Source organism: Fischerella sp. (assembly GCF_013388695.1).
In the GTDB taxonomy this organism is placed as follows: Bacteria; Cyanobacteriota; Cyanobacteriia; order Cyanobacteriales; family Nostocaceae; genus PCC9605.
This window is the reverse complement of sequence record NZ_JACAEU010000025.1, coordinates 1-57,256: the sequence shown is the minus strand read 5'-3', so window position 1 is coordinate 57,256 and position 57,256 is coordinate 1. Positions and strand designations below refer to the sequence as shown.

The 57,256-nt window shown below is 43.3% G+C and carries 56 protein-coding genes; 29 read left to right on the top strand and 27 right to left on the bottom strand.

Annotated elements, in window-relative coordinates:
* Nucleotides 1-17: 17 nt before the first annotated feature.
* From HXY43_RS04320 to HXY43_RS04310, 3 genes are all read right to left on the bottom strand, one after another.
* Nucleotides 18-302, bottom strand: a complete 285-nt coding sequence (locus HXY43_RS04320) for a plasmid maintenance system killer protein (RefSeq protein ID WP_290880421.1) — start codon at nt 300-302, stop codon at nt 18-20.
* A gap of 56 nt (nt 303-358) precedes the next feature.
* On the bottom strand, nt 359-2,008 hold the full coding sequence (locus HXY43_RS04315) for an ABC transporter ATP-binding protein (RefSeq protein ID WP_290880419.1): 1,650 nt from the start codon (nt 2,006-2,008) through the stop codon (nt 359-361).
* A gap of 349 nt (nt 2,009-2,357) precedes the next feature.
* Nucleotides 2,358-2,738, bottom strand: a complete 381-nt coding sequence (locus HXY43_RS04310) for a hypothetical protein (protein WP_290880418.1) — start codon at nt 2,736-2,738, stop codon at nt 2,358-2,360.
* A gap of 121 nt (nt 2,739-2,859) precedes the next feature.
* On the opposite strand from HXY43_RS04310, the gene HXY43_RS04305 reads away from it, so the two are divergent.
* The 4 genes from HXY43_RS04305 (at nt 2,860) to HXY43_RS04290 (ending at nt 5,909) form a co-directional block, all read left to right on the top strand.
* Nucleotides 2,860-3,057, top strand: a complete 198-nt coding sequence (locus tag HXY43_RS04305) for a hypothetical protein (RefSeq protein WP_026732355.1) — start codon at nt 2,860-2,862, stop codon at nt 3,055-3,057.
* Between the two features lie 383 nt (nt 3,058-3,440).
* Complete coding sequence (locus tag HXY43_RS04300) at nt 3,441-3,725, top strand: DUF5132 domain-containing protein (protein WP_290880416.1); 285 nt, start codon at nt 3,441-3,443, stop codon at nt 3,723-3,725.
* A gap of 168 nt (nt 3,726-3,893) precedes the next feature.
* Entirely contained in the window at nt 3,894-4,874 is a 981-nt protein-coding gene (locus HXY43_RS04295; protein WP_290880415.1) for a magnesium transporter, read from the top strand.
* A gap of 498 nt (nt 4,875-5,372) precedes the next feature.
* On the top strand, nt 5,373-5,909 hold the full coding sequence (locus tag HXY43_RS04290; protein WP_290880414.1) for a hypothetical protein: 537 nt from the start codon (nt 5,373-5,375) through the stop codon (nt 5,907-5,909).
* Between the two features lie 841 nt (nt 5,910-6,750).
* Here the strand turns inward: HXY43_RS04290 and patD are convergent.
* Nucleotides 6,751-7,116 carry a heterocyst frequency control protein PatD gene (gene patD, locus HXY43_RS04285; RefSeq protein WP_290880412.1) on the bottom strand — a complete coding sequence of 122 codons (366 nt, stop codon included), beginning with the start codon at nt 7,114-7,116 and terminating at the stop codon, nt 6,751-6,753.
* 314 nt (nt 7,117-7,430) lie between these two features.
* Here patD and HXY43_RS04280 point away from each other — a divergent pair, with 314 nt between their 5' ends.
* Nucleotides 7,431-9,710: a bifunctional (p)ppGpp synthetase/guanosine-3',5'-bis(diphosphate) 3'-pyrophosphohydrolase gene (locus tag HXY43_RS04280; RefSeq protein WP_290880424.1), complete on the top strand. Its 2,280-nt coding sequence runs from the start codon at nt 7,431-7,433 to the stop codon at nt 9,708-9,710.
* A gap of 416 nt (nt 9,711-10,126) precedes the next feature.
* On the opposite strand, the gene HXY43_RS04275 is transcribed toward HXY43_RS04280, so the two are convergent.
* The 3 genes from HXY43_RS04275 to HXY43_RS04265 all read right to left on the bottom strand — a co-directional run bounded on the left by HXY43_RS04275 (nt 10,127) and on the right by HXY43_RS04265 (nt 12,130).
* A complete protein-coding gene (locus HXY43_RS04275) occupies nt 10,127-10,699 on the bottom strand; it encodes a nitrate transporter (protein WP_290880411.1) in 573 nt (190 codons plus the stop codon).
* 3 nt (nt 10,700-10,702) lie between these two features.
* Nucleotides 10,703-11,443: a prolipoprotein diacylglyceryl transferase gene (locus HXY43_RS04270; RefSeq protein ID WP_290880410.1), complete on the bottom strand. Its 741-nt coding sequence runs from the start codon at nt 11,441-11,443 to the stop codon at nt 10,703-10,705.
* 111 nt (nt 11,444-11,554) lie between these two features.
* Nucleotides 11,555-12,130 carry a TIGR04376 family protein gene (locus HXY43_RS04265; RefSeq protein WP_026732366.1) on the bottom strand — a complete coding sequence of 192 codons (576 nt, stop codon included), beginning with the start codon at nt 12,128-12,130 and terminating at the stop codon, nt 11,555-11,557.
* Between the two features lie 337 nt (nt 12,131-12,467).
* On the opposite strand from HXY43_RS04265, the gene HXY43_RS04260 reads away from it, so the two are divergent.
* The 5 genes from HXY43_RS04260 to HXY43_RS04240 all read left to right on the top strand — a co-directional run bounded on the left by HXY43_RS04260 (nt 12,468) and on the right by HXY43_RS04240 (nt 17,227).
* Nucleotides 12,468-12,980 carry a hypothetical protein gene (locus tag HXY43_RS04260; RefSeq protein WP_290880409.1) on the top strand — a complete coding sequence of 171 codons (513 nt, stop codon included), beginning with the start codon at nt 12,468-12,470 and terminating at the stop codon, nt 12,978-12,980.
* A gap of 623 nt (nt 12,981-13,603) precedes the next feature.
* Nucleotides 13,604-14,176, top strand: a complete 573-nt coding sequence (locus HXY43_RS04255) for a hypothetical protein (protein WP_290880408.1) — start codon at nt 13,604-13,606, stop codon at nt 14,174-14,176.
* A gap of 210 nt (nt 14,177-14,386) precedes the next feature.
* Nucleotides 14,387-15,649, top strand: coding sequence for an MFS transporter (locus tag HXY43_RS04250; protein WP_290880423.1), 1,263 nt, complete (start codon nt 14,387-14,389; stop codon nt 15,647-15,649).
* An 89-nt stretch (nt 15,650-15,738) separates the two neighbouring features.
* Nucleotides 15,739-16,602, top strand: a complete 864-nt coding sequence (locus HXY43_RS04245; protein WP_290880407.1) for a tetratricopeptide repeat protein — start codon at nt 15,739-15,741, stop codon at nt 16,600-16,602.
* Nucleotides 16,603-16,855: 253 nt separating this feature from the next.
* Nucleotides 16,856-17,227, top strand: coding sequence for a DUF2237 domain-containing protein (locus HXY43_RS04240; RefSeq protein ID WP_290880406.1), 372 nt, complete (start codon nt 16,856-16,858; stop codon nt 17,225-17,227).
* A 238-nt stretch (nt 17,228-17,465) separates the two neighbouring features.
* Here the strand turns inward: HXY43_RS04240 and HXY43_RS04235 are convergent, their stop codons facing one another.
* Nucleotides 17,466-18,497 carry a hypothetical protein gene (locus tag HXY43_RS04235; RefSeq protein ID WP_026732373.1) on the bottom strand — a complete coding sequence of 344 codons (1,032 nt, stop codon included), beginning with the start codon at nt 18,495-18,497 and terminating at the stop codon, nt 17,466-17,468.
* A gap of 354 nt (nt 18,498-18,851) precedes the next feature.
* A complete protein-coding gene (locus HXY43_RS04230) occupies nt 18,852-20,030 on the bottom strand; it encodes a phosphoserine transaminase (protein WP_290880404.1) in 1,179 nt (392 codons plus the stop codon).
* A gap of 219 nt (nt 20,031-20,249) precedes the next feature.
* Between HXY43_RS04230 and moaA the strand changes: the two genes are divergently transcribed.
* Nucleotides 20,250-21,239, top strand: coding sequence for a GTP 3',8-cyclase MoaA (gene moaA / locus HXY43_RS04225; protein WP_290880402.1), 990 nt, complete (start codon nt 20,250-20,252; stop codon nt 21,237-21,239).
* A gap of 52 nt (nt 21,240-21,291) precedes the next feature.
* On the opposite strand, the gene rpsD is transcribed toward moaA, so the two are convergent.
* The 4 genes from rpsD to HXY43_RS04205 all read right to left on the bottom strand — a co-directional run bounded on the left by rpsD (nt 21,292) and on the right by HXY43_RS04205 (nt 22,799).
* The gene (gene rpsD / locus HXY43_RS04220; protein WP_290880398.1) at nt 21,292-21,900 is read right to left on the bottom strand and encodes a 30S ribosomal protein S4; all 609 of its coding nucleotides are present in this window, start codon (nt 21,898-21,900) and stop codon (nt 21,292-21,294) included.
* Nucleotides 21,901-22,149: 249 nt separating this feature from the next.
* Complete coding sequence (locus tag HXY43_RS04215) at nt 22,150-22,299, bottom strand: hypothetical protein (RefSeq protein WP_290880396.1); 150 nt, start codon at nt 22,297-22,299, stop codon at nt 22,150-22,152.
* On the bottom strand, nt 22,277-22,552 hold the full coding sequence (locus tag HXY43_RS04210) for a type II toxin-antitoxin system RelE/ParE family toxin (protein WP_026732377.1): 276 nt from the start codon (nt 22,550-22,552) through the stop codon (nt 22,277-22,279). Before HXY43_RS04210 ends, HXY43_RS04215 begins: the two co-directional genes overlap by 23 nt.
* Nucleotides 22,545-22,799, bottom strand: a complete 255-nt coding sequence (locus HXY43_RS04205; protein WP_026732378.1) for a type II toxin-antitoxin system Phd/YefM family antitoxin — start codon at nt 22,797-22,799, stop codon at nt 22,545-22,547. The genes HXY43_RS04210 and HXY43_RS04205 overlap by 8 nt, the downstream gene beginning before the upstream one ends.
* Before the next feature lie 178 nt (nt 22,800-22,977).
* Here HXY43_RS04205 and HXY43_RS04200 point away from each other — a divergent pair, with 178 nt between their 5' ends.
* Entirely contained in the window at nt 22,978-23,679 is a 702-nt protein-coding gene (locus HXY43_RS04200; RefSeq protein ID WP_367161457.1) for a hypothetical protein, read from the top strand.
* Nucleotides 23,680-24,124: 445 nt separating this feature from the next.
* Here HXY43_RS04200 and hetR read toward each other — a convergent pair whose 3' ends face one another.
* The 5 genes from hetR to HXY43_RS04175 all read right to left on the bottom strand — a co-directional run bounded on the left by hetR (nt 24,125) and on the right by HXY43_RS04175 (nt 31,358).
* Nucleotides 24,125-25,024, bottom strand: a complete 900-nt coding sequence (hetR, locus tag HXY43_RS04195; protein WP_026732380.1) for a heterocyst differentiation master regulator HetR — start codon at nt 25,022-25,024, stop codon at nt 24,125-24,127.
* A 140-nt stretch (nt 25,025-25,164) separates the two neighbouring features.
* Nucleotides 25,165-25,362 (bottom strand): hypothetical protein, encoded by a 198-nt coding sequence (locus HXY43_RS04190; RefSeq protein ID WP_197036016.1) that lies wholly within the window; start codon nt 25,360-25,362, stop codon nt 25,165-25,167.
* Nucleotides 25,363-26,228: 866 nt separating this feature from the next.
* Nucleotides 26,229-28,247 carry a DMT family transporter gene (locus HXY43_RS04185; protein WP_290880392.1) on the bottom strand — a complete coding sequence of 673 codons (2,019 nt, stop codon included), beginning with the start codon at nt 28,245-28,247 and terminating at the stop codon, nt 26,229-26,231.
* Between the two features lie 609 nt (nt 28,248-28,856).
* Nucleotides 28,857-30,137, bottom strand: coding sequence for an inorganic phosphate transporter (locus tag HXY43_RS04180; protein WP_290880390.1), 1,281 nt, complete (start codon nt 30,135-30,137; stop codon nt 28,857-28,859).
* Nucleotides 30,138-30,311: 174 nt separating this feature from the next.
* Nucleotides 30,312-31,358, bottom strand: coding sequence for a zinc-dependent dehydrogenase (locus HXY43_RS04175; protein ID WP_290880387.1), 1,047 nt, complete (start codon nt 31,356-31,358; stop codon nt 30,312-30,314).
* A gap of 428 nt (nt 31,359-31,786) precedes the next feature.
* Between HXY43_RS04175 and HXY43_RS04165 the strand changes: the two genes are divergently transcribed.
* From HXY43_RS04165 to HXY43_RS04145, 5 genes are all read left to right on the top strand, one after another.
* Nucleotides 31,787-31,927 carry an SDR family oxidoreductase gene (locus HXY43_RS04165; protein WP_290880385.1) on the top strand — a complete coding sequence of 47 codons (141 nt, stop codon included), beginning with the start codon at nt 31,787-31,789 and terminating at the stop codon, nt 31,925-31,927.
* A 248-nt stretch (nt 31,928-32,175) separates the two neighbouring features.
* Nucleotides 32,176-32,559, top strand: a complete 384-nt coding sequence (locus HXY43_RS04160) for a hypothetical protein (protein WP_290880383.1) — start codon at nt 32,176-32,178, stop codon at nt 32,557-32,559.
* Nucleotides 32,549-32,896 carry a DUF5615 family PIN-like protein gene (locus HXY43_RS04155; RefSeq protein WP_290880380.1) on the top strand — a complete coding sequence of 116 codons (348 nt, stop codon included), beginning with the start codon at nt 32,549-32,551 and terminating at the stop codon, nt 32,894-32,896. Before HXY43_RS04160 ends, HXY43_RS04155 begins: the two co-directional genes overlap by 11 nt.
* Nucleotides 32,897-33,019: 123 nt before the next feature.
* Nucleotides 33,020-34,816: an FAD-dependent oxidoreductase gene (locus HXY43_RS04150; RefSeq protein ID WP_290880378.1), complete on the top strand. Its 1,797-nt coding sequence runs from the start codon at nt 33,020-33,022 to the stop codon at nt 34,814-34,816.
* 158 nt (nt 34,817-34,974) lie between these two features.
* Entirely contained in the window at nt 34,975-35,214 is a 240-nt protein-coding gene (locus HXY43_RS04145; protein ID WP_231510278.1) for a hypothetical protein, read from the top strand.
* Between the two features lie 838 nt (nt 35,215-36,052).
* Here HXY43_RS04145 and HXY43_RS04140 read toward each other — a convergent pair.
* Nucleotides 36,053-37,111 carry a class I SAM-dependent methyltransferase gene (locus HXY43_RS04140; RefSeq protein ID WP_026732390.1) on the bottom strand — a complete coding sequence of 353 codons (1,059 nt, stop codon included), beginning with the start codon at nt 37,109-37,111 and terminating at the stop codon, nt 36,053-36,055.
* A 286-nt stretch (nt 37,112-37,397) separates the two neighbouring features.
* Between HXY43_RS04140 and HXY43_RS04135 the strand changes: the two genes are divergently transcribed.
* Complete coding sequence (locus HXY43_RS04135; RefSeq protein WP_290880373.1) at nt 37,398-37,598, top strand: hypothetical protein; 201 nt, start codon at nt 37,398-37,400, stop codon at nt 37,596-37,598.
* A gap of 181 nt (nt 37,599-37,779) precedes the next feature.
* On the opposite strand, the gene glnA is transcribed toward HXY43_RS04135, so the two are convergent.
* Entirely contained in the window at nt 37,780-39,195 is a 1,416-nt protein-coding gene (gene glnA, locus HXY43_RS04130; RefSeq protein ID WP_290880370.1) for a type I glutamate--ammonia ligase, read from the bottom strand.
* A gap of 354 nt (nt 39,196-39,549) precedes the next feature.
* Here glnA and apcB point away from each other — a divergent pair, with 354 nt between their 5' ends.
* From apcB to HXY43_RS04115, 3 genes are all read left to right on the top strand, one after another.
* Entirely contained in the window at nt 39,550-40,059 is a 510-nt protein-coding gene (gene apcB / locus HXY43_RS04125; protein ID WP_290880368.1) for an allophycocyanin subunit beta, read from the top strand.
* Between the two features lie 175 nt (nt 40,060-40,234).
* Entirely contained in the window at nt 40,235-41,071 is an 837-nt protein-coding gene (locus tag HXY43_RS04120; RefSeq protein ID WP_290880365.1) for a TlyA family RNA methyltransferase, read from the top strand.
* Between the two features lie 92 nt (nt 41,072-41,163).
* Nucleotides 41,164-41,379, top strand: coding sequence for a hypothetical protein (locus HXY43_RS04115; RefSeq protein WP_290880363.1), 216 nt, complete (start codon nt 41,164-41,166; stop codon nt 41,377-41,379).
* 16 nt (nt 41,380-41,395) lie between these two features.
* Here HXY43_RS04115 and HXY43_RS04110 read toward each other — a convergent pair whose 3' ends face one another.
* The gene (locus HXY43_RS04110) at nt 41,396-42,778 is read right to left on the bottom strand and encodes a GTP-binding protein (protein WP_290880360.1); all 1,383 of its coding nucleotides are present in this window, start codon (nt 42,776-42,778) and stop codon (nt 41,396-41,398) included.
* 160 nt (nt 42,779-42,938) lie between these two features.
* On the opposite strand from HXY43_RS04110, the gene HXY43_RS04105 reads away from it, so the two are divergent.
* Nucleotides 42,939-43,109 carry a hypothetical protein gene (locus tag HXY43_RS04105; RefSeq protein WP_290880357.1) on the top strand — a complete coding sequence of 57 codons (171 nt, stop codon included), beginning with the start codon at nt 42,939-42,941 and terminating at the stop codon, nt 43,107-43,109.
* A gap of 224 nt (nt 43,110-43,333) precedes the next feature.
* On the opposite strand, the gene HXY43_RS04100 is transcribed toward HXY43_RS04105, so the two are convergent.
* The gene (locus HXY43_RS04100; RefSeq protein WP_026732398.1) at nt 43,334-44,620 is read right to left on the bottom strand and encodes a DNA cytosine methyltransferase; all 1,287 of its coding nucleotides are present in this window, start codon (nt 44,618-44,620) and stop codon (nt 43,334-43,336) included.
* A gap of 323 nt (nt 44,621-44,943) precedes the next feature.
* Between HXY43_RS04100 and HXY43_RS04095 the strand changes: the two genes are divergently transcribed.
* On the top strand, nt 44,944-45,516 hold the full coding sequence (locus tag HXY43_RS04095) for an HD domain-containing protein (protein WP_290880354.1): 573 nt from the start codon (nt 44,944-44,946) through the stop codon (nt 45,514-45,516).
* A gap of 109 nt (nt 45,517-45,625) precedes the next feature.
* Here the strand turns inward: HXY43_RS04095 and HXY43_RS04090 are convergent, their stop codons facing one another.
* Nucleotides 45,626-46,642: a ribose-phosphate pyrophosphokinase gene (locus HXY43_RS04090; RefSeq protein ID WP_290880352.1), complete on the bottom strand. Its 1,017-nt coding sequence runs from the start codon at nt 46,640-46,642 to the stop codon at nt 45,626-45,628.
* A 493-nt stretch (nt 46,643-47,135) separates the two neighbouring features.
* Between HXY43_RS04090 and HXY43_RS04085 the strand changes: the two genes are divergently transcribed.
* From HXY43_RS04085 to HXY43_RS04065, 5 genes are all read left to right on the top strand, one after another.
* Entirely contained in the window at nt 47,136-47,333 is a 198-nt protein-coding gene (locus tag HXY43_RS04085; protein ID WP_290880351.1) for a hypothetical protein, read from the top strand.
* 59 nt (nt 47,334-47,392) lie between these two features.
* Complete coding sequence (locus HXY43_RS04080; RefSeq protein ID WP_290880346.1) at nt 47,393-49,195, top strand: serine/threonine-protein kinase; 1,803 nt, start codon at nt 47,393-47,395, stop codon at nt 49,193-49,195.
* A gap of 245 nt (nt 49,196-49,440) precedes the next feature.
* Nucleotides 49,441-50,130: a dethiobiotin synthase gene (gene bioD, locus HXY43_RS04075; protein ID WP_290880341.1), complete on the top strand. Its 690-nt coding sequence runs from the start codon at nt 49,441-49,443 to the stop codon at nt 50,128-50,130.
* A gap of 47 nt (nt 50,131-50,177) precedes the next feature.
* Nucleotides 50,178-51,410, top strand: a complete 1,233-nt coding sequence (locus HXY43_RS04070; protein WP_290880338.1) for a M20 family metallopeptidase — start codon at nt 50,178-50,180, stop codon at nt 51,408-51,410.
* A gap of 66 nt (nt 51,411-51,476) precedes the next feature.
* Nucleotides 51,477-51,665: a hypothetical protein gene (locus tag HXY43_RS04065; protein WP_290880335.1), complete on the top strand. Its 189-nt coding sequence runs from the start codon at nt 51,477-51,479 to the stop codon at nt 51,663-51,665.
* Between the two features lie 350 nt (nt 51,666-52,015).
* On the opposite strand, the gene ilvN is transcribed toward HXY43_RS04065, so the two are convergent.
* The 4 genes from ilvN to HXY43_RS04045 all read right to left on the bottom strand — a co-directional run bounded on the left by ilvN (nt 52,016) and on the right by HXY43_RS04045 (nt 55,804).
* The gene (ilvN, locus tag HXY43_RS04060) at nt 52,016-52,534 is read right to left on the bottom strand and encodes an acetolactate synthase small subunit (protein WP_026732404.1); all 519 of its coding nucleotides are present in this window, start codon (nt 52,532-52,534) and stop codon (nt 52,016-52,018) included.
* Nucleotides 52,535-52,654: 120 nt separating this feature from the next.
* Complete coding sequence (locus HXY43_RS04055) at nt 52,655-53,254, bottom strand: molybdenum cofactor guanylyltransferase (RefSeq protein WP_290880329.1); 600 nt, start codon at nt 53,252-53,254, stop codon at nt 52,655-52,657.
* A gap of 112 nt (nt 53,255-53,366) precedes the next feature.
* Nucleotides 53,367-55,478, bottom strand: a complete 2,112-nt coding sequence (locus HXY43_RS04050; RefSeq protein ID WP_290880326.1) for a thioredoxin domain-containing protein — start codon at nt 55,476-55,478, stop codon at nt 53,367-53,369.
* Nucleotides 55,479-55,648: 170 nt separating this feature from the next.
* Nucleotides 55,649-55,804, bottom strand: coding sequence for a hypothetical protein (locus HXY43_RS04045; RefSeq protein ID WP_290880324.1), 156 nt, complete (start codon nt 55,802-55,804; stop codon nt 55,649-55,651).
* A gap of 288 nt (nt 55,805-56,092) precedes the next feature.
* Here HXY43_RS04045 and clpP point away from each other — a divergent pair, with 288 nt between their 5' ends.
* Nucleotides 56,093-56,698, top strand: coding sequence for an ATP-dependent Clp endopeptidase proteolytic subunit ClpP (gene clpP, locus HXY43_RS04040; RefSeq protein ID WP_290880322.1), 606 nt, complete (start codon nt 56,093-56,095; stop codon nt 56,696-56,698).
* Nucleotides 56,699-57,256: the final 558 nt, after the last annotated feature.

Sequence of the window (57,256 nt, the reverse complement as noted above, 5' to 3'; positions counted from 1 at the left end):
TTAGAGCAAGTTCTATTTCAACGTTGCCAAGTTCTTCTCAAACAGCCATCTTTGATTAAAGCGATCGCATGTTTCCACTGGTGGCCAAAAACAAAACCTTTATCATTCTGACGCAACCGGAATTGATATAATCTATTGCCTGGTGGCACTTTCATGTCATCCAAAGAAAAAGCTGCATTCAGTTGGTCTAATTTCCTTTGTGCAACTTCCCAAAGATTGACGGGACACTTCTTTCGAGCGTCTTTTGAGTCGTTCCCATCGAAAATGTCTTCAGTCGCTTTATCTTTGAATGACACTATCATATTAGCATGATAACACGGATGACATGCTAAGAACAAATCCATACTCTCCCCACTCCTCAAGCACGTGCCAGCAGAGGTGCAGCAGCAAGCAGGGTTTGAGTGTAAGGATGCTGAGGATTAGCAAAAATTTCTTTTGTGGGGCCTATTTCGACAATTTTGCCACCGTTCATCACGGCAATGCGATCGCACAAAAATCTCGCTAACCACAAATCGTGGGTGATAAACAAATACGTTAAATCAAACTCTTCTTTTAACTCCAACATCAAATCCAGGACTTGTGACTGCACGCTAGCGTCTAACATACTCACGGGTTCATCGCAGATTAAAAGTTTAGGATGAGTAATTAAAGCACGAGCAATGGCTACTCGTTGCTGCTGTCCTCCTGACAAATCTGAGGGATAGCGCTGATAATAAACTTCTGGCGGTTTTAACCCCACTTTCTCCAGCATCGACAATACCTGTTGTTTCGCTGCTTCAGGAGTTGCGATCTGATGAATTAATAGCGGATCGGCGATACTCTGTCCTACCGTCATCGCTGGATTGAGGCAAGCATGGGGATCTTGAAATACCATTTGCATTTGCCGCCGTTGCTGGCGGATTTCTTGCCGAGATAGGTTAGTTATATCTCTTCCTAAAAACTCGACTTTGCCAGCGCTAGGACGAATCAGTTGCAAGATTGTTCGCGATAAAGTACTCTTACCGCAACCAGATTCCCCGACTAATCCTAAAATTTCTCCTGAATAAAGTTCCAAATTGATGCCATCGACTGCCTTTATTGTCTGACCTTGACCTTTAAACAATCGCTCAACAAAATTAGGCTCGATGGTGTAGTGCTGTTTTAGTTCGAGGAGGCGCAGAATTGGGGATCGGAGATCGGCGATTGGGGATTGGGAAGAAATTTCCTCAGTTCCTTCTACATTTTGAATATGCAAAGCTGCTTGTAAGAGCGATCGCGTGTATTCGTGCTGGGGATGCCTAAATACAGATTCTGTCGCACCCATTTCCACCATCTTGCCGTCATACATGACGCCAATGCGATCGCAATATTCTGCCACCATAGCCAAATCGTGGGAAATCAACAGCAGTGCCATGTTTTCTTCTGCACACAGTCGCGTTAGTTCCTGCAAAATCTGCGCTGAGACTGTGACATCTAAGCTGGTGGTGGGTTCATCGGCAACTATCATCTTGGGTTGCAGCAATAAAGCCAAAGCAATGGCTACTCTTTGCCGCATCCCACCGCTAAACTCGTGCGGGTACTGATTCCAGCGATTAGCAGGTATCTTAACTTTTTCTAATATGGCGATCGCCTTTTCTTTGGCTTCTCGTGTTGACAACTGGGGTGAGTGCGCCTTGAGTGTTTCAATACAGTGGTTGCCAATAGTCATTAACGGATCGAGGCGCGTCATAGGATCTTGGAAGATCAGCGCTACTGCCTCCCCTCGAAATTTCCGCATTTGGATTGGTGTCAAATCAAACACTGATTGTCCTTGAAATGTCACCCGTCCTTCAATGCGAGTAGACGCTGGTAGCAAGCGCATCGCTGCCCTTCCCAAGGTTGACTTACCACACCCCGACTCTCCCACTAATCCCATTCTTTCGCCTGGTTGCAGGCGGAAAGATACGTCATCAACTGCCCATTGGGCTTCTTCACCACTACGATGAGGATAGGCAACCCGCAAATGTTCGATAGAAAATAAGATACTCACGTAATATCAATCCTTTTAGCCTACTATCTCTCAATTTCTACTAAATCAGATATGTAGCTCAACCTTAAAAAACATAATAATGTAGGGTGCGTTAGGACAATTCGTCCTAACGCACCTAAAACATGAATTTTGGTACGTTACGCGCTACTCTAACGCACGCTACAGGTTTTATAAAGTCATAAATAAAAAACCCTCCAATGATGGAGGGTGAAATAATGCGATCGCCTAAGCTTAGTACAGCTTTGCGTAAAATCGTAGCTTTTTAAACGCAGAGGAGCGCAAAGTAACCGCAGAGGGGCGCAGAGTCTTTGTGCAAAAATTTCGCGCGCGAACTTACGAAATGTTGTACTTAGCTAGCTAGAATCTTTACCGCTTCATGCAGCAGCGTTTTGACTCTGTACAGCTTATAAAGCTTATCCTGATGAAACCTCATCTGCTCATCATCAAAGTATTCCTCCTCCTTAGTTAACCTAAGCAGTCCCATCTGACTTTCTGTAGGTTCTCCCATCATGTCAAGTGCTACCGTGATGTGCTTGTAAATCTCAATTCCAGGTGAGTGCAAGCCGATACCCTCTCTCATCTGGTCAATAGCGCGATAAGGAAAAGCAGTGAGTACGTTAATCCAAGCTTCAGGTTTACCGTGGCTACCTAATGGTTGCACTCCATAGTGAGATGCCATCGCGCGTAAATCTTCTAGCGATAGCGCTTCTAGTTCTTTGCGTGTCATCATATAGTTGTCTCATTGTTAATTGGGACTGGTAGCTATGAACTCTTGACGGATGCCATAGCTACCAATTAACTATTATTCAATAGGTTAACCAATTAGTTCAAGCAAGATTAAGCAATGTAAAGTGAGTAAAGATAAGCGCGGTAATCCAGATATCAAAGAGCACGGCTTTAAAACCGATAGAGAAGAACCATTTAATAAATTGCTTGCTGTTAAAGTTACCGAGTCAATGTATAACCAAGTTAAAAGTCAGCCTGACTCTTCTGAATTCATGAGAAAAGCTATTCAAAAAGCACTGGATGAAGCTAAACAAGATAAGTAGAGATATAGCTTTGTCGTTAAAATTTATTCAATAAGTTATTTAATATTTTTCAATAATTTTAATATAAAAAACAAACAACCTTCTTTTGACAGGAGGTTTTATGTTTCTGTATGACGTTACAGTTTATCTATCAGTCCAAGAGTGACACAAAGAACAGGTCTATGATGCTTATGACAAACTATGGGCTGCTGGTACACCAGTAACAGCAACAAATTTTAATAAAAGCCGATCCAATAATCTTTATAAATTATTGATGAAAATTTTCAATATATTTTAGGAAAAACAGGTGGTATATTCAACTAGATAAGTTAACTTTTTTCTCATTTCATCTACTTAATCGCGATAAAATGAAATTAAGCTAAGACAAGAGAGGTACAGATATTATGGGTGTAAAAATTTTACCTGATGTTGGAGATATAGCTGAAAACCTTGGTGTAACAGGTATTTTAGGAGTTGTTCTTCTGCCTGTTTTCTTACCAGTGATTGCTGGTGTTGCTAAGCCAATAGTCAAGACAGCTGTGAAAGGCGGAATCCTTTTCTATGAAAAGAGTAAAGGAGCGATCGCAGAAGTTGGTGAATCTTGGGAAGACATTGTCGCAGAAGCAAGGGCTGAAATTGGTGAGGCACGAATGAAATCGGCAGAACCTGTGGAAGCTAGTGCTGATTGACTGAAGGGAGAATCATGCTAATAGTCGAATTCAGCATTGCACATTTGCAAAACAATATAACTTTTTGTGAGGGATGGGAATTTTGCCTATCCTTTTTTGAAGGAAAGAATTGCAAAACTTAATAGACAACGACCGCCAAAAAATAATTGAACTGGAAGGAATAAGCAGATGTCAGCTTCTATACTTCCATTTTTGGAAACTGCTGCCCAACACCTAGTCCAAAATGTTCCCCTTGCCCAAGCTTCTGAAACTGTCGGTTCTGTAGTTGCTCGTCTTGCTGGCAGTACATTTGATTCTGCCGAAGCTATCTACATTGTTGATAAAAATGGACATCTGCAAGGTCTAGTTCGCCTCGTAACTTTATTAACCGCGCCACAACACCGAAAACTAGGCGAAATCATGACTTTGCAACCACCAACAGCCCATCCTCACGACGATCAAGAAAAGGTTGCAGGGTTGGCAGTTACATACAGATTGGTAGATGTTCCTGTAGTTGATAGACAGGGTTATTTTCTAGGAGTTGTTCCTGCCCAATCTTTAATTGCCATTTTAAGACGAGAGCATATTGAGGATCTGCATCGACTGACTGGTATTCGAGGTGAAGATTCTCAGGCACGCCAAGCCCTGGAAGCACCACCAACGCGACGAGCAAGCGATCGCTTACCGTGGCTGTTTGTTGGGCTGCTTGGCAGTATCTTGGCTACATTCGTTGTCTCTCGGTTTGAAAGTACTCTCGAAGCTCGTGTTTTTGTTTCCTTCTTTGTGCCTGGGATCGTCTACCTTGCAGATGCGATTGGGACGCAAACGGAAGCAATTGTTGTCAGAGGTTTATCTTTTAACCATAATACCTCTTTGCGGAGTTTACTGACTGGAGAGCTTTGGACTGGACTGCTGATTGGGCTTGTTCTCGGTGGTTTAAGCTTCCCACTCGTGCTTGCAGCATTTGCGAATCTGCAATTAGCTTTTGCTGTGGCACTAACGATAGTAACTGCTGGGGGTGTTGCAACCAGTGTTGGTTTATTTTTTCCTTGGCTACTCCACAGTATCGGCAAAGATCCAGCATTTGGTTCTGGCCCTGTTGCTACAATCATCCAGGACGTAATGAGTTTGCTAATTTATTTCCTGATTGTTCAATTTCTCGGAGTCTAAGATTAGACCAATTTAAAAAATGATTGCAACAGATGGATTTACATAGCCCATAGTGCTTTATGCCGGGAGACCCGTCCACCGCAGTGGCTCCAAAATTTCAAATCCAAAATCCTATTAATTAGTACTTTCAATTAGTGATTTGTTTATAACTATAGCCCAATCCTGACTTACAAAAATTTATGTAAATCACTTGATGATCGTAAACTTATAAAAATGCCGATCAAATATTATAAAATTATTAAATGCTTTTAAATTTAATCAATACTTGTATGCCCAGCTAGTATTATATATTTGGTGATTCAGGAGAGTGAGGAAGTTTTTAAATTAATGGCGATCGCGCATCAAACAGCAAGTTTTTGTTGCCGTTGAATAAAGGCTCCTCAGCAGCGGATACTGCACTCCTAGTAATATTGTTTTGTTTGAAATATGCAATATTTGCATTCTGGAAACTGCGTTAAACCCAAAGTTGAAAATCAAAAATTAAAAATAGATTGACAAATGCTCATTTCTGCTGATACGCGCATTTCTTTCCCGTGTTCTCTAGTCTATGCCACCTACCGAGACAAGCTAGTTGAACTTGTTCCGTACATGCCAAACGTGCGTTACGTCAAAGTTAAATCTCGCCGCGAGGAGAATGGACGAGTTTACAGCGTCAATGAGTGGCATGGAGGTGGAGAAATTCCACTGGCAGCAAGGGCTATAATTAGCGAAGATATGCTCTCGTGGACAGAATACAATACCTGGAACGAGGCTGAATTTTCGCTCTCGTGGCAAATCGAAACTCATGCCTTTAGCGAAGCAGTCAACTGTACAGGAAAAAATCACTTCATTGCTGATGGTAATTCCACCATAATTAAGAGTCGTGGCGAACTCACGATTGATCCCAAGCAAATTAAGGGGGTACCTCGATTCATTGCTAAGCAAATCGCGCACATAGTCGAGGATTTTCTTGGTAAAAAGATTGAACCCAATCTGCTACAAATGAGCGAAGGAGTGCGTCAGTATCTAGAGCAGCAAACTAAAGGTAGCGACTAGGAAGACGCGGAGATCGTGAGACACGGTGATACTTCCCTTGACGCGGAGACAATGAGACGCGGTGACGCGGAGAAATTATCAAAAATATTCCCCGTGTCCCCGTGTCCTCTTCAAAGCTTTTTGCAAGTTGCTTCCCGTAGGGTACAATCAACAACATACAACCAACAACACTTAGAAAGTGTTAAAACTAATGAAGCAAAAAGTCCACATTCTTGTAGCTGTGGGATGATTTTATCAAGGCGCTTTTAAGTGCCATGATAGAAAAATCTTGGTTGAAATACCACGGTGGTAAAGTAAAAATTCTTTGGAAATAGTGCAGCCTAAAGAAGCTAAAAATAGTTTTGTGAGGGTAGCGAAAACCTCCTGAAACTAAGCTCATGCATTTTTAACTGTAGAGGCGCATGATGGTGCGTCTCTACAAGTCATAAAAAACTAAATAAAAGCTTTTTGAAGCAATCTGTAGATTGCTTCATTTGTAACTTTGTAACAGGGTATACACAAACATATCCCAAATGGATAAACGCACCAGCATGTTATCCATGAGAGAATTGTAGCCTTAACCCTGAGCAAGGGCTAACTGAAAGGGCGAGTACCCTACAGCGATGCTACTCTACCAGAAGTGGGAGGAACGGGTGCAGGCGTCTACGCCTACAAACTAAAAGCTTACGGCTTTTGAAGACAGATGAGCGAAGACTGTCGCAGTTGGTCGCAGCTGTGAGAGTGTCAATTTCCTTTATGATTCTAAATACAGTCTCTAATCTCGCAAGTAAAAATCTTCAAGGTCTCATTGTGTACCAACATTCGCAATCCAGACAATCCCCAAGTTTTGGCAAAACACTTCCTACTCCTCTTTTGCATCTGTCTCTGGTGCAGGTGGTTTTAGGATAGCGTTACAGTAGTGAATAAGAGTCGTCAGGCGATCGCTAATTGTCTTGAGTCTGTAAACAGCACTCCCACTTTGTCGCGCCCCTTGGAAAAACATCACATCTATTTCCAAAAGTCGCAATTGCTTGTTCATCTCTGTCCTATAGGACAATTCCCGCGATTTTTCTTCAGCTAAAGGTATAATCTGTTGCTGAAAAAATTGCTGTAATGATGAAAGATGTTGCCGCAGTTGGTGTGCATCCATTTGCTTAGTCGCAACATTAGAGCGGAACTGCTCTAGGAGTATTGCGAAGGTGTGATATTTCTGATGATTGAGAGACATTCAGTACTTAATTGAGATACTATTAATGTCAAGAAATTTTTCATATACAATATACTTCTTTAACCTTTTGTTCAGGTTGCTGCCCCGGAAATTATAATTTGGGGCTAAATTTATCATAAATCGCTTTCCAGGATCATTATGCTCGATATCTATAATTGGCTGAATTGCACAGACTTTTGGTTTGAGCAATTATCCTGCCATCGCTTTCCCTTCCCAGATGTCAGCAGATAGTCCTTTTGATGACGATAATGTCGTCGATTGTATCTAACCCCCCATTTAACCACCCATTACCTACAGCCCCGATATATTGTATGATGAGTAGCGCAATTGTCAATCACCCCGTAGATATAACCATTCCAGAATGGCTACAAAATTGCTTGTCCGCACCGCCCCCAGATCGTGCCGCAAGTGAAGATGACCGAAGGTATTATGATACAGATTTGATTTGCCGAGCATTTGAATTTGCCTATCACCTGCATCAAGGTCAGTACCGCAAATCAGGAGAACCTTATATTTGCCATCCTGTTGCTGTAGCTGGGATGCTGCGTGATTTAGGAGGCAGTGCTGCTATGATAGCAGCTGGATTTTTACATGATGTAGTCGAAGATACAGATGTTACAATCGAAGAAATAGAACAGCGTTTTGGCTCAGAAGTCAGACGTTTAGTTGAAGGTGTAACAAAGCTTTCAAAAATCAACTTCAAAAGCAAAACTGAAAGTCAAGCGGAAAACTTTCGGCGTATGTTTCTGGCAATGGCACAAGATATCCGCGTGATTGTGGTGAAACTGGCAGACCGTTTGCATAATATGCGGACTTTAGAATTCATGCCAGAAGAAAAACGCCGTCGCACCGCTTTAGAAACAAGGGAAATTTTCGCTCCCCTAGCTAATCGCTTGGGGATTTGGCGTTTTAAGTGGGAATTGGAAGATTTAGCGTTTAAGTATTTGGAACCGGAAGCTTTTCGCCAAATTCAGCAGCTTGTTTCGGAAAAAAGAACGGCGCGGGAAGAAAGATTAACGAAAGTAGCTGAAACTTTGCGATCGCGAATGGCAGAAGCAGGAATTCGCTGTCTTGATATCAGCGGTCGCCCCAAGCATCTTTATAGCATTTATCAAAAGATGCAGCGCCAAAACAAAGAATTTCACGAAATTTACGATTTGGCAGCACTGCGGGTGATTGTCCAGACCAATGAGGAATGCTATCGTGCTTTGGCGGTAGTTCACGATTTATTTCGCCCGATCCCCGGTAGATTTAAAGATTATATTGGTTTACCCAAGCCCAACCGTTACCAGTCTCTGCATACAGGGGTGATTGGGCCTTGGGGTCGTCCTTTAGAAGTGCAAATTCGCACTCTCGAAATGCACCATATCGCCGAGTATGGGATCGCAGCCCACTGGAAGTACAAAGAAACCGGAGGTTCTCACATTGGGCTAACTGCGTCTGATGAAAAATTCACTTGGTTGCGGCAGTTATTGGAATGGCAAAATGATCTTAAAGATGCTCAGGAATATTTAGAAAGCATCAAAGATAATCTCTTTGAAGATGATGTTTATGTTTTCACTCCCAAGGGAGATTTAGTGTCTTTAAGTCCTGGTTCTACAACAGTAGATTTTGCCTATCGCATTCATACAGAAGTAGGAAATCACTGTGCGGGTGCGCGGGTGAATGGGAGAATGGTACCGCTATCTACGCGGCTGCAAAATGGCGATATTGTCGAGATTATTACCCAAAAGAATAGCCATCCCAGCTTGGATTGGTTGAACTTTGTCAGGACTAGTGCGGCGAAAAACCGCATTAAGCAATGGTACAAGCGATCGCGCCGAGAAGAAAATATTGCTCGCGGTCGGGAATTATTGGAAAAAGAATTGGGTAAAACGGGTTTTGAAGGTTTGCTGAAGTCAGAACCAATGCAGGCGGTAGCAGAAAAGTGTAATTACCACTCAACAGAAGATTTACTCGCAGCTTTGGGTTACGGGGAAATAACGCTGAACTTGGTGCTAAACCGTTGGCGAGAAATCATCAAAGCACAACAGCCTGCTGTCCATGAACCAGAATTTACACCAAATCTGCCAACTACAGCTAAAGCAGCGGCGGCGTTGCGAGATGGAGGGCCGGCAACGACTTCGCGCTTATCTGACTCGCCAATCGTTGGGGTAGAAGGGTTAGTGTATCATCTGGCTGGGTGTTGTACTCCCATTCCTGGTGAGGCAATTATCGGTGTTGTCACGCGCGGTAAGGGAATATCTATCCATCGCCAAGGATGTCACAACCTGGAGAAAGTAGAGTGCGATCGCCTTGTGCCGGTAAGTTGGAACCAAGCAGCAGAAAACATTGGTCGTCCTCAGAGTTATCCAGTGAATGTGCAAATTGAAGCTTTGGATCGGGTGGGAGTGTTAAAGGATATTTTGTCGCGGCTGAGTGACCAAGGCATTAACGTGCGTCATGCTAACGTCAAAACTTCTTTTGGTCAACCGGCGTTGATTGATTTGGGGATCGAGATCCGCGATCGCTCTCAATTAGAACACATATTTGTCCAAATTAAGAAAATGAGTGATATTCTCAATATTCGCCGCGTCGGTCAAATTGATGGATAGTACTCAATTTGGCAGGGTGCGTTAACACGTGAATTATCCCCTTGCTAGTTGGGGGTAGATTGTTTGTTGTGAAGAAAAATTATATTTATTTATAAGGTGGATTTAGAAGATTAATGTTTTCAAGAGATAGAGAATGGAAAGAGGTAAGAATTATGAATGACAAATGCTGAATCCTCAAAATTTCATAATTCATAATTCATATCTATTAGATTGTAGTGGACTGGCAAGCCTAAAATGGTGTAATAGAAAATGTTCGTAGTAAGCGCTTCAGCGCGGCGAAACAAGTTAAAAATCTAATGCACAAATTTAGCCTTGACACGCCAGTAGGGTGCGTTACGGCAAGTAAAGCACCATTAACAGAAAATATGTGTTAGCGATCGCGTCACACACTCTACATTATTAGTTAAGTTTAGACGTCAGATTTCTTTCCGTTCCTCTGAAATAAACTGTGAAAGAATATTTCCTGTAATATCTAGTAGTTGATCTAGTAGAAAGCCGATTATGCCGATATAAATTAGACTCTCAATGATGACATTGTAGTTACCAGATTTGTAACTATTCCAAATCAAAAAGCCCAACCCTTTACCTACTGTTAACATTTCTGTGGCAATGACAGTAAACCAAGCTGTCCAGATGCCAGTCCTTAAAGCACTAAATATATGATTAATTGCCACACGAATGTTATTGCCTTGGATGCGAGATTTTCGCATACCTTGAGCCGTATTCAGAATTATCGGCCAAATAGCACTAAAAAAAACAACAAGACTTGTTGCTACTTCTAATTCTCGAAACAATATTAAAGCTAGTGGTAGAAGGGCTATCGGAGGAATACTATACGGAATTTGCAGTGTCCGTTTGCATATCTGATAAACTAAGGGGTTCATACCAATAAAACTTCCAAGTATAATCCCCAAAATCACAGCAGGAATGTAGCCAACAAACAATAATTTTAGGCTGGATAAAAAGTCTAAAAAGATACTATGATCCATGCCTCATGATTTGAATTGGAACATCTGAGCAATGGTGCGGCGATAATACACAATAGCACATAGACAAGCAATTTGAATCGCACTGATCCCCAAAAAAATACGAAAATCCGGCTTTATAAAATCTATCAAAAATCGAAAGCTTAAATAACAAACTAAATAAAATTTAAATAAATCACCTTCTTGGTATTCATAGCGACTGCGAAGCCGTATAAATATCATTAGTATAATTAAAAATACAATTTCATACAATTGGGTGGGATGACGAGGAATGCCATCGCCAAAATCTACACCCCAAGGTAATTTTGTAGCAATTCCGTAAGTGCGATCGCTCAATCCTGTCAGAAAGCAACCAATCCTACCAATTACTGTTCCTAAAATTAATGGATAAACAAATACATCACCAGTAGAGTGGCTGACACCAATAAATTTTTTCGTAATTTCTACCCCAATCACTGCACCTAACAGTGCTCCTACTACTGTTTTTCCTTGGAGTAATAGTAATAGAAATAGCTGTGAATTTTGCCAAAGCAAATCAATATGTTGCAGTAAAACTAGTACCTTTGCACCACAAAGCGCACCCAACATTCCACCAACAAGAATAGAAGTGCGCTGTGCTGGTGTAATAGAATCTTTACGGACGTTACGCAATACTAAACGAAACGCCACAGTATAAGCCAAAGATTCAAATAAAATATGCGGGTGAATCCGCAACGAACCCAAGTAAAAGTAAACTGGGAATGTCATTTGTTAGTTGTTGGTTGTTGATTGTTGTTTGTTGATCGTCAGTTATTAGTTAAACTACTAACCACTAACTACTAACCAATCCCTAGTCCCCAGTCCCTAGTCCCTAGTCCCCTACTTTCCCATTTTTCGCTTCATTTCTTCCAACTCTGCCTCAGTTTCCCAACGGCGGAATTTTTCCTCTAAGGGATCGTACCCACTGGAATAACTACTAGGTTGATTCCACCAACCACTAGTTTCTATGCGCTGCTGTGCTTGTGCTTTAGCGCGTGCTGTTTGTGCTTCAGCTGCTTTTGCTTGTACTTCCTGTCGCCGTTGTTGAACTTTCCGCAGTAAATCTTGTGCTTGGGAAATGCGTTCTTTTAACCCTTGCATGTGTCCCCAAAGCTGGTTTCCTTGGCGCAACAGTGCGGCTTCTCGTTCTTGTGCCGCAGCCGCTAAATCTTGCCTACCAGAATCTTTGGCCTTTTGGACGCGAATATGCCACTTTTGGATTTCTTGAGCAGTGGACAGAATTTCCTCTTGCGATCGCTTCTCTTGTAATTGTAAATCTGCAATCAGCTTTAATGTGTCTTCCTCTTGCTCGCGCAGCTGTTCCAGCAACGCTTCTAACTCCAAGTGCGGATTATTCCGCAAAAATTCTTCTAAACGGTTTTCCAGAAACCTACTCAAATCATCAAATAAGCCCACTGCCAAAACTCCAGAAAGTGTCTCATTTTATTGTAGTCATTAATTATCGTAGGGGAAACCTATTGGGAAAAGAAGAAGGCAGGAGACAGCTATGCTCAAAGAATAGTATTTTCATCTTGTTCATTCAATGAATTTCAAGTATCCCAGTCATTATCATACCCTCTCATATTTTTTTGATATTGAATTTGTATCGATTACTAATATTCCCTCTCAAGATTGAGGTTTTTGATAATTATAGTGCTTATTTTGAATAAATATCTTCTTGATTCACCTGTTGCCAAAGTCAACAAATGAATAGATTGGCTCCAAAATTACAGTCGCGTTCGTATCATGAATTATGAATTATCTTGTTGCAGTTCTACCAGATAGATTACAGGCAGAAGAAGCTTACTCTGCCCTCGAAAAAGAAGGCTTACCAACCAATCAAATTGACATCTTAGGTCAAGGATACAAAAGTGCTGATGAGTATGGGTTAATAGACCCCAAATTGCAAGCGAAAAAAGGAGCGTCTCGCCTGTCAACTTGGTTAATTCCATTTGGTTTTGTGGCTGGCTATGTCTTCAATTTATTGACAGGCATTGAAATATTTCCGATTGGTAGCCTTGGCAATCATCTGATTGGTGGACTTTTAGGAGCCGCCGCTGGTGCTTTCGGTGCATATTTAGTTGGCGGTGGAGTAGGTTTAACTGTTGGTAGTGGGGATGCTCTACCTTATCGCAATCGTTTGAATGAAGGCAAATACCTAATTGTGGTCAAAGGTACTGAAGAATTAACCCGTCAGGCAACTCGGATTTTACGGCAATTTGAGCCAGAGAACTTGCAAGGCTATGCCGAGCCAACTGGGGCATAAATCCAAATATAAAAGTAATTCGTAATTCGTAATTAAAATACAGTAATTACGAATTACGAATTCTCAATTACAGCTTGTTAAGTTACATATTTGAACGCAGCCTTGAAGCAAGGGTATATCCGGTGAGTTGGGAGAGGTATTACCTTCCTAAGAGGAGAAATTCTTTCAGTTCACTTAAATCTTATGTAAAATTATATTTTTTATTTCTTGAGAGTGATGACAAATAAATATCAAATAATCAGCTTTCTTAATGGTAGTTAAAAATTGGAATTGACTAAATATTAAGTAATAGTTATTAACTGCGTACATCACAATGCATGAATAAGGAAATGGGGAATAGAAGAGTGGGAGATGGAGAGAGTGGGAGAGGGGGAGAATAATGACTAACTACTAACTACTAACCACTACCTACTAACTACTAACCACTACCCAATTTGTGCCAGAGTTGATAAACCTAAGTAGTAACATTGAGTTATGCATAGCATGCGGCGGTGTATATAAATACCTATTATACTAGCTAACAACGGCAATTATTCTGAAATTAATAAATAAGTAATGTTATATTTACGACATTTAAGTCTACTACTAATATGGGTGTGACAGCTGCTGATACCAAACGACTTATGAGCATTATTATTTGCCCTGGAATCCATGAACCAGAGTTAACCGAAAACTTCATCTCAGCTTGGAGAGAAGTAGTTGTTGATAATTTATCTTTTTCAAATCCAGTAAATATACTTATTTTTCCAGCGGAAAGTTTTTCGGCTTTATCAGCGTTTCACATTTTGCATTTTTTACACCAGCATTTAGGAGATCGGCTAAAATCGCCAGTTATATTCATTTGCTTTAGTGCTGGTGTAGTTGGGGCGATCGCTGCTGCATGTTCGTGGCAAATGTTGGGAGGCCGTGTCAAGGCTTTTATTGCCATAGATGGATGGGGAGTACCATTATGGGGTAATTTTCCTATCCATCGGATGAGCCATGATTATTTCACTCACTGGAGTTCCAAAATACTTGGTAGCGGTGAAAATAACTTTTATGCAGACCCAGCAGTCGACCATTTAGAAATGTGGCGATCGCCTCAAACCGTACAAGGCTGGCGGGTAGACTTATCTGGTGGGGAATCGCCCTCCCAACAGCGCCTCAGTGCGTCTGAATTCTTGTATCAGCTTTTAGTACGCTATAAAGAAAATTAATCCGGAAGATAGAAATGCTAAGCAGGAGTGAGAATTAAAGAGCTAGGCTGTGATGGGGTGATAGGGTATGAGGTAGTAGTTGGTGGTTGGTTATTTCTAATGGCCAATGCTACTACCCCACTCCCCCACTCCCCCATCTCCTCATCTCCCCACCTCCGGTTCTCCCCCTACTATTCCCCCATCCCTATCCCCTATTCCCCAAATATTCTGATGTTTCCAACTGAACCTGCTGCTGTAAATAACGGATTTGGTGTTCTGCTTAGAAACCGTGGCTTTATGCTGCTGTGGATTGGGCAGTTGTTGTCACAGCTTGCGGATAAGGTTTTCTTTGTTTTGATGGTAGCCCTACTGGAAAACTACCCACCCCCTCCTGGTTTGGCAGAAAACTCCATGTACTCAACTTTGATGGTGGCGTTTACAGTACCAGCCATTCTGTTTGGTTCTGCTGGAGGGGTTTTTGTAGACCGTTTTCCAAAAAAGCTGATCATGGTTGGCTCGGATGTGGTACGCGGTCTAATGACACTGTTGATACCGTTTTTACCACGGGAATTTCTGATCCTGTTGATAATGACTTTTGCTATCTCCAGTGTGACGCAGTTTTTTGCACCAGCTGAACAGGCAGCCATCCCACTGTTGGTACGGCGAGAGAATTTGATGGCAGCGAATGCCCTGTTTAGTAGCACGATGATGGGTGCTTTAATTGTTGGGTTTGCGATCGGTGAGCCAATGTTGAGTTGGGCAAAACACTTGCTTGGTCCAGACTACGGTCAAGAGCTTGTAGTGACAATTTTATACCTGGCTTCCGCGGGCATAATGCAGCCGATTAAATTAAAAGACAACACAACTATCAGTGATAGTGAGGTAACAATCAATCCCTGGGCAGAGTTCAAACAAGGTTTGCGCTATCTTAGGAAAAATCGTTTGGTGTTGAATGCCATGCTGCAATTAACGACTTTATATTGCGTGTTTGCAGCCTTAATGGTTTTGGCAATTCGATTAGCAGCGGAGTTTGGCTTAAAAGAGAAACAATTTGGCTTTTTCTTAGCAGCAGCAGGGGTAGGAATGGTAACGGGAGCAGGGATCTTGGGTAACTGGGCTGAAAAATTACATCACAAACCCTTACCCTTGATTGGATTTTTGATGATGGCAGTGGTTTTAGGAGTGTTCACTTTTACTCACCAACTGCTATTAGCACTAGGACTTTGTGCTGTGCTAGGAATAGGTGCCGCCCTCATTGGTGTGCCAATGCAAACTTTAATTCAACACCAAACACCACCTTCGATGCTTGGTAAAGTATTTGGGTTTCAAAATCATGCCATCAATATTGCCCTTTCTCTACCATTGGCAATTACTGGCCCAATCACAGATGCTTTAGGTTTGCGAAGCGTGCTGGTGGGGATGAGTGTAGTAGTTTCTGTCGTAGGTATTTGGGCTTGGCAAAATACCCGCCGAGTTCTACAAGATGTGATTTGACAAAATCTTAAAAACAAAGCCCCAACGCAGTAATATAATATAGTGCACTTGTCTGTAGCGGTAGTAACTGTTTGGTTGGGGCAAAAATCATGAGTCAAGCAGCAAGGGCTGAGGCAGATACTCCACGGTTTGTCACAGATGACAGTGGATACTGGTATCGACAGGGTAAACGACTCGAACGGCAAGAGTGCTACTCGGAAGCAATTTCATGTTACGACAAAGCTTTAGCTAGTTGCCCTGATGAATACTGGATATGGTATGACCGAGGTAGCGCCTTAAGAGAATTGGGTGACTACGAGACAGCAGTTACTAGTTTTGATCGTGCCTTAGCAGTACGCCCCCATGATTACTGGGCCTGGTACAATCGAGGCTGTATCTTGCTAGAAGATTTAGATCGGTTTGAAGAAGCGATCGCCAGTTTTAATCAAGCTTTGGCAATTCGTCCGCATGACTATTGGTCTTACTTTCGCCGCGCAGATGCCAATAGACATTTAAAACGCTACGAAGATGCGATTTCCGACTACGATCAAGCCCTATCCATCCGTCCAGACGATTACTGGGCATGGTTGCGTCGTGGAGATGCCCAGAGACATTTGAAACGCTACGAAGATGCAATTACAAGTTATGACCAAGCCCAAGCTATCAATCCAGACGATTTTTGGGCTCATTATAAGCTAGGGGATACTTTCAGATATCTAGAACGCTATGAAGAAGCACTGAAAAGCTATCAAAAAGCCATTGATCTCAAACCTGACGATGAGTACGCTTGGTATAACTGCGCTTGTTGTGCAGTTAGGATAGGGGATATCTCACTCGCAATGGAAAGCCTTGAGTCAGCCCTGCTCATCAATCGCAACTTCCAAGAACTGCTCAAGAATGACCCCGATCTAAGCATGATTCGAGATAGAGGATTACTAAGAGATTTGCTGCGCGAAATCAATTGCTTAAATTGACTGCTGTAAGGACTCTTTGTGTCTTGGTGTCTTGGTGTTTCAATAATTCTTTTTTCACCACCCTTCGGGTTCGCCACTTTGCCATCGTGACGGGAACCGCCAAGACGGCAAGTGGACTCACCAAGACACTAAGACACCAAGAAAAATTCATTTCCAAGACTCACGCCTTGATAGAGGTAGGGTCAAAAGTTAAGAGTCGACTTCCCAGTTAAGAAGCTACTATTTGAAAGGAATTGATTCACGAATTTTTGCCATGACACAGGCTAAGAACGTCCTCGGAGAAACGCTAGAGATTTGTTGCACCTCACCAATGACAGGCTTTTATCGGGATGGAACATGTAATACGGGTGCAGGTGATTTTGGCGCACACCTTGTCTGTGCAGAATTGACTGAAGAGTTCTTGACATTCACCAAGTCAAGGGGAAACGATTTGAGTACTCCCGTTCCCATGTTTGATTTTCCGGGCTTAAAGCCTGGCGATCGCTGGTGTTTGTGCGCTTCTCGCTGGAAGGAAGCACTAGATGCTGGAGTTGCACCACCCGTTGTTTTGTCAGCAACCCATGCATCAGCTTTAGAATACGTTTCCTTAGATGAATTGAAGCAACATGCCCTTGATCTTGCCTAGAGGGAAGGTGGGAAGATGGGAAGGTGGGGGAGATGGGGAGAGGGGGAGAGTGGAATAAATACTAAACCACTAACTACTAACTACTAACTACTAACTACTAACTACTAACTACTAACCACTAACTACTAACTACTAACTACTAACTACTAACTACTAACTACTAACTACTAACTACTAACTACTAACTACTAACTACTAACTACTAACTACTAACTACTAACTACTAACTACTAACCATTCAACTTGTTTCCTGAATTTGCAGACGAATGGTGCGTTCTCCTGCGCTACCAAGTTGCAATTCCATCACTTCGCTGCCAAGGGGTTCTAAGCAATTCAGGAGCGATCGCAGCTGTGGTGTACTTGCACCGGTATCTACGTATAGCCTATCTGCTAAATTGCTAATGCGTTTCCAAGTCATATACATTTTGGCAATTGTTTGTTCTAGCTGGGATGCTTGATTTACCAAGTCAGCAGCAATGCTTAAACAACCGACTCTTTGCGCTTCTATGAGTGCAGTTTCGATGTCTACTTCTTCTTCATTTAACGCTTGGACTTGAGCAGCTGCTTTGAGGTATTTTGCGAGACTACGTGCCTCTGAAGTTACCTGTTTGAGGGTATCGACGTCGGGACTTTGGGCAATTTCCTTCTGTAAGGATTTTTGGTGCGACTCTGGCAGTTTTTCCATTTCTTTGACTAGAGGCGCGATGTAACGTGGAGGAAGGGCGTTTTCTGCCGCTTTTTGTTTGACTGGTTCGGGTAACAACTCCGAAGACATCGCTGTCCATTCATCGGTAAGTTGACGTACTTCCCTTCTGGTGATGCGATCGCCTTTTTGTGCTGCTTCGCTCACCATCACTTGCACTTCCGGTGCTGATTTGGCGGTTTCTACAAATGCCCGTTTGCTGAAGTTTTTGATGGCACTTGGCTCTAACTTTCCCTCTTCTAAGAGAGTATCAGCACTATTAGCTAATTGAATCCAGGCATAAGCCTGACTTTTGCTGAGTTCCCGTTCTTTTAGCCATTTCAGAAATCCTGTACCGCGTCCGTCTCCGCCCTTTTTCTCTCGATCTCGAACTGCTCGTAAAATGCGCCCCCGCCAAATTTCCGTTTGCAAATCAAAGCGATCGCACACTTGCCAAGCTATCTCGACTTGCTGCTGAAATTCCTGCTCTGGAATTTCCTCATCTTCCGGATCGGGTAGCTCAAAATCTAAATCTGCTGGCTGTTGTAGGGCAGCAGCTAGGTCATCGAAATTATCGGTTGATTGCACGGTTGAGATGGTAATAGTGTATGCGATCGGTTTATTATTACACAATCTGCGAACACTAGATGTTGCTTGTTATCGCTCTCCATCACGCCGCATCAGGTAATCTACTTGCATAAAATAAATTGTTTTCTTTTTCCGGGGTTGCTGAATCAAAATATGAATTTACAATTCACGGGTGTGTAGAGACGTAGCATTGCTACGTCTCTACGAAAATGTGTACAAACATAATTCATGACCAAATTCAGCAACGCCCTTTTCCACATCCCGTGAAAAGTCAGATATAGACTTGTCAACAAGTTTAGACAAGTCAGCTCGGTGAGCCAAGAATCCCCAAACTTCTAGTTCGGGGAGTATCAACTAGGCTGCTTGTTTCATTTCCGCTTTCACAGTCGCATATGCCCAATCCAACCACGGTAGCAGGGCTTCAATATCTGCGGTTTCGACTGTTGCACCACCCCAAATTCTGATTCCAGGAGGTGCAGCCCGATAGGCAGCTATATCGTAAGCTACATCCTGTTTTTCTAAGATTTTAGCCAATTTTTTTGCACATTTACCCTGTTCTTCTGGACTTAGGGCAGTAAACCACGCATCCACAATCTTCAGACAAATTGATGTACAAGAGCGAGTTTCCGGTTTTTCAGCTAAAAAGTCCGCCCAGTTACTTTGCTCTACCCATTTAACAATAGCTGCTAGATTGGCTTGACTGCGGCTAATTAAACCAGTAAGTCCACCAATACTTTCTGCCCACATCAGCCCATCTAATGCATCTTCTACGCACAGCATCGATGGTGTGTTGATGGTATCTCCCTGAAAAATACCTTCAATCAACTTGCCTTTTTGAGTGAGGCGAAACAACTTTGGCAGGGGACGTGGTGGTTTGTAGGTTTCTAAGCGTTCTACAGCACGGGGTGAAAGGACGATGACGCCATGCTGGGCTTCTCCACCCAAGACTTTTTGCCAAGAATAGGTAACTACATCTAACTTATCCCAAGGTATGTCCATCGCGAAAACCGCCGATGTAGCATCACAGATAGTTAACCCAGTGCGATCGCTGGTAATCCAATCGCCATTCGGCACTCGAACGCCGGAAGTGGTTCCATTCCACAAGAATACTACATCGTGGCTAAAATCCACTTGCGCTAAATCCGGTAAACTCCCGTAGGGAGCTTTGAAGATGCGAGTATCTGCTAATTGGAGTTCATCCACTACATCTTTTACCCATTCCTGACCGAAGCTTTCCCATGCCAATATATCCAAGGGGAGTTTTCCCAGCATTGACCACAGCGCCATTTCCACTGCACCCGTATCGGAAGCAGGCACTATACCCAGGCGATAATCTGCGGGTACACCCAAAATTTTCTTGGATCGCTCAATTACTTCTTTTAACTTTGCTTTACCACTCTCGGAGCGGTGAGAGCGGCCTACACAAGCATTTTGCAAAACAGAAACAGACCAACCAGGACGTTTTGCACAAGGGCCAGAGGAAAAATGCGGAACGCGAGGCTTGGTGATTGGGGGAGTAATATTTTCTGACATAGGTGAGTTGCAAAATCATGAGTGGGGATAACAAACCCGGTTTCTATTAGAAACTGGGTTTTTATAATATTCATAAAAAATTAGAAACAGATGAAACGATCATGCCAGATCGAATACACGTTAGCTTAAAAGAGTATAAGTAAAATTCTCAAACTAAAATGTATTTATGAATTGACAAAAAATACTTGTTATGCAGGTATAAAATAAAATTATAAAATCATGAACCAGGTAGATTATCTGCGAATTAGTTTAATCGATCGCTGTAATTTCCGCTGTCAATACTGTATGCCAGAGGGAGCAGAATTAGATTACATCCTCAAGCAACAGCTATTGACTAATGAAGAACTGCTTACCCTTATTGAAGAGGTTTTTATCCCTGTAGGATTTACCCGGTTTCGCTTGACTGGAGGAGAACCCCTATTGCGTCCACGTGTAGTGGAGTTGGTGAGGGCGATCGCTTCTCTTCCCCAAACGCAAGACCTCTCGATGACTACCAACGGCTTTTTACTCGCTCCAATGGCGCAAAGCCTCTATGATGCTGGATTGCGACGAATTAATATCAGCCTGGACTCTCTCTACCCCGACATCTTTGACCAAATTATCGGTAATCGCGGTCGTTCTCGTTGGCAAGATGTTTGGAATGGTATTCAAGCAGCTTACAATGTGGGATTTGATCCCCTAAAACTGAATGTAGTGGTGATCCCCAATGTTAACGACCACGAAGTTCTGAATCTTGCGGCGTTGACCATTGAAAAACAATGGCATGTCCGATTTATTGAGTTTATGCCGATTGGTAACGCTCAATTATTTGGCGATCGCGGTTGGATCTCCTCAGAAGAATTACGCCAACGCATTCGCGCACGCTGGGGATTGACAGAAAGCCAAGTCCGTGGTAATGGGCCAGCCGATGTCTTTCAAATTCCGGGAGCAAAAGGGACGCTAGGATTTATCAGTCAGATGTCGGAGTGTTTTTGCGATCGCTGTAACCGGATGCGTCTTTCTGCTGATGGATGGCTGCGTCCGTGTTTATTGAATGAAAATGGGCAAATAGACTTAAAAACTGCTCTCCGTGCAGGTGTCAGTACCGCCGAATTACGGCAGCAGGTAAGACAATTATTGGCAATTAAACCCGAAGTTAATTTTAAGCAACGTGACTCGGGTACAACAGCGGGTGTTTACACGCGCACTATGTCCCAAATTGGGGGGTAGTCATTGGTCATTTGTCATTTGCAAAGGACAAATGACAAATGACCAATGACGATTATGCCTGTCGTGAATAGTACTCAACCACGAGCAGTTCGTTAATGCTGAGTGCTATCCATTCGCGCTCAACGACGCCGTTGACTTTGCCAACCAAGGTGTTTTTATCAAACTCCAGATGGCTGGGGAGGTTTGCCAAACCGGGATATTGCAAGTTAGCTTCCACCAATTTCTTGGATGCTTCCCTGTCTCTAACACCAATAACCTCTCCAGGACGGCATTGGTAACTGGCAATATTGACTACACGACCGTTAACTGTAACATGGCCGTGATTCACCAATTGCCGTGCTGCTGGGATAGTGGGAGCCATACCCAAACGGAAAACCGTATTATCCAAGCGCATTTCTAGCAATTGCAATAGCACTTGTCCGGTAGAACCAGTAACGCGTCTAGCTTTCCGTACGTAGCGCAGCAGTTGCTTTTCTGTCAAACCGTAATTGAAGCGGAGTTTTTGCTTTTCCTCAAGACGGATAGCGTACTCAGAGCGCTTCTTGCGGTTCTGACCATGCTGGCCGGGAGGATAAGAGCGTCTGGCACTTTTACGAGTTAATCCTGGTAATTCCCCCAGGCGACGTGTAATTCTTAATCGTGGTCCTCTGTATCGGGACATGAGCTTCCTAATCTAATCCTGTTTCAACTTTACCCAGACATATCATTTTGACATTCCCTGACCAAAAGTGGTAGGGATTCTTGGTTCAAGAAACGCACATCCAAAAATAATGCAGTTGCCCGCATTATGACAAAGATGCTTTTTTATCCAAGCTTTTACTCTGAAGCAATCAGAGTCAGTTTCGACGTGTCTCGCCGTACTGTACTTGTTGTTTTAAGCTCTTGGTTGCAAACGCTCAGCGTGCCGTCGTCATCGCTTGAGTTTCCAAGCCTCCACGACACCGTCAAATGCCAGCAGCCAGCCCATTTGCGGATTTTTCGCTACATCTAAAAATAATTGTATCAGGAATCGAGAGCGATCGCTTATTCTGTTAAATTTACAAATTCTTGTATACTTCATCGTCGTTCCGCTTGCCTACACGGAACACATCAACCAATTGGTTCTCATCGTCAATGGTGTACAGAATTCTGTACTCTCCTTGATCAACACGATAGCCTCCCTCATAACCTTTCAAGGCTTTGTAGTCTTGCGGTCTAGGATTGGCTTGTAGCGAAAAAATTTTTGACACTACTTGCTTAAACTGTTTAGCTGGCAAGTCTAATAAATCTTTTTCTGCGGTTTTAGCAATCCTCAGAGTATAGCGTTCACTCATTCTCACGATGGGCAACGATCGCCTCTAGCGTTGTAAATCCATCGTTTTCTGCCACAGCACGGCGCAACTGTTCAGAATCAATGGCATCTTCAAGAGCTTCTAAACGCTTGAGGTCTTCTAGCCCAATAATGGCAACGGCCGCTTTACCGTGTCGCTCAATTACAATGCGTTCGCCTCCATACTCAACACGATTAACTAGTTCCTGAAAATTGGCACGAGCTTCTGTTGCGCTGACAGCATTTGTCATTTTTAACAAATTGTACAAATTTTATATTTTGTATAATTATTATAGCTTATAGCAACTTCCTCAAAAGCTTCCTGCCAAATTGGGTGAGAACAAAGTTTAAAGATGAGATAGCATAACTTTGGGTGATTGGAGCAGAACGGACATGCTAGGAAACAAAAACAGCAAATATTCACACAAAATGATGCTAAGAGCTAAATTACGCTCTGGTGCTGGTATTGCTGCACCAGCATTGACTGTGGTGGGATGGTTAGGAATGACTTTTTTACCCGCTACAGCTATCAGTGCCTCCTACGGAAATGAATACAGTGCTTGTGCATCCCAACTTTTGAGGGCGGGTATTACTGCGGAAGCAGCTTCGCGTTCTTGTGCAGGAGCATTGCGTCCCCGGGATTTGTCTTCTTGCGTAGCTAAAATTGAGGGCGAGACAGACATAGCAGCAGTGGATGCCCTCTCCACCTGTGGACAATCATGGCGTCCCGAGGATGTAGGCACATGTGTAGTTGGTATTAGCCAGAATACTAAAGAGGCTGTTAATAAAGAAGTTTTAAATTACTGCGGTGTCAGTTTATTGCCAAAACGCTACGCTCAGTGTGTGGTGGGTTTGCGATCGCAAATTGAAAATTTAGCTCCTATTCAGGCTCTCAATACTTGTATTGATGCAACTGATTACATTAGCGGCTTCTTACCTTCTTTTATACCTACAAATACAGGTAATACTATTTTTCAACCTTCTTTTCAAACTCAGCCAATTCCCACTAATCCAAGCCCCGGCAATACTATTCCTAACAATCTCAACCCTAGTATTCCAAGTCCCAGCAATACTATTCCTAACAATCTCAACCCTAGTAATCCAAACCCTAGCAATCCAAACAACCAGTAAGATTAATTGTTTTTGGCTTAACAACTGTCTTGATACTCTCTCAACAAATGATATAGTGTCCGTTTAATCAGTTTATATTCCACTGTGAATGCGGCTTCATAGTTGTCATCCCATTACCAACTATCTGTTACCGACCTCAACGGATAATATAAGTGTTCAACTGGACATGATATGAATATTTCGCTACTCCACGATCAAAATTCGGGAGTGTCTAATGTTGTTGTACAAGCATTGGCGTCTTCTCCCTGAGCAGACGCCAATCTAAAATGGCATTTAGATATGGGAGTGTCAATCTACAAGGATATATATTTTTTACCTATTTTTTTATCCCACACTAACAACACTGTACTGAAAAGTACTTGTTGTGTAGTGTGGGGCTTGCGACGGCACTAGCTAAGAGTTTTCCCCAGGAAAATCTGAAGACCATGCTGAATGTTTTGGACTTTTAGTCTTCTTTTTTACCAAAGACCATCTGTAAAGTCACTGGAATGCCATCCTCTTGGTGATACTTATCTGCCCAAGCACGGATAACTTCATCCAATTCTTCCATGGCCTGTTCCATCTTTTCGCGTGGGATATCTAACTCTTCCAAAACACGCATGGTGTTGGGTCTTTTTTCTGCCCAATCTCTCATCATTCGGAAGTACCGAGCGGTATCTTCCACCATGATATATGTGCGCTCCTGATCGTCCGCTGGCGCATAAAAGGGGCGGGTGAGAGCGTAGAAGGGCATCCCCCAAGGAGAGTCAATACGTGTCACAGTACCCGAGTAAAGCAGACGGCGCTTGATATGCTCCGCCAAGGCTTCACTCAAAGGCATCTGATGTTCTTTGGGTAAATCTTCCTGGGATCGCTTGTGCAGAAATTCAATTAACTCTAGAAATTCAAACGAGGTAATTAAGTGAGCATCAGGCAAATTAGGCGGTAATTTTTGCTCAATTTGTCTTTTTTCCTCGCTAGTCAAACTTGTGCCGGGAATGCGCGATCGCCCTGGTCGCCAAGGATATTTTTCCATCCAGACGTAAGGGAATTGAATCAGATAGCGTGGTTCTTGAGAACCAAGCATCTTCAACAATTTGCCCTCAGTTAACGCCTGTCTGACTTCCTCGACAATGGCTTTCACTCGCTTTGGTTCCAAGTGGTGCAAATGCCCTGTCATTCGCAGGTTTTGTCCCTGCTCTAGATAGGTCATGTAGATTGCACACTTAGCTGCGGTTGCGGCTGCATCTAAAAACGCCCCATGCCTGTGCCCACTCGTCCGCATAGCACTAAAAGCCAGATAAAGCATGATCTGATCCATCGCACTGGGGCCAAGGCGTTTGATCAGATCTACGTCGTTACTCATATAACAGACAGTTGAATAGCACGTTTACAGTTATCAGCCAACGGAGAGTATGTAGTATACACCCGACTGAAAGTGATGTCTTTACTCAGATGATCTATTATGCGTTATGCATGAGTGTTGTTGGTAGTCATAATTGTCATTTAGTCCGTATTTTCTGGCAAAATGGCAGAATTAACTATTTTGATAGAGTTAACTTGCCGGAAGTTTTGCAAGTAGTTTTGCCCAAATATGGGGATTTGAGCAATTGTGTGCAACAACCAACTAATCAGTTGTTCTATATGCGGGGCTTGTTTACCAAAAGTTGGAACTGACAAGCGGAAGGATAAGCTCAAAAGCAATAGTCCACTCTCGTTGCTAGCTTTCTAGATGACTACTTGGCTGTTTAAAATTCCAGCACTGCTCGCTTATCGAGGAGGAAGTTACCCATAACTTAGTTTTACTCAAGGGTGTTAGATCGCAAGTCAGCTAAGGGCACTAAGCTTTTGCAGCAACCTCTGCTATGTCTGTTCTACAACAGAAAATTCAACCTAAGTGGTATCTTCAGCAGTCTCACACTCAACGCAGCGTATAGCGAACTGCCTTGCGTTTGCAAAATTTTGGTGACGCCCCTGTGACATGGTGGTTTAGCTTGAGGGAAGTTCATAGTCCTCAATTTAAGGTGATCGTTCAAAACTAAAAAAACCTTTTATTTCTTAGAAAGATTTTTGTTGATTTTAGCAGTTTTGCTCAAGTGCATATGTAAAAAGATTTACAAATTTACCATTGTTGTTAAAACTTTTATTTACACACACGCTAAAAAGTTCATGAATCTCAGGTTAGCTTATACATACAGGCGGTTTGCTTAATTTTTTTTTACAAAAAATTCGCTTTTTCTTTAACTTTTGACCAAACAAGGCAAAAGTTAAAAGTTAAAAGTCACTCATAAAGAATAAGAAAAATGGTCACGCTTCACCATTATTTATTTATGGAACGATCGGGAAAATATTCCCAATCGAGATGCGTAGCACGAGAAATAATATGTCCGTGATTATTTCCCCTCAATTTATTTATGGGTATTATCTTTTTACTTTTTACTTTTTACTTTTTACTTCTTAATATTGCAGTGTGGTGAAAATTACTATTGAGTTGAAAAAGGTAACAACAGTTTAATTTATAGGCTTTCCTCCTCAGGCTTCTTTACTCTGACTTCTTGTACGAGTTGATATTAATTTTTAGACCTAGGAACTTTGTTCCGATTTCGCATTTTTTCATAACTAACAGCAGCCGTACCACCAGTTACTAATAAAACTCCTAACACTTGTATAGGTTGCAAGTTTTCTTGAATAAGAAACCCAGCAAGAATCACTGTTAAAGCAGGAATAGTAGCACCCACAATTGCAGAACGTGTGGCTCCTAGTTTGCGAATACCAACATTATTGAATAAATAACCAAACAGAGTGAATACGCCCAAAATAAAAGCACTTAAAATCAATTCCAACAAGTTGTTAGGATTTAGTAGCAAACTCCAATTCATTGGTAAAGGTAGCATCAGACCAATGAAGGACAACAGCAACACGGTAGCGAAATTAATTAAGGTAAAGGAGACGGGATGTAGTTTGGCTGCACAGATGCGTGTGAGAATTACGTACACAGCAAAAGTGACTCCTGAAGCTATGGCTGTGGTGCTACCTAAAACGTTACCCGTGCCGATGGTTGTAGAACCTGCCAAAACTAGCATCTGACCCAAACAGATACAAGCAAGTGCTTTCAAGCGGAAGGAATTAGGTTGATCTCGGAATAAAAACCATGCCAATAGTCCACTAATGGCTGGGTAGATAAACAACAGTGTAATTGCCATTCCAACCGCTATTTGACCAATGGCAATGTAAATTAATACCTGAGATAAAAATAAAAAGCATCCACTCACAATCGACAATAACAACAGCTGCTTGGCTTGAGCATTGGCAGTAGAAGATTTTGCTCGTGCTAATTGGATTAAGCTTTGCAAGTCTTGCCATACTTGCGGATGCATCATGGGAGCCAGAACTAACATCAACGGTACAACTATTAGCATCCGGAGCATTAAAATTAACAGAGAATTACCCAAAGTCGGCGGTAGCAAACGCTCGACTTCAAATACTCCAAAAATCAGAGTACCTGGGTTAAAAACCACTTTAATGGCTACGTTGTAAAGCGATGTCGCCACCGTTGACAACACGACCAACAATAGACCGATTGCTGGTATCGATGACCTTCTCACCCGAGAAGGTGGTGGCGCTGGTGTATACTCCTCTGGCGGTGGTGGTGTTGGTACGAATGCAGTAGGAGGTCTAGTTTCGCGTTTGGGGACTATTCTTGTTGGCAGAAGATGATTTGCGATCGCCTCCTTGGGCAAACTGGATTGTGGTGCTATTGGCTGTGAAATAGTATCTGTTTGTTGGAGTTTCGTGACAACTTCCCGAGAAACGTGCTGTTGTTGCTCGGTTGGTTTGTCTTCCCAAGCAATAATATCTTGCTGTTGCTCGTTTTGTTGCTCAGTTGGTTTGTCTTCCCAAGCAATAATATCTTGCTGTTGCTCGTTTTGTTGCTCAGTTGGTTTGTCTTCCCAAGCAATAATATCTTGCTGTTGCTCAGTCGGTTCTTCATCAAAAGGTGATACAAATTGGATTACTGTTGGCGGAGATGCTCCTTTTTTGGTTGTTGTGAGTTCTTCACGCACCAGTTCTCCATGCAGACGATTTACTAACTCTGCTAAGATTTCTTCCCCTTGCTGTTGTTGAATCGACATCCGAGACAACTGTTGGGAAAGATTATTTTGATAGTTCTTTACCTCCTGCTGCAAAGTGTTAAAAGTGATGGTAAGGGTATCATCTAATGAGCCAAGAACTTGATTTGCAACAGCATTGTCTTTTTCTACAGCTTGGTTAGCTAAAGTTTCCAGCGAAGATTTTAGTTGTGACGATATGTGATTCGCCAAAACTTGTGCTAACTGACTCAACAATGGTTGCAAGTCGCTGAATTGCCTACCTTGAAGTAAGTCTTCTTTTTCTTGTTGCAGACGTTGAACATCATTAGCTAAACGGAGTTTCTCCGCTTGTAGTCGCTGAATATCTTCCTGTAAAGACTTAAGCACGGTTCGCTGAATAGTTTGCAATTCTTCTGTTACAGCCCGTAGAGCAGTGTCTGCTTCTGCTAATGGATCACCTGCTCGTGAGTTTTGCGATCGCTTTTCAAATCGTCCCATTAGTTTATTACCTCTGACCCCTTGACACACCAACCACTTTTTGCCTATCAGAGTTTCCTAAAAATACATTTAACATGGAAGAATGTAAATATAATGACAGTTTACCTATCAATCAAGGATTGATTTGTAACTGTAACTATTTTTGTGGAAAATACATAGTCTTGCGATCGCCAGACGAGCATTTTAGAGAATTAGCGTTCGCTAGAGGTAGTCTTGTCAAGGTGGGTAAAAAACGAATCCAAATCTTAGAAGACAAGACTATTTTCCTCTTAGTGTCTTAGTGTCTTAGTGTTTCAATCATTCTTTTTTCACCACCCTACTCTGCGAGAAGCCCTCCGGGTTCACCAACAGCGAGTGGGGGGAAACCACGGCGCTCTATGTACGGAACCTGCGTCCGCACATAGAGCGCCTCCCCAAGACCGCGCTGGTTTACCGCTGCGCGTCTACGGGTACTCTACCTTGAGCCGCCCACAAGGGGCGTCTACGCCAGTCCCCCCTAAAGGCAGAAGCCTTCTGGGGGGCTGGACTCACCAAGACACAAAGACACCAAGAAAAATCCATTGCCAAGACTCACACTTTGACAGGAGTGTAGGGAAACCCCAAAATGACTCATCCCAAATTTAAAATCCGGACAATGCTAAAGATAGCAGCACTAAGTCCTGCGCTCACGGGTACTGTTACAAGCCAAGCAGTGGCAATGCCTTGGAGAGTTTTAAATTGAACTGATTTGGGGTTTTGCACCAGTCCAATGCCAACTACACCGCCAACAAGAGCATGAGAAGTGGAAACAGGTAATCCTAGGCGGGAGGCAAGTAGGATGGTGGTGGCAGTTGCAAGTTCGGCGCAAAATCCACTACTGGGTTGTAAGGGAATGATGCTTTCACCGATAGTAGCAATGACTTTTTTACCCCAAACAGCTAAACCAGTGACAATGCCAGCGCCACCAAGTACTAAAATCCAGATGGGAATAGCGATCCCGCCGATCGGTACTGTGCCAGTGTTATGAATGTAAACGATCGCCGCTAAAGGAGCGATCGCGTTACCGACATCATTAGAACCATGAGCAAAGGCAACAAAACAAGCACTCAGTAACTGGAATTTGGCGAATAGGCGCTCAACGGTAGGTAATTGGGAATTTTGTGATAGGGAGAAAGATTTCACCCCATCTCCCTCTCTCCCCATCTCCAACTCTCGCCAACTGTAGAAGCTAAGTCCAACCGCTGCAATTCCTCCCACAAGTAATGAGATGTCGTGAGCAGGTATTTTTATACCAACTTCCGCAATCAAAAAACTTGCGATCGGTTGAGTAACTGCTGGTAGAACAATTACACCGAATACCCCCAGCAACATTGCACTTAGCCAGGGTACCCACTCATTTAAATGTAGTAATTGATGCGGTTGTTCTAATATCCAGCGCTTAATTTGACTGTAAAATAAAGCAGCAATTGTACCACTGATTATCGGTGTGACAATCCAGCCCAAGGTGATTTGTCCAATTGATGACCAATCAATCGCACCTATTCCCAAAGCTACCCAACTAAAGCCTGCGATCGCACCAACAACCGCATGAGAAGAAGACACAGGCAAACCGCAGGAAGTGGCAATTTGTAACCACAAACCGCAACTTAGTAGCACTGTCATCATCCCAATCGCTAACATTTGGGGTGTACTGGCAAATAAAGTGGGATTGGCAATTTTCGTCGCGAGAGTTTCCGATACTTCATGTCCAAACAGTACCGCACCCGTAAATTCCAATACACCTGCAATTATTAATGCCTGTTTGAGAGTTACAGCCTTGGAACCTACAGAGGTTCCCATTGCGTTGGCAACATCATTTGCACCCAGGTTAAAAGCGAGATAGAAGGCTAGTAAGACGACGATGACAATCATAGGGAATAGGGATTGGGGATCGGGGATCGGGGATCGGGGGGAGACAAGGAAGAGGGGGAGAGTGGGAGATGGGGAGGTGGGGAGAATATAAAACTGGACTCTCCCCATCACCCCATCCCCCCATCCCTCCTTGTCCTCCTTGTCCTCCTTGTCCCCAGTCCCCGATCCCCAATCTTATGGATAAATCAAAATCTTGTAAGTTTCCGGTGTGGGTGCGATCGCCCGCTCTACAGCTGCTGATAAATCTTGTAAAGGATAGCGATCGCTAATCAATGCCTGCACGTCGATGCGGCGATTAAAAACAATATCAGCCGACAGACTTTGCAGGCGGTAGGATGAACTGTAACTGCCCATCAAATCAATTTCTCGGCGATAGAGAATATTCGGATTAACGGGAATTTCTACTTCATCAGGAAACTCGGCGAAAAACAGAATTTTACCGCCTTTGCGGGTACAGTCGAGAGCTTGGAAGAAAGCTTTTTCACTGGGGACAGCAAGCAGGGTGACATCCACGCCTAAACCATTGGTGAGTGCTTTAATTTTAGCTGGTAGATCGGCGTCACGGGCATCAAAAGCCGCTTCTGCACCCACATGCAAAGCTTTTTCTATTCGCGAGGGGATTAAATCGGTAGCGATCGCCTTTGCCCCAAAATACTTCACCAACATCACAAACATTAACCCAATAGGCCCTGCACCAGTAATTAAAACTGTTTGCCCAGGAGCAATTTGAGCTTTTTTCACTGCCTTGAGGCAGCAGTTAGTTGGTTCGACAAAGCTTGCTTCTTCAAAACTAATATTATCGGGGATCGGGATTATTCCACCATTGCGGACAATATGACCGGGAACCTTAACATACTCAGCAAAACCACCACCACTAGGCGCAAACCCAGCTGTCGTGCAGATATTTTTATAGGTATCGCACATCGAGAAATTGTCATTCAGGCAGTAGTCACAACGCATACAGGGGATGTGGTGCATCACTGCTACTCGTTGTCCGACTTGCCAATTTTTTACCTCTGCGCCAACTGCTGCAATGGTTCCCGCAGTTTCATGTCCAAAAATGCGCGGCGGTTCATACAGCGGATAGCGAATTTTTTTGATATCCGACTGACACAAACCCACTACGCGCACTTGTACCAGCACTTCATCCGGTTCCAGCGTAGGTACGGGTATATCTTCGTAAGAAAGTTGATTAACGCCTCTAAATATTTGTGCTTTCACGTTGATTTCTCACCGCTCGACGATATTAGATTTAACATTAGGGGCGTGATTTGGGCTATGAATTGTGAGATTTTTGAAGTATCACGTAAATATGCAGGAAACAACACGCAGGCATCTAAGAGAACATTGAGCATAGTAAATATATGTAATCACTCGTCCTCGTACAAACCTGCTTCTTCACTCATTTCGATTAGTTGCTGTAAAATTTGGCTACGTTTTTGATCTCGCTGTTCTTTGTATTTCTTCAAATCCTCAAAACGAACACGTCAATGTGCGCCGACCTTTATGTAAGGAATTTCACCCTGTTCTAATCACTTGATTAAATAGGGACGTGAAACATTGAGAAAGTCAGCAGCTTGTTGTGTTGTCATCTCCTGCTGTTGGCAAACTATAGATATACTCTGTCCAGACGCCACTGCACTGACAACTTGACGCAGCGAACCTCTCTTGGTCGTTGGGGATCTCCCCAAGAAATCGCGGGTGCTGTTGTGTTCTTTGCCTCTCCAACTGCATCCTATGTCACGGGACAGATTTTAGCTGTTGACGGTGGATACCTTGCCCATTTTTAATTCTAAAAGAAGACGGCAGGGAGAATTTTGCATAGAATTTTGAGTGCAACCTAAACAATACCATGCCAAATGCTGAAGATTCCTACCTCAGAGCAGAAAACGCAGTGCTTCAATCGACGTGCAGTATCTTACACCCACTGTTGCTAAGTACTTATGCATCAAGGTGGCGTAACATCTCATCACATCTTATGCTTTGTTAGATTAAGCATAATAGAGTTCAGACATTAGCGTCTACTGGAGTAGTTTTCATGTCCCTGCAAGAGCTTAAAGAGCAAGCCTGTAAGCTCCCTGTGAGCGATCGCCTCACCCTTATTAGTGCCATCATTCAATCTCTGCAAGACACATCCCAAACTGAGAATTGGCAGTATCTAGTTGCTCGTCCTCATCCTTGGCGCAAACAGCTTTATATAAAAGGGCGTAAACTACTAGCCTCTACTGTTTGGCAGGATATGATTGCTAATCAGATGTCGCCAGAGGAAGCAGCCGAAAATTGGGATTTGCCATTATCTGCTATCCACGAGGCAATTCATTACTGTGAGAGTCACCAGGAACTACTGAAACTAGAAGCTGACGAGGAACGCTATCGCTTGGAAGAAAAAGGAGTTTCACTTGAGTCTACGAATGCTGCTTGACGAGGATTCTCAAGCGAAGTATTTGGTCTATCTTCTTCAGGCAGCAGATCATGATGTAATCACAGTTAATGCAGCAGGATTGATGAATTGTTCAGACTCAGTCGTGCTTAATTATGCTAGACAAGACGGGCGAGTGGTGCTTACTCGCAATTGTGATGATTTTCAGGAACTACATCAAGCAAACCCAGTCCATTCAGGAATTTTGGCAGTTTATCAGGATTCAGATACATCTAAGAATATGAGTTATCAGGCAATTGTGAAAGCAATTGCGAATCTAGAAACATCAGGCTATCCACTTAAAAATCAATTTGTTATTCTCAATCAATGGAAGTATTGACAGTTGGATAGCGCCTAAGTTTTCGTTACTAAACGAAATATCCGAAAAATAGCAAAATTATCTTGTCTGATACCAAGCTAGCTGGTGAGAATATATCGGAAATCCAGCGAGGTTAGTTAACAGATGGTGAATCAGACATATACAGCTGATGTCTTAGTAGTCGGTGGCGGAACAGGGGGAACCGCTGCTGCTATCCAAGCAGCGCGGCGGGGGGCAAAGACGATCCTCGTCAGCGAATTTTCTTGGCTGGGGGGAATGCTGAGTTCCGCTGGTGTGTCTGCACCAGATGGCAATGAACTAGAAGCCTTTCAAACGGGATTATGGGGTGCATTTTTACGGGAGTTGCAGCTGCGACAACCAGGAGGATTAGACAATAGCTGGGTAAGCTTTTTTAGTTACGATCCGCGCGTTGGGGCAGAGATTTTTGCAGATTGGGTGCGGCAATTACCAAATCTACTTTGGATTTCCGGATATGTGCCGTTAGAAGTTTTCAAAGAAGGAAATTGTGTAACTGCTGTCCGGTTTGCAGATTTCACTGTCAAAGCCAAGGTGATTCTTGATGCTACGGAGTTGGGAGATTTATTGGCTTTGGCTGAAATACCTTACCGCTGGGGCTGGGAGTTGCAGTCGGAGTGGGGAGAACCCAGCGCCCCAGTTGATTTTAATTCTCTCACCAATAAATATCCGGTGCAAGCTCCCACTTGGGTAGTGGTGATGCAAGATTACGGTGAAGCCGTTGCCCCAGAAATTCCGGCTGCACCCAACTACAACCCAGCGCTGTTTGTTGGTGCTTGGGATGACTATGGCGCAGAGGCGTTTTTAAATTACGGTCGCTTGCCCGGTGGTCTGTTTATGATGAATTGGCCCATTTGTGGCAATGACTATGGTGAAGGTGTAGGGCGATTAATTGAGTCAGAAACAGCGCGGCGTGAGTTTCAAACAGAATGCCTTTGGCACAGCCAAAATTTCGCCCGTTTTATCCAAACTCAACTCGGTCGTCGCTACGGTTTGGCAAATCAAGTCTTCCCCTACTCCCCATCTCCCCATCTCCCCCTCTCCCCCGGCGGTGGTGCTTATGCTTTACACCCCTACTATCGGGAAAGTCGTCGCCTAGTAGGATTAACTACTGTTAAAGAACAGGATATTTTGCCAATGGCAGGGGGTAGGGTTGCAGCGTTAAATATAGATGCGATCGCCATTGGTAACTACGCCAACGACCATCATTATCCTGGTATCAAGTTTCAGTTGCAACCGAAATCCATTCGCTGGGGAGGTCGTTGGACGGGAACTCCCTTTACCATTCCCTACAGTTGTTTAATTTCGGTAGACACAGACGGTTTATTGGTGTGTGAGAAGAATATTTCTGTGTCTCATATTGCTAACGGAGCAACCAGATTGCAACCTGTAGTCATGGGTATTGGTCAAGCTGCGGGAATGGCTGCTGCTATTTGCGTACAGTTAAATTGCCAACCAAGGGATTTACCGATAAGAGTGCTGCAAGAAGCTTTACTACAAGATCAATTCTCGCCTGCGGCAGTAGTGCCGTTATTTAACTTACCACCCACACATGCTGATTGGTTACACTGGCAACTCTACTACTTAAATAATCCAGAAGCCTATCCAGGTAGTGGCGATTGTTCCTATTCACAGCATTCTCAGTACTATTACGGCAATAGCAAGACCGTACCATCACAAAATTTTAACTTTTTTACGGGTAATTTTCATCGTCTAACTCAGCAATATTACCGATTCACTACCATCTCGCCAGCACCATACAAAGGACAAACTTGGCAGCTTGTGACTTTGCGATCGCACGTAGATGAGCAGCTACAAACTTGTCCCCATCTGCAACTGCTCAAAATCTGGGGGCGACTCAATTATGCAGGTAATTGGTTACTAGTGGAAAATATCGATATCTGAACAAAGTATTTTTTTCAGTTAAAAACAATACTTTTTTTACCAAACTGTCCGGATGCACTAAAAGCAACTCAGTATCAGTGAAGTAGAGAGTTCTAAAATAGACATCCGATATGCGTGCTGTTATTTCACTTTTGATTACCGGTCTGCTACTGAGTTGTATGGCTATAAACAGCCAAACAGTTACAAATTCCTTGTTCGATATGTTGCAATCCACCTCTGGTTCCCAACAATTGATCTCGGCAAAATCTAAACCTCCCAAGTCTCCTTATCGGGGCAGTGGACGGGGTAGAGAACTGTTGCTATCTTCGTCAAAAGGCAATACTCCCAAAAACCGTCCTGCTAGGGGTGGTGAGCGCAGAGAGCTAAAACAACAGCTCAGCGATGCACGTGTTGTTTAACAACTGCATACTTAATGCAACTTGTTGGGTTACTAGTTTTTGTAGGTAGCAAAAGAATCAGAGTACGGTCAAACAGGATGTTTGGTTTAACATCTGTTACACACCTTCTCCAGTAAGTATATAACAGTTGAGACACAACAAAGTCAGGCAATAGCTCTGTGTTTCATCAGTCATCTTTGTGTAGATAAAGGGTCGTCAACCCTTGCGAACAGAAGGCAAACTCAGCTAGCATCTGTATCGCAAGCACCATTACTCCTCAAATCAGCAAAAAGTTCCCATCGCAAGCTTTAACTTAATTAATAAAGGGTGTCACTTCATCTACCAGTTAGCGCAGGCACATCCCATTTAGGTTTTATGCGTGATTTCTTTTGGGGAAAGAGCCTGAAAGCAACTCCCTTACTCTCATATATAGGCTTTTTCATGTGTTGAGCAACTGGTATCCTGCATGGGGAAATCAAGAATTTTATTAGGATTGCTGACAAATGCTCGATTTCGTATTTTTTTTACAGAGCCTCTGACAATAAATTTTTACGCAACTACTAGCCCATCTTAGAGCATCGATTCAGCGTTCACCGATACTTATACCGATTCAAAAAATGTTTGCAACACATCCTGATGTAGAGACGTGCCATGGCACGTCTCTACAATGTCTATTTGTCGCATTCTTTTTTCAAATTGGTATTAGTACGGTAAGACCAGGAAGACAAGGGAGAGGGGGAAACACCCTTAGGGAAGTCAAAAGTATCACGTCAAAAATCACGCATTAGAATCTTTACTTTTGACTTTTGACTTTTGACTTTTGACTTGTTTTGTCCTCCTTCCCTTGTCCTTCTTCTCCTTATCTAATTGGTTTGTGAGCAATTAAATACTTGCTCATAAAGTGGACTTGCGTTTCAATATTCTCAAACCCTGCTTTTTCTAAACGCTCTACCAAGTTATCCGTGACGTAATGCTTATAGTAGGGTTCATGGAAAGTTTCATGGAAGTTTTCCATTAGCGGTTCCATTTCCGGAGAATCACTCATCTGGATAGAATCACAGATAATAAATACTCCCCCTGGTTTTACGATCCGGTAGCATTCCTCTATTACCCGCTGACGCGCTGCTGCTGGTAACTCATGGAAAAGGAAAACCGAAGTTACGGCATGGAAATAATTATTCAGGTAGGGCAACTCTTCGGCATTCGCCTGTAATAGTTGCGGTAATTCCCCTGGAATTTGGCTTAACAATTCATTCGCTTTGCGTAAATAAGCAGGTGACAAATCTATACCAAACAGCGATGCTTGGGGCAGAGTCGCCCGAATCATCTTTAAAGTCCGACCTGTACCACAAGCTACATCTAAAACACGTATTTGCCGAGATGGTACATCAGCAAAACTATTCAGTTCTTGCTTCAGTGGAGCAAGAATGCGCCGCCGCATAGCGTCTGCTGAGCCGCCAAACAGAATTTCCACCTGCAAATCATATAAATTTGCCGAAAGGTCGCTTAAGTAACCATCTGTCTGATGATGGAAGTTCTGGATGTAGTAACTGGGATAACCAGCGGTATCCACATTTGGGGAAAATTCTTGATATCTTTTTTGTTTAGCTCGTTCCCAGATTAGAGGTAAATCTAGCCATACTACAGGGTAGTAGCGGAAAAAGTCTTCCCAGGGATTATCAAACAGCAAGCTCTTGGGATATAAACCCCGCTCTGCATCTTGCCAATCAACTTCTAGTAGTTCATTCAGTCTCTCTTGAACTTTAACTAAAATTTCGCTCGGAATAGGTTTGGCTTGCCGCTGCGCGGGAGAGATGATGTTCATCAAGCGCGTACTTAACATTTTATGAGCCAAACCAAAGTAGTTTTTGCCCTGCTGAAAAGTTTGATAAGTCAGCTTTGTTAAAGTGTCAGACATGAAATGGCTTGGGTGTAGTTTACTTTTATTTATCTAATTTTAATAATTTTAACCATACATACATTAGCCTTAAGAATGGTTTATCTATCCGTATTTAGACTTAAGCAAATAGAGGATTGCAGTAAAACAATACCTGCCATTCCTTTTCATCTGAATTATGCCTGACTGGAAATATTAAGTTTTATAAAAATGTATCATTTCGTAACTTCTGATACAGAATTTAGTGTGATAAGTTTAAAGAGGAAGAAACAAATCAATTAAATAAAACAAGAGAGAGGACTCTGGTATGTCTACCCAAGACAAAGCTCGTGCCTTAATGATGCGTCATTATCAGCTAATCAAGAATCGTCAGCAATCGATGCTGGAACGTGCAGGAGAAGAACTAGGTCTTCCTGGAGAAATGTCTCACTACTGGAATCCAACTCAAGGGAAAATAGACCCCAACGCTCGAATTACTTATGACCGCAGCAATGCTGCGATGAGCTAAATAGTTGGTGGTTGGTAGTTGGTAGTTGCTAGGTGGTAGTTACAAACAACTACCAACAAACAACCAGCAAAAAAGCCACCCAGCTTGGGTGGCTAAATTTATGCTCTCAAATAGCTATTTGTTAGTTGTTGACAACGAACTACTATCTACTAACTATTAACTACTAACCAATTTCTTAAAATTAGCAATCGTAGTAGAGAGAAAATTCGTAGGGATGAGGACGCAAGCGCATGGGGTTGACTTCGTTATCCAGCTTGTAAGAAATCCAAGTTTCAATGAAGTCTTCAGTAAACACGCCTGGTTCAGTTAAGAAAGCATGATCCTTTTCTAGTGCTTCCAATGCCAATTCCAAAGAACCGGGAGTGGAAGGAACCTTAGCCAGTTCTTCTGGAGAGAGTTCATAGATGTTTTTATCTAGAGGTTCACCAGGATGAATTTTGTTCTTAATGCCATCCAAACCAGCACACAGCATCGCAGCAAATGCTAGGTAGGGGTTAGAAGTAGCATCAGGACAACGGAACTCTAAACGCTTGGCTTTGGGGTTAGTACCAGACAGAGGAATACGAATAGAAGCAGAACGATTACCTTGGGAGTAAGCCAAGTTCACAGGTGCTTCATAACCAGGTACAAGACGCTTGTAAGAGTTAGTGGTGGGGTTGGTAATTGCCAAAAGTGCGGGTGCGTGCCTGAGGATACCACCAATGTAGTACAATGCTATTTCACTCAACCCAGCGTATTTGTCGCCTGCAAACAGGGGTTGACCGTCTTTCCAGATAGATTGGTGGGTGTGCATCCCCGAACCATTGTCCTGGAAGACAGGCTTGGGCATGAAGGTGACAGATTTGCCGTATTTCTTAGCGACGTTCTTGATGATGTACTTGTAAGTCATCAGCCAGTCCGCTGCTTCGATTAACTTACCAAAACGGAAGCCCAATTCGCACTGACCACCAGTTGCAACTTCGTGGTGGTGCTTTTCAATTGGAACTCCGCATTTTGCCATTGTCAACAGCATTTCTGTCCGCATGTCTTGCAGGGTATCTGTGGGTGAAACAGGGAAGTAACCCTCTTTGTAGCGCGGTTTGTAACCTAGATTGGGGCTTTCTTGTTTACCGGAATTCCAACGACCTTCTACAGAGTCTACGTGGTAGTAGCCTTCGTAGGAGTTTTGATCAAAGCGAACATCGTCAAAGATGAAGAATTCAGCTTCGGGACCAAAAAAGGCTGTATCGCCAATTCCAGAAGAAACTAGATTGTCTACCGCTTTTTGAGCAATTACGCGAGGACAACGGCTGTACCATTCACCCGTACGCGGTTCTTTGATGCTACAGATGATGCTAAGAGTTGGTTCCTGCATGAAAGGGTCGATCCAGGCAGTGTTTGGATCGAGTACCATTGCCATGTCTGATTCGTTGATGGCTTTCCAACCCCGAATACTGGAACCATCGAAAGGTACGCCGTCTGTGAAACTGCTTTCATCGATTTGCTCGTGAAATACTGTCAGGTGCTGCCAAATTCCTGGCATATCGATGAATTTCAGATCGATCATCTGAATATTGTTGTCCCGAATCATCTTCAGGACGTCTTGTGGGGTTGTCATGGTTACTCCTTCTCTGCCGACATCTTAAGTACAGTAAACCACAATGTTAATGCACGCTGACCCTACTAGTTTGAACCTAAATCTTAAAGACACCTGGAATATCCTAAAGAGATAAAACAGGCAAAATTTGTAGTTTTTGTTACAGAATGTCAAGATTACAGGTTATATTTACCTTTCCTAAACATGTGTACAAAACTTGATAGTTCATCTGTTGGGGGCAACTTTGGCATAGAATCCTTAAGTAGCGCATAGATTGCTTTTGTGCCGGAGCTTCTTTATATTTCAGTGGCACAAAAAGTAGCAGCAGTCAAATTAATATCAAACCATAGATAGTAACGATTGGGAGATAAAGGAATGCGGGATGCAGTCACAAGTTTAATTAAGAATTATGACGTTGCTGGACGGTATTTTGACCGCAATGCGATCGACAGCCTCAAGTCCTATTTTGAAAGTGGAACGGCACGAGTGCAAGCCGCAGGTGCTATTAATGCAAATGCAGCGGCAATCGTCAAGCAGGCTGGCTCTAAATTATTTGAAGAACTGCCAGAGTTGATTCGCCCTGGTGGCAATGCCTACACGACTCGTCGCTATGCGGCTTGTTTGCGCGATATGGACTACTATCTGCGTTATGCTACCTATGCCATCGTTGCTGGTAGCATGGATGTGCTAGATGAGCGGGTTTTGCAAGGTCTGCGGGAAACCTATAATTCTCTAGGGGTTCCTATTGGCCCTACTGTTCGCGGTATCCAAATTATGAAAGACCTTGTGAAAGAACAAGTAGCAGCGGCTGGTGTTACTAATACTAGCTTTTTGGATGAGCCGTTTGACTATATGACCAGTGAATTGAGCGAGAAGGATATTTAGTAATTCAACAAAGGCAGGCATACTGCCTGCTCTAGTTGGTCTAAGATAGATCAAGCCTCCTGAGGTTGGAGCTTTGTCAGCGCACTCTGATGGGATGTTGTGTTAGCGAAGTTCAAGCCTGGGAGGTTAGTTTTTTTGATGAAACACAAGGAACGCAAAGGGCACAAAAAGAAGATTGGCTAAGCAAAGATTGGATGTTTTATTGGTAGAAAAGAATTTATGTTCTTCAAGACAACAGGCGCAGCGGCTGATTCAAGCGGGTGAAGTGACTGTTGATGGTAAGCTGATTGACAAGCCGGGGATGGAGGTTGAGTTAACCGCTGAGATTAAGGTTAAAGAGCGATCGCGTTTTGTTTCGCGCGGTGGAGAGAAACTTGCTAAGGCGCTACAAGAGTTTGCTATTGCTCCAGAAGGGCGGATTTGCTTAGATGGTGGTATTTCTACAGGCGGTTTTACTGATTGTCTCCTGCAAGCTGGGGCAAAGCTAGTTTATGGCGTAGATGTTGGTTACGGACAAGTTGACTGGAAGTTACGTAACGACCCAAGGGTGATTTTGAAGGAACGCACGAATTTACGGTATCTTACACCAGATGAACTCTATGGTACATCCCCCTTGTCTTCACAAGGGGAGGGTTACGCTGACTTAGCAGTGGTGGATGTTTCGTTTATTTCGTTAACTAAAATTTTGCCTGCTTTGTGGCGGTTAACTCAACCTCCTCGTGAGGCGGTGTTGCTGGTGAAACCTCAGTTTGAAGTGGGGAAAAATCGTGTAGGCAAAAAAGGAGTTGTACGCGATCCAAAAGACCATGCTGAGGCAATTATTCAGGTGTTGCAAGCTGCTCTAGAGTTAGGATGGAAGTACAAAGGTTTAACTTGGTCGCCTGTTACTGGCCCAGCCGGGAATATTGAGTATCTTTTGTGGCTGGGAATGGATAATGAGATAGCACCGCCAGATTTAGAGGCTATTCAGCAAATGACGAAATCAGCAGCAGCTGACTTTAGAGAAAATTAATTATTGAATCTATCCAAAGAAAGAAGTGATTGATTCATAAATTTTAGAAATTATATAAAAAAGTTAACACACACCTAGTTACTGATTTAAAAATGTTTTCTAAAGAGAAAGAGGAATTTTTTCATACAGAGCTAGTCAAGTATGGCGTAGATTACCAAAGAGCGGCTAAAGTCGCGAAGATTTTAGCTTCTGAAAAACCAGATGAGCTTTTAAGCGATAATGAGAAACAACTTGCTGAAGAAGTTTGTAAAGAGTGGTTAAGACAACATCAGCGCTTAACCTCGATTTTTAGACAGTATAAGCGTTAAAGGGAACTGAAGTAAGTCATTCATCCACCATACCCAAGTTTCGTCCTAACTCTTGGCGTAAACGATACAAAATCGTATTTGGTTCCACTTCAGCAAGAATTTCTGCAATGACAGTGCTAGCGCCTAATTGTCCCCAAGAGCAGCCTTTTTCGAGGTATACTTGGGCAGCTTTGCCAACAGCAAAGGCTCCGTAGCCAGCGATACCAGCTTGAGCGATCGCACTGCCTGCATAAGCAGTAATATGGCTGGGATTGTCACCGGCAGCAACAGCAGCCGTACTTTTACTTAACCCTAACAGTAAACTGCTACCTAATTCTCCCAGTAGCAAGCCACCAGAACTCAGTAAAATCGTTTTCAAAAGCTTTGTAGCTTCGTAACCAGTCATCGGCAAACCATACAACCGCGCCAGGGAACGAATTAACGCCAAGTCCGCTACAGTTCCGCCGATGATATCTAAAAAGGCGATGGGATTGAGTGCTACAGCCACAGCTTTATATCTAGTAAATTGCCAAATCAAATCTTCGGCTTCTTGTTGGCGTACGTCGATGGTTTTGGAAGCGATCGCCTCTTCTGCTTCTCTTGCTTGAATGAGTGCGTTTAAAGCAATAAGCGATCGCCCTTCACGGTTGAGAATTTTGAGAATAGTTTGTTTGAGTTCGTCTACTTGTGGCGGTGGAGTCTCCCATTCGTAAGTCACATTTCCATCAGGCCATTCCACACGCACTTCCATAGGTGCGGGTTCCGCTGCGATCGTGACAATTTCATCAGGCTGTAAGGGTTTAGCTTGAACATTGCCTGTACCCAACTGTTGCAAATTTTTATAAATCTTTTCTCGGTCTGTATCTGGATACAAATCTATTTTGTTAAACACGAGAATCAGCGGTTTTTGTGCCTGCCGCAATTCGCACAAAGCCTGGTATTCAGTACGAGTAATATCACCAGCAACTACAAACAAAATCAAATCAGCTTGACGCGCAACTTCCCGCGCCATCTGCGATCGCACTTCTCCAGCAATTTCATCTAATCCTGGCGTATCAATTAACTCCACCTGCACCTTGTCACCAACATTCCAGCGTACGGAACGAGGATACTGAGTCACGCCATGAAGCGGGCCAGTTTGCAAAATCTTTTGTCCTAGCAAAGCATTCAACACCGCCGACTTACCACGACTAACCAAACCAAAGGCGGCAATTTTAATCACGTTATAGTCTAGTTTGTTGAGAGTGGCAGTCAAAGCCTCCAATTCTGGCTTTACCAAACCCGCTAATTGTGAGTTTGATGATACTTGTCCGGGTTTGCGGATATTGCCATACCAAGATAGCGCTTGTCTGAGACTAGCACGAGCGCGATTTAGGTGAGTTTCTTGCAGGTTCTTTGTCACTGGCTGAGGTTGAGTCAAGGCTTAGAAAGCAAACAACTATCCAACAGAAGGCATAGAAGTTTGTAATTGAACATTCCCTTATGTGAGAGAAGACAAACACAAAATCACATTAGGGTCAATATCTATTCTTACTTATGAATATGGAAACACTAAGCTAAGGCTGGCAATTGGATTAGGTATGACTAATAGTAAAACTAAACGATTGGCTGCGGCTGATAGTCTTGACACCTCATTCCAGCAACTGCTAAGTTTACAGCAACAAGTGGGTGACTTTCACAAGATTCAAGACAAACAACAGTTAACGTTTGATTTTAAGGGCGATCGCCAATTTGTCAAAGTCACTCCCTAAGTACAGCTTTGCGTAAAATTGTAGTGTTTTTAAATGCAAAGAGGCGCACAGACAGCGCAAAGAGAAGTTGGTAGACGCGATAGCGACTTCTCAGAGGGCTTCGCGTTCGCCGTAAGGCGTTCCCGTAGGGTAGGGTTCAAAGCTTCGGTGGGAACGCAGAGTTGTTTCTAACGAATTAATGAAATACTGTACTACTAATGACTAATGACTAATGACTAATTAGCTTATCTTTTTCTTGGCTGTATGACATCTACAGACACACCATAACGCCGAGCAGCTTGAGACATATTTAGTTTTAATAAACTTTCATCTCCTAAATGCATCTTTTTTTGTGGTTTGATTGGAACTACTCCCAAAGCGCGGATGATTTCAACTGCAATTGCCTTAGCAAGTAAGGGAGGTACTGAGTTTCCCACTTGTCGGAAACCATGCCACTTGGTGACATGAAATCGAAACCAATCGGGGTAAGAATGCAGTCGTGCTGCTTCTCGGACGGTGATACATCGTGGACTAGAAGGATGAATGGGGCGAGGAGAGGTGAAAGCCCCCCGGTTCCTGGCTGTTCCAGCTCTGAGGGTGTTACAGATACCATTTTTGTCCAGTTTATGAAAGCGACTAATAGGTTCTGCTTTACCAGGTATAGTCACCTGAAATCTCAGCATCGATTCTGTACTGTGTCGAGTACGAATGCTTGAGGTCAAGATTCTGGAATCAAATTGCCTTTCGTAGCGGTAGTTATCTCGATCAAAATCTAATCCACGCAGTTTTCTGCTATATTTGCTGGCTTTACCATATTCTGCTACTACCCAGTCTCTATCAAGCAATTCTGGGTATATGTCTACTTCCGGTAAGTCACCAATGGCATCCCAAACAGTGGGAGTATCTGGTAAATCAGCCTTGATGACAAGATATTGCGATTTTTTAGATTTTGCTGGTTTAGTGTTCGCTACCGGATATTTAGGTAGAGGCAAACCTTGACGACATCCCAACAGAAATAATCTAGCTCTGTGTTGGGGTACTCCGTAATTGGCAGCATTGAGAACTTGGTAATCTGCTTCTACTTCATAACCAGATGCTCTAAACTCTTCAATGATTTCTAAAAGAAATTGGCGATGCTTCCCAATAGTTAGTCCTGGTACATTCTCAAACACAAAGTATTTGGGTTGTAGCTCTAAGACTAACCGTAAAAAGTGATACACAAGCCCATTGCGGGGGTCATCAAAGGCGCGTTTGCCAATAATCGAGAATCCTTGGCAAGGGGAACCGCCAAAGACAACGTCAATTTCTTGGTTGCCAATAGCTGAACGGTTTCTAATTTCCTCGCCTGTCACATCTTCAACACTTTTGCACAATATAGACCAAAAAGGGAAATTGAACTCATAGGTAGCACAATGAATTGGGTCTAACTCAACAGCAGCCAGTACATCAAACCCAGCTTGTTCAAAGCCAAGGCTCATGCCACCAGCACCCGCGAATAAGTCAACACCTATAGGTCTTTGTTTGTTATCCATCCGATCTTCTCAAACTATACCGCAGGCGGCGATTTGCTCGATTACCGTTGGTGTGGTTTAACCAGTTCAGCTTACCCACAAGTTATTTTGAAGCAATCCGGGTATTTTAAATTTTTGGCAAATATGAATTTTTTCCAATCCGGCTACAGATCTATTAGATTAAAGCTAAAGCTGCGAATAGGGAATAAGAATAGGTTTCGTTATTACTAGAAGTTACGCGTTGACACGTTTAAAGGTTTTGACCTATTGTAATCAAACATTTATTCAACGATCGTAAAAAAATTTTAGCAACCCTTACTTGTGTCAGTAAGTCTACTTTCACAATGCTCTCAGAACGTTTTACAGAAGCCCTTACCTACGCCACACAACTCCATGCGAAACAAGTTCGCAAAGGTTCAGGAGTTCCTTACATTGCTCATTTGTTGGGTGTCGCTAGTATTGCCTTAGAATACGGTGCGGATGAAGATGAAGCGATCGCCGCTTTGTTACACGATGCCATTGAGGATCAGGGCGGTGCTGCAACACGTGAAGAAATTCGCCATCGCTTTGGAGATCGTGTGACTGCAATTGTTGATGGTTGCACCGATGCCGATACTACACCGAAGCCACCGTGGCGAGAACGTAAACAAGTATACATTGCTCACCTTGCTACTGCTTCACCTTCCGTGCTGCTTGTGAGTGCTGCTGATAAACTCCACAATGCGCAATCAATCACAAAAGATTATCGCCTTTTGGGCGAATCACTTTGGCAACGCTTTCAAGGAGGCAAAGAGGGTACGCTTTGGTATTATCGGGCGTTAGTAACTGCTTTTTGCCAAATAGGATCTCATCCGCTCTTTGAAGAACTAGAACGGGTTGTTTCAGAACTGGAAGATTTGACTTCTGGAGATTCTTAATTAGGCAAGAGAAAGCACCCTGAAAATATACAAAGAAATTAGTTAGCGCAGGCAGGAATAGCCTGCGGCATTGTGCAAAATCGTAGCAGTGATGACAGTATTTTCTGGGTTAGCGGAACATACTACTTACTGAACTATCTTCATGAATCCGCCAGATTGTTTCGCCTAGCAGATTAGCCACCGAGAGAACCACTAGTTGCGAGAAGCGATCGCTCTCTTTGACAGGAATTGTATTGGTGACAATCACTTCCTCAAAAATACCACTTGACAACCGCTCGATCGCAGGAGGAGAAAACACCGCATGAGTGGCACAGGCATATACCTCACGTGCTCCTTCCTCGCGCAGTAGCTTTGCTCCCTCTGCGATCGTGCCGCCAGTATCAATCATGTCATCTACTAGCACTGCCGTTTTCCCTTTCACATCACCGATGACATTCAATACCTCGGCGACATTATGAGCCTGACGACGTTTATCAATAATCGCTAAGGGGGCATCATTCAGTTTTTTCGCAAATGCCCTAGCTCGTGCTACACCACCTACATCTGGGGATACAACTACAATATCTTCGAGCTGTTTGCTGATCAAATAATCCAGTATTACTGGGGAGCCGTAAACGTGATCTAGGGGAATATCAAAATATCCCTGTATCTGGGCTGAATGTAAATCCATTGCCAAAATGCGGCTAGCACCTGCTTGGGTAATTAGGTTAGCAACCAGCTTGGCAGTTATTGATTCCCGTCCTGCTGTTTTTCGGTCAGCACGGGCATAACCATAATAAGGAATTACTGCTGTTACCTGTCGGGCTGAAGCTCGACGACAGGCATCAATCATAATTAGTAATTCCATCAAATTGTCGTTCACAGGATGACAAGAGGGCTGGATTAAATAAACATCACAGCCCCGAATTGATTCCTGTATTTGAACATAAAGTTCTCCGTCCGCAAATCGTTTACGAATCATAGGTCCCAAGTCCATGCCCAGATAACGAGCTACTTCTTGAGACAGGGGTACATTAGCAGAGCCAGAGAATAGCCGCAGGCGATGGTTTTCAGCTATTCCTGTTGCAGTTGGCGGCAATTTGAAAGTAGCAGTACTCAGCACAGCTGATCCTCGATGTGCATTCATGGCAATCTTATCATCAGATATTTAGATTATTTAAGAGCAATAGTCCGAAAAAACATCTGTGAGTTTTGTTGAAGCTTTCATAAAAACTTGAAACATACCTCCATGAAACTACAAATTCCTAGTTTTTTAGTTCTTGCGATCAATACGCTCTTGCCAGCTTAACTGACGTTCAACTCATGAACTACACTCGTAATTGAGATTTTTTGGCTTGAGGTGAAAATCCCAAGTCTCAGTATATTTACTCGATAAAGTACTGACCTATACCCATATAATTTCTAAGCTGAGAACAAACTATTCTAGTTTACTAGTGAAAGTAAAAACACTTATGAATGAATTAATAATGGACAGCTAAATTATTTTATGATACTAGCTGCAAATTAAAACATTAGCAGACTTGTTTGATATTTTGCCATTACCCAATATTGTCAAAAATTCCCGGAAGGAAGAGGGCAAAGGGCATCGGGCAAGGGGCAAAGATAATGGTTAAATCCCAATGCCCAATGCCCAATTCCCTATGCCCAATTCCCTATTGATGTACGCAGTTCATGATGGACTACATAAAAAAACTGACTTCTTCACCTTTTTTACTACTTTGTATTGGAGATGGAGTGTGAAAATAGAGTACGGGCAAGTCCGTAAAGACTTTCTTTTATACATATTGGCACGGCAGTTGCCTAGACGCCGTTGCTAGATATGATTTTTTGTGGGTGAGTTTCTCCGAGTAGTGCTGTTATACTCTATCAATTGAAAATGCAACCACCAATTTCAGCTGGTACTGTTCTGCAAAACCGTTATCGAATCATTCAAATTCTTGGTCAGGGGGGATTTGGTAGAACCTATCTGGCAGAGGATCAAAGACGCTTTAACGAACTTTGTGCCATCAAAGAATTAATCCCCAATACAACTGACCTTGCCACTTGGCAAAAAGCACAAGAGCTTTTCCTGCGAGAAGCAAATGTTTTGTATCAAATACAACATCCACAAGTGCCGCAGTTCCGGGAAAGATTTGAACAAGACCAGCGGTTATTTTTGGTACAAGACTACGTTGCCGGGAAAACATATCGTGCTTTGCTGGATGAACGTAAGGCTGTTGGTGGTGCATTCATAGAACAAGAAGTATCGCAATTAATACACTCTCTGTTACCAGTATTAGAACACATTCATAGTCGAGGCATTATTCATCGAGATATTTCACCGGATAACATTATTTTGCGTGACATCGATGCCAAGCCAGTGTTAATTGACTTTGGGGTAGTAAAAGAACTGGTAACACGATTGAAAGCTGCTAATCCGACAGTAACAGGAACTTATGTAGGAAAATTAGGTTATTCCCCCAGCGAACAAATACAAACGGGGCAAGCTTACCCCAGTAGTGATTTATATGCACTGGCAGTCACAGCAATAGTTTTATTAACTGGTAGAGAACCTCGGGAACTATTTGATGACAATCACCTAACCTGGAAGTGGCAACGTTGGGTAAAAGTGAATCCGCAATTTGCTCAGATTTTAAATCGAATGTTGAGTCCTAGACCAAGCGATCGCTTCCAAAGTGCAACAGAAGTAGCACAAGCACTGGAATCTCTGGAACAGGCAATACCAACAGTTCCCCCAGCCACACTACCACCCACTGCTCAGAAATCTAACGCCCAAACAGTTCCCGCCGATCGCCGTCCTGAACAAGTTGCGTTACCTGCACCAGAGAGATCCAATCGCACAATTCCAGAACCTGCTGCTGGTGGGTCAGTATTAGATAACCCATTGGCGATCGGGTTAATGACTGTTGGTGTGATTAGCTTGGCAGGATTTAGTTCTTGGGCACTAGTGCGTACTCTTCGCGGTACACCACAACCAACTGAAATACCAACGCAAACTTTTCCTTCTCCTGTGTATACACCCACAGAAACTCCTACGATTACACCCACAATTACTCCTACTCAAACACCTACAGTTACTCCTACCACACAGAAGCCTTCAGTCACGATCAAGCGCCTCAATTTTGAGACATCTGACAGGATCAAAGTTGAGGATACTATTGATGCAAATGAAATCATCCGTTACACTTTCAGAGGTGAAAAAGGGCAAAATTTAACTGCGCTGCTAGCACAAGAAAGTGGTGTTTTGTTAACAGTTTTAGCTCCCAATGGCGAACCAATTAACAATACTGCTAAGGATGTCACCTTTTATCAAGGAACCTTACCCGTTAATGGTAGGTATGCGATCGAATTAAACCCAACTCCAGAAATTGCTGAAAGCGATTATAGTCTGAGTATCAGATTAGAAAGCCCTGTCAGACCCACACCCACAGAAACTCCCACAGAAACTCCTACTCAAACTCCTACAGAAACTCCTACAGAAACTCCCACAGAAACTCCTACAGAAACTCCCACAGAAACTCCCACAGAAACTCCTACAGAAACTCCCACAGAAACTCCCACAGAAACTCCTACTCAAACTCCTACAGAAACACTCATTCAAACCCCTACTACAACACCCATAGAAACACCTACCCAACCAACAATAGAAGCACCGCTGACATATCCCTCAGAACAATAAATCAAGGTTCGTAAGATAGCTTTGAATAGGCGTGCGAACAATGTATTAAATTGGTTAGTAGTTAGTAGTTAGTAGTTAGTAGTTTTTTGTTTGTTTCAAACAACCGCCAACCACTAACCACCAACCAGTAACCACCAACCACAAACAACCAACAACAAACAACGAACAAGCACCAACGATCCACCAACCACCAACCACTAACCACTAACCACTAACCACCAACCACTAACCACCAACCACTACTATTGAACGCACTACTAATTACTGCAACAGACACAGAATCTGGCAAAACTCTTTTAACAACAGCATTAGCAGCCTATTGGCAAAAATATTGTTCTGCTCGTAGCTTGGGTATTATGAAACCCATACAATCAGGAGTAGGCGATCGCGAGTGGTACCAACAGCTGTTTACCCTAGAACAATCAGCCGAGGAAATCACACCATTGTATTTTCAAGCACCTTTAGCACCTCCCATCGCCGCAGCGCAGGAAAATCGCCGCGTAGATTTAGCTGTAGTCTGGCAGGCTTTTACAGCATTGTGTCAGCGTCGAGATTTTGTTCTGGTAGAAGCCTTGGGCGGATTGGGTTCACCCGTAACTGATGAATTGACGGTAGCCGATTTAGCAGGTGATTGGTGCTTGCCCACTGTGTTAGTAGTACCAGTCAGATTGGGTGCGATCGCTCAAGCGGTGGCGAATGTGGCATTAGCGAGACAAGCGCGAATAAATTTGGTGGGAATTGTTCTTAATTGTGTCCAACCCCGAACAGACGAGGAAATAGCCAACTGGACACCAGCAGATTTAATTCAATCCTTGACAAATATCCCGATTCTAGGCTGCCTCCCCTATTTGGAAAATCCAGCAGAGTTAGACAAACTTGCACAAGTAGCGTCAAACTTAGATTTAGAATGCTTGCTACCTTTTGCGAAAGTTTGAACAGTAAAAATGAAGATACCCAACCACTAATTTAAAAACTGTGAACAATGGTTTCAACATTTCCAAACTCTGCTGCTGCTGACTTATCTCGCGTTCGCCTCTCGATTCGTTCATTGCAAGCGCAACTTGTGGAGTGGCGGCGACGACTGCATCAAAAACCTGAACTGGGTTTTCAAGAACAACTCACCGCTGAGTTTGTCTCTTTGAAGTTGCAGGAATGGGGAATTGAGCATCAAACTGGCATCGCCAAGACTGGTATAGTCGCTGTGATTCACGGCAATCAACAGCTAAAAGCATCCAATCTAAAATCGAAAGTGCTGGCGATTCGGGCCGATATGGATGCTTTACCCATCCAAGAACAGAATGAAGTAATCTATCGTTCCCAGCACGATGGCGTTATGCATGCTTGCGGCCATGATGGACATACTGCGATCGCTCTTGGTACAGCCTATTATCTCCAACAGCATCGCCAAGACTTTGCTGGTACTGTGAAAATTATCTTTCAACCAGCCGAAGAAGGCCCTGGGGGTGCAAAGCCGATGATTGAAGAGGGGGTGCTGAAAAACCCTGATGTAGACGCAATTATCGGTTTACACCTGTGGAATAATTTGCCCTTGGGAACGGTGGGTGTGCGTGCAGGTGCCTTAATGGCTGCTGTGGAATCTTTCAACTGCACCATTTTTGGCAAAGGCGGACACGGTGCCATGCCCCATCAAACCGTTGATTCTGTGGTGGTTGCTGCCCAAATTGTCAACGCCCTGCAAACCATTGTTGCTCGCAATGTCAATCCGATTGATTCGGCGGTGGTGACAGTGGGCGAACTCCATGCAGGCACTAAGCGCAACGTGATTGCAGATACAGCGAGAATGAGTGGTACTGTTAGGTATTTTAATCCCGGTTTGAGAGGCTTTTTCTCACAGCGCATCGAACAGATTATTGCTGGAGTTTGCCAAAGTCATGGTGCTACTTATGACTTCAAACAGTGGGAACTTTACCCAGCCACAATCAATAATGGGGAAATGGCAGAACTAGTGCGATCGGTTGCGGAAGAAGTCGTAGAAACGCCCTTAGGTATTGTGCCAGAATGCCAAACTATGGGGGGTGAAGATATGTCCTACTTCCTGCAAGAGGTACCTGGCTGCTATTTTTTCTTGGGTTCTGCGAACCCAGCGAAGAACTTGGCCTATCCCCACCATCATCCCCGGTTCGATTTTGATGAAACAGCGTTGGCGATGGGTGTAGAAATGTTTGTTCGGTGTGTGGAGAAATTTTTTAGTTGATACAGTTGGTGGGTATAAATAAATGTTCTATTATCTTGGGCAGTTACGTTTATTGGCATTGCTGATTTGAAGAGACGCGAAATTTCGCGTCTCTATAAAGGTTTCAGAATCACACCAAATCATTTTCATACATGGATTCAGCAACGCCCGTTTATTTATACCTATTCCCTATTTGAAGCTTTGAGCGAATCTGCATCAGCGATCGCCTCTGGTGGTGTGGCTATTGCTTTGATTAATGCTGATTTTGACTTTTGACTTTACCAAAGGATGGTGCTAGGTATCGGAAAGCTAGAACCCTCAAGGCTTCGTGGGAAATAGCTTATTCGTAAATCTTCAAAAATTTCTGTAAGTTTTATATATTACAGTTTACAAGTCTGGACGCGAGAGAAGAATCACAAACCCACCACCCGCCACCAACCCCTAACCTCTCTCTAACCACAACAACAACACCGCAAACTACCGAATAACCACAGGGGAGATGTCCCTTGGGGGTATTTAAGGAAAAGTTTAGATCAAATACCCAGCTATCATTCTTACGCCAGCCTACGCGATCGCCTAAACGACACAAAGAAGTTAGCTTGGTATGTCTATCATTAAGTCTGCTATTAAACCTTTGCTTCCAAAGATTTTAGCAACTCTGTATTTACCCCTGACTCACGAGTCAGAGCAATTTTACCAGTACGAGCTATTTCTCTCAGACCAAATTTTTGCAGTACCTGCACGATCGCCACCATCTTACCGGGATCGCCGACAACTTCTAGGGTAAGAGAATCTTCCGCTACGTCTACCACTCGCGCCCGGAAAATTTGCGCTATCTCGACTATTTCTGAACGGGTGGTGCTAGTCGCATTCACCTTCAGCAGCATCAATTCGCGTTCTACACAAGGAATTTCGGTAATGTCCTGTACTTTCAGGACATTAATAAGCTTGTATAGTTGCTTGGTGAGTTGCTCAATGACGCGATCGTCACCTGGTACAACCATCGTGATGCGGGAAATTCCTGACTGTTCTGCTGGGCCAACAGCAAGGCTTTCAATATTAAAGCCACGACGGGCAAATAAACCAGAAATGCGGGACAGAACACCCGCTTCATCTTCTACTAGTACTGAAAGGGTATGTTTCATCTTCGCCGACAGAGGCTAGGGGAGCGTTTTATTAATACTAGATTGCAAGTCTGAATTTTTATTTTAAACTTAAATCCTGCACTCAGCGAAACTATTCAACCAATGGCGGCAGTTCCTACTTCACCCTAGGAGGTTGGGGTTATTCAAATTCAAGAGCATTTCGGGATCGGGCAAAGATAATACTTGCACGGAATACAGCTTCAACCACTGCTGAAACGATCGCCCTCCCTGCTCGATATACTTATTTAATCCTGGTAAACAGCGACGGCGATAGAAACCACACAAGGGTTCCCATCTATTATTTCTATAAACTAGAGCTGCGATCGCTTCTTCGGGTACTTGCTCAAGTCCAGCTACCCATTCCTGCAACACCTCAACCCGCAACCTGGGCAAGTCGCAAGCTAACAGCAGCACCCAATCGGTTTCTACTTGCGCTAATCCTTGGGCAAACCCCACCAGTGGCCCGTGTGTTTTTGGCTCATTGCCAGTTTCTCCAGGTAAAGGCAATTCCTGGATAAACTGGCTTTTGGGCGGTAGCAAGTGTTGATACCGTTCCTGCCAAGGAGTAACTACGTAAACTTTGTCAGCACAAGTCTCAGCAATCTGACAGATTCGTTGCAAAAGAGGGACATCTTGAATGGGAATCAAGGCTTTATCCCTGCCCATACGCGTACTCTTACCGCCTGCTAAGACGATGGCAGTTAATTGGTTATTAGTCATTGGTCAAGAGTCAATAGTCAAGAGTCAATGGTTAGTAGTTAGTGGTTAGTAGTTAGTGGTTGCTAACTATGCCCAATGCCCACTCTCCCACTCCGCCACTCCCCATCTTCTGTTATCCCCTCGTCTGGCTTTGCCGCACTTGCTGCAACATCTGCTCTACACTTTCAGCTGCTGGCAGACATTTCAAACCTTGGCAGACTAAGCCAACACTACCTTCTGGTAATTTTGATGCTACTGCAAACACAGTACTCGGTAAATACTGGGAGTTTAGCGAGTATATTTGCTCGGTTGTGGTGCGAATCAAAGTACAGTTGCTATACCAATCTAAGGCTGCAAACAAACTCGGACACGCTTGAGCAGCACGACTCATCACAGAGCGAAATGCTTTTAAGCCTTGCTCGGCTAAATCCAAATAATGCAGATTATCCGTGAGCAGAGCCAGCCGCACAAGATTGGCAATTGCTACTCCATTCGCAGACGGTGTGGCATTATCTGCATAACTGCGCTCTCGCACGATTAAATCTTGACTTGCGACACTAGGTGTATTAAAATACCCTCCTAATTCTACACTCCAAAGGTATTCGTCAAATTCTTCTTGGAGAGCGATCGCACGTTCCAACCAAAAAGAGGGGGAGTACTGAGTAACAGAAAACTCATTCCCGATTAAGGGCGAAGCTTGGTGCAAATCCAAGAGCGCTTTAATAAAAAAGGCGTAGTCTTCAGATTGGGCTAGTACGGTTGGTTGATTTTCATAATTGAGTCGGTGGAAACGCCCATTCACAAACTGATTATTCAGGATGAAATTCGCTGCTGTTGTTGCTAGTTCCAAATCAGAAGATTGTCGAAAAACAGCGTACGCCCTTGCTAAACCAGAAATCATCAAGCTATTCCAGGCGACGATCATTTTGGTATCTGTGACTGAGGGAATGCGACCTGGCCAGTTGCTTGTTTTTGCTTCTTGGTTGTTACGAGCAGGGGGGAAAGTTGTTAGTGATTCAGGAGTTGTACCGTAACGTGCAACAAACAATTTTTTCAGTGCTGTTTCTATCGTTTCGCTGAGTTCACCAGCTTGACGCCTTTGCAACACATTCTTACCTTCAAAGTTACCGTTAGCGGTGACTGTAAACGTTTGTTGCAATTCCGTTAGTTCTTCGGGAGTCAGCAGTTGTTCTAGTTCGCTGTAATTCCAGACGTAAAATGCTCCTTCTTCAGGTTCTGCTTCCTCAGTAGTTGTGAAACTATCGGCATCTTGAGCCGCATAGAAATAACCTTCCGGCGCGGTCATTTCTCTTTTTAGCCATTCTACAGTACCAGCGATCGCTCTTTTGAAAGCTGGCTCCTGCACGCCTGCACTCCAAAGATTCGCCAGATACTCGACAATTTGACCATTGTCGTAGAGCATCTTTTCAAAATGCGGTACTGTCCAGGTGGGGTCAACGGTATAGCGGTGAAAGCCTCCCCCGACATGGTCATAAATACCACCTAATGCTAGGTCTAGCCCCCGTTGAGTACAAATTTCCTTAGCATCATATTTTGATTCGCGTTCCCAGGTAGAACCAGGCAACGACAATCGCGTTCCCCGCAAAGCTAATTCTGCGTAGGGAATCATTGGGAAACTATTACCGTATTGATTGGGAGTAACGATCCCGGTGCTGGTTTCCCAGCCTTGCCGTAATAACTCCCGATCTTGAGCTTGTGTTTCACCTTCTAATTTCAATACCGCAGAGGTGAGAAGCGACTCTAAAATTACTGCTTTGCGATCGCGCAAGTCTTGTTTTTCTGTATCGTAGTAACGGCGAATTGCTTGTAAAACTTGTAAAAAACCAGGACGACCGTAGCGTGGTTCAACTGGGAAGTAAGTACCGGCGTAAAACGGTACTAAATCATCTGGAGACAGAAAAGCGTTTAAAGGCCAACCTCCCTGACCGCTCATCATCTGTAAAGCTTGCATGTAAATGCTGTCGAGGTCAGGTCTTTCTTCCCTATCTACTTTAATTGGGATAAAATTAGCATTCATGTACTCGGCAATAGCCGGATCGGAAAACGCCTCTCCTTCCATGACAGTACACCAGTGGCAACTGGAGTAGCCAATCGAGAGAAAGATAGGTTTATTTTGTGCCTTTGCGGTTGCGAGTGCTTCATCGCACCAAGGCCACCAATCAATAGGATTTTCGGCGTGTTTCCGGAGGTAGAGACTCTTTGCTTCAGCAAGGCGATTAGTCATGATTAGACACAGGTATTTGCCTTTTTTTGAGTCTACCTCTAAAAATTTTAAATTTCAGATTTGATAGTGTTTAGTAAAAATTTGTTCCGTGTTGATTGTCAGCGATCAATGGGAGCGAACAACAATTAACAACCTAAAAGTAAAAATTTAATAATATTTGGTGAAAATTTTTACTCTAGAGAACGCAACAGCGAACTCGCCAATGGTGTTGATCCCTTCCCAGCAGGAGGTACTGATTTGGTACCGATCGCAGTATTTGTGTTGAGTCCTGCGATCAGATGCAGCAAGAAAGTGATGATAGCAGCTTGTACAAATTTTTCCAGCATGGCAGTTTCCTCTCTTTAGATAGATGTTTTTTACAGTTAGGATGGACTGATTCTGGATGCACCTCAGTACTATTGATTTTCCCTATAAGGTAGATATATCCGGATTTTTCTCAGTAAAAATGTTGAATTTTTTACAAAACTATGAAAAAAACCTACCAGCAAGCAGCTAACTGGATAAGGTGAACACTACTTGCTAAATAAGACTACAAAGTAGTTCACCTGGTTTCGGAAAAACAATCAGCCGTTGTAATCGATAAAATATATGTACATTAACTACAAGCTGGCTGCATGATTCCTATCGTTATTGAACAATCAGGTCGTGGCGAACGTGCCTTTGACATCTACTCACGGCTGTTGCGTGAGCGTATTATCTTTTTGGGACAACAGATTGATGACAACGTAGCTAACTTGATTGTTGCCCAACTGCTGTTTTTAGATGCCGAAGACCCAGAGAAAGACATATATATGTACATCAATTCTCCTGGCGGTTCTGTTTATGCAGGATTGGGCATTTTTGATACGATGAAGCACATCCGCCCGGATGTCTGTACCATCTGTACCGGACTGGCAGCGAGTATGGGTGCTTTCCTCCTCAGTGCGGGTGCTAAGGGCAAACGGATGAGTCTTCCCCATTCTCGGATTATGATTCACCAACCTCTGGGCGGCGCTCGGGGACAAGCAACTGATATTGAAATTCAAGCCCGCGAAATACTCTATCTGAAGCAGCAGCTAAATCAGTATTTAGCTGAACATACCGATCAGCCCTTGGAAAAAATTGCCGTCGATACCGACAGGGACTTCTTTATGTCGCCTGAAGAAGCCAAAGATTACGGCTTAATTGACCAAGTTATTGACCGTCATGCTGCCGGTAGCCGTCCGATGGCAGTAGTGTAGTCAATATTCAATCGGTCAAAGGGAGGCAGCGCAGTCTTGGGGAGTCTCCCCGCAGGGTGCGACTGCCGTTCAATAGTTACAATTGGCTATTGATTATTGACTTTAACTAGTCTTGAACCATCAAGATGCACCTAAAAGCTTTTGAGGCTTCTGCTGGGATTCCAGATAACTAGAACATCCCAGCAATTTCTTTTCAGCAAGTAAATTGCGAGATAGCCAAATTCATTTTTTATAGATACCGCCACCTTTACTTTACTGTGAAGTCTACGGCTTGCTTTTGTATTAGTTTTACTTATTATATATTAGACCAGTTCAAGATTCCATAGTCTAAGTTACACTTTTTGAAGTGGGCTGTGGTAAGAGGAGATGGGGAGAGTGGGAGAGTGGGAGAGTGGGCATTGGGCATTGGGCATAGTTAGCAACCACTAACTACTAACTACTAGCCCTTTCAAGGTGGGTGAAAAATATGCTTTCATTACCTGATTTTTCCTGATTCGACTTGGTGTCTTAGTGTCTTGGTGGTTAAATAAAATTTATTTTTTCACCACAAAGACACCA

Coding starts and splice junctions, on each gene's coding strand:
- HXY43_RS04320 (WP_290880421.1), bottom strand. CDS start 302: ATGATAGTGTCATTCAAAGATAAAGCGACTGAAGACATTTTCGATGGG.
- HXY43_RS04310 (WP_290880418.1), bottom strand. CDS start 2,738: ATGATGACACGCAAAGAACTAGAAGCGCTATCGCTAGAAGATTTACGC.
- HXY43_RS04300 (WP_290880416.1), top strand. CDS start 3,441: ATGGGTGTAAAAATTTTACCTGATGTTGGAGATATAGCTGAAAACCTT.
- HXY43_RS04295 (WP_290880415.1), top strand. CDS start 3,894: ATGTCAGCTTCTATACTTCCATTTTTGGAAACTGCTGCCCAACACCTA.
- HXY43_RS04290 (WP_290880414.1), top strand. CDS start 5,373: ATGCTCATTTCTGCTGATACGCGCATTTCTTTCCCGTGTTCTCTAGTC.
- patD (WP_290880412.1), bottom strand. CDS start 7,116: ATGTCTCTCAATCATCAGAAATATCACACCTTCGCAATACTCCTAGAG.
- HXY43_RS04280 (WP_290880424.1), top strand. CDS start 7,431: ATGAGTAGCGCAATTGTCAATCACCCCGTAGATATAACCATTCCAGAA.
- HXY43_RS04275 (WP_290880411.1), bottom strand. CDS start 10,699: ATGGATCATAGTATCTTTTTAGACTTTTTATCCAGCCTAAAATTATTG.
- HXY43_RS04270 (WP_290880410.1), bottom strand. CDS start 11,443: ATGACATTCCCAGTTTACTTTTACTTGGGTTCGTTGCGGATTCACCCG.
- HXY43_RS04260 (WP_290880409.1), top strand. CDS start 12,468: ATGAATTATCTTGTTGCAGTTCTACCAGATAGATTACAGGCAGAAGAA.
- HXY43_RS04255 (WP_290880408.1), top strand. CDS start 13,604: ATGAGCATTATTATTTGCCCTGGAATCCATGAACCAGAGTTAACCGAA.
- HXY43_RS04250 (WP_290880423.1), top strand. CDS start 14,387: ATGTTTCCAACTGAACCTGCTGCTGTAAATAACGGATTTGGTGTTCTG.
- HXY43_RS04245 (WP_290880407.1), top strand. CDS start 15,739: ATGAGTCAAGCAGCAAGGGCTGAGGCAGATACTCCACGGTTTGTCACA.
- HXY43_RS04240 (WP_290880406.1), top strand. CDS start 16,856: ATGACACAGGCTAAGAACGTCCTCGGAGAAACGCTAGAGATTTGTTGC.
- HXY43_RS04230 (WP_290880404.1), bottom strand. CDS start 20,030: ATGTCAGAAAATATTACTCCCCCAATCACCAAGCCTCGCGTTCCGCAT.
- moaA (WP_290880402.1), top strand. CDS start 20,250: ATGAACCAGGTAGATTATCTGCGAATTAGTTTAATCGATCGCTGTAAT.
- rpsD (WP_290880398.1), bottom strand. CDS start 21,900: ATGTCCCGATACAGAGGACCACGATTAAGAATTACACGTCGCCTGGGG.
- HXY43_RS04215 (WP_290880396.1), bottom strand. CDS start 22,299: ATGAAGTATACAAGAATTTGTAAATTTAACAGAATAAGCGATCGCTCT.
- HXY43_RS04210 (WP_026732377.1), bottom strand. CDS start 22,552: ATGAGTGAACGCTATACTCTGAGGATTGCTAAAACCGCAGAAAAAGAT.
- HXY43_RS04205 (WP_026732378.1), bottom strand. CDS start 22,799: ATGACAAATGCTGTCAGCGCAACAGAAGCTCGTGCCAATTTTCAGGAA.
- HXY43_RS04200 (WP_367161457.1), top strand. CDS start 22,978: ATGATGCTAAGAGCTAAATTACGCTCTGGTGCTGGTATTGCTGCACCA.
- hetR (WP_026732380.1), bottom strand. CDS start 25,024: ATGAGTAACGACGTAGATCTGATCAAACGCCTTGGCCCCAGTGCGATG.
- HXY43_RS04185 (WP_290880392.1), bottom strand. CDS start 28,247: ATGGGACGATTTGAAAAGCGATCGCAAAACTCACGAGCAGGTGATCCA.
- HXY43_RS04180 (WP_290880390.1), bottom strand. CDS start 30,137: ATGATTGTCATCGTCGTCTTACTAGCCTTCTATCTCGCTTTTAACCTG.
- HXY43_RS04160 (WP_290880383.1), top strand. CDS start 32,176: ATGTCCCTGCAAGAGCTTAAAGAGCAAGCCTGTAAGCTCCCTGTGAGC.
- HXY43_RS04155 (WP_290880380.1), top strand. CDS start 32,549: ATGCTGCTTGACGAGGATTCTCAAGCGAAGTATTTGGTCTATCTTCTT.
- HXY43_RS04150 (WP_290880378.1), top strand. CDS start 33,020: ATGGTGAATCAGACATATACAGCTGATGTCTTAGTAGTCGGTGGCGGA.
- HXY43_RS04145 (WP_231510278.1), top strand. CDS start 34,975: ATGGCTATAAACAGCCAAACAGTTACAAATTCCTTGTTCGATATGTTG.
- HXY43_RS04140 (WP_026732390.1), bottom strand. CDS start 37,111: ATGTCTGACACTTTAACAAAGCTGACTTATCAAACTTTTCAGCAGGGC.
- HXY43_RS04135 (WP_290880373.1), top strand. CDS start 37,398: ATGTCTACCCAAGACAAAGCTCGTGCCTTAATGATGCGTCATTATCAG.
- glnA (WP_290880370.1), bottom strand. CDS start 39,195: ATGACAACCCCACAAGACGTCCTGAAGATGATTCGGGACAACAATATT.
- apcB (WP_290880368.1), top strand. CDS start 39,550: ATGCGGGATGCAGTCACAAGTTTAATTAAGAATTATGACGTTGCTGGA.
- HXY43_RS04115 (WP_290880363.1), top strand. CDS start 41,164: ATGTTTTCTAAAGAGAAAGAGGAATTTTTTCATACAGAGCTAGTCAAG.
- HXY43_RS04105 (WP_290880357.1), top strand. CDS start 42,939: ATGACTAATAGTAAAACTAAACGATTGGCTGCGGCTGATAGTCTTGAC.
- HXY43_RS04100 (WP_026732398.1), bottom strand. CDS start 44,620: ATGGATAACAAACAAAGACCTATAGGTGTTGACTTATTCGCGGGTGCT.
- HXY43_RS04095 (WP_290880354.1), top strand. CDS start 44,944: ATGCTCTCAGAACGTTTTACAGAAGCCCTTACCTACGCCACACAACTC.
- HXY43_RS04090 (WP_290880352.1), bottom strand. CDS start 46,642: ATGAATGCACATCGAGGATCAGCTGTGCTGAGTACTGCTACTTTCAAA.
- HXY43_RS04085 (WP_290880351.1), top strand. CDS start 47,136: ATGCCCAATGCCCAATTCCCTATGCCCAATTCCCTATTGATGTACGCA.
- HXY43_RS04080 (WP_290880346.1), top strand. CDS start 47,393: ATGCAACCACCAATTTCAGCTGGTACTGTTCTGCAAAACCGTTATCGA.
- HXY43_RS04070 (WP_290880338.1), top strand. CDS start 50,178: ATGGTTTCAACATTTCCAAACTCTGCTGCTGCTGACTTATCTCGCGTT.
- ilvN (WP_026732404.1), bottom strand. CDS start 52,534: ATGAAACATACCCTTTCAGTACTAGTAGAAGATGAAGCGGGTGTTCTG.
- HXY43_RS04055 (WP_290880329.1), bottom strand. CDS start 53,254: ATGACTAATAACCAATTAACTGCCATCGTCTTAGCAGGCGGTAAGAGT.
- HXY43_RS04050 (WP_290880326.1), bottom strand. CDS start 55,478: ATGACTAATCGCCTTGCTGAAGCAAAGAGTCTCTACCTCCGGAAACAC.
- HXY43_RS04045 (WP_290880324.1), bottom strand. CDS start 55,804: ATGCTGGAAAAATTTGTACAAGCTGCTATCATCACTTTCTTGCTGCAT.
- clpP (WP_290880322.1), top strand. CDS start 56,093: ATGATTCCTATCGTTATTGAACAATCAGGTCGTGGCGAACGTGCCTTT.